Source organism: Novosphingobium sp., from assembly GCF_041915465.1.
Taxonomy (GTDB): Bacteria; Pseudomonadota; Alphaproteobacteria; order Sphingomonadales; family Sphingomonadaceae; genus Novosphingobium.
In genome coordinates this window covers 1-41,913 of sequence record NZ_JAYSBK010000016.1, presented here as the reverse complement: position 1 = coordinate 41,913, position 41,913 = coordinate 1, and the positions used below count along the sequence as shown (strand labels likewise).

General features: G+C 65.4%; 41 protein-coding genes. 21 read left to right on the top strand and 20 right to left on the bottom strand.

All coding sequences use genetic code 11. The features are described 5' to 3' along the window. On the bottom strand, nucleotides 1-233 hold a 233-nt coding region (locus ACE3SN_RS04970), incomplete at its 3' end, for an SsrA-binding protein (RefSeq protein ID WP_374528054.1). A gap of 159 nt (nucleotides 234-392) precedes the next feature. On the opposite strand from ACE3SN_RS04970, the gene ACE3SN_RS04965 reads away from it, so the two are divergent. Further along, on the top strand, nucleotides 393-827 hold the full coding sequence (locus ACE3SN_RS04965; protein ID WP_374528052.1) for a hypothetical protein: 435 nt from the start codon (nucleotides 393-395) through the stop codon (nucleotides 825-827). Between the two features lie 12 nt (nucleotides 828-839). Here ACE3SN_RS04965 and dapA read toward each other — a convergent pair whose 3' ends face one another. Next, on the bottom strand, nucleotides 840-1,721 hold the full coding sequence (gene dapA / locus ACE3SN_RS04960; RefSeq protein ID WP_374528051.1) for a 4-hydroxy-tetrahydrodipicolinate synthase: 882 nt from the start codon (nucleotides 1,719-1,721) through the stop codon (nucleotides 840-842). A gap of 98 nt (nucleotides 1,722-1,819) precedes the next feature. On the opposite strand from dapA, the gene ACE3SN_RS04955 reads away from it, so the two are divergent. The 12 genes from ACE3SN_RS04955 to ACE3SN_RS04900 all read left to right on the top strand — a co-directional run bounded on the left by ACE3SN_RS04955 (nucleotide 1,820) and on the right by ACE3SN_RS04900 (nucleotide 11,270). Further along, on the top strand, nucleotides 1,820-3,805 hold the full coding sequence (locus ACE3SN_RS04955; protein ID WP_374528049.1) for a lytic transglycosylase domain-containing protein: 1,986 nt from the start codon (nucleotides 1,820-1,822) through the stop codon (nucleotides 3,803-3,805). Nucleotides 3,806-3,814: 9 nt separating this feature from the next. Further along, complete coding sequence (locus tag ACE3SN_RS04950; RefSeq protein ID WP_374528047.1) at nucleotides 3,815-4,303, top strand: GreA/GreB family elongation factor; 489 nt, start codon at nucleotides 3,815-3,817, stop codon at nucleotides 4,301-4,303. A gap of 3 nt (nucleotides 4,304-4,306) precedes the next feature. Further along, on the top strand, nucleotides 4,307-4,486 hold the full coding sequence (locus tag ACE3SN_RS04945; RefSeq protein WP_374528045.1) for a DUF4169 family protein: 180 nt from the start codon (nucleotides 4,307-4,309) through the stop codon (nucleotides 4,484-4,486). Beyond that, the gene (locus ACE3SN_RS04940; RefSeq protein WP_374528044.1) at nucleotides 4,486-4,689 is read left to right on the top strand and encodes a hypothetical protein; all 204 of its coding nucleotides are present in this window, start codon (nucleotides 4,486-4,488) and stop codon (nucleotides 4,687-4,689) included. Before ACE3SN_RS04945 ends, ACE3SN_RS04940 begins: the two co-directional genes overlap by 1 nt. Before the next feature lie 7 nt (nucleotides 4,690-4,696). Beyond that, entirely contained in the window at nucleotides 4,697-5,191 is a 495-nt protein-coding gene (locus ACE3SN_RS04935; RefSeq protein ID WP_374528042.1) for a hypothetical protein, read from the top strand. 35 nt (nucleotides 5,192-5,226) lie between these two features. Then, complete coding sequence (gene rlmN / locus ACE3SN_RS04930; RefSeq protein ID WP_374528040.1) at nucleotides 5,227-6,489, top strand: 23S rRNA (adenine(2503)-C(2))-methyltransferase RlmN; 1,263 nt, start codon at nucleotides 5,227-5,229, stop codon at nucleotides 6,487-6,489. A gap of 60 nt (nucleotides 6,490-6,549) precedes the next feature. After that, a complete protein-coding gene (locus tag ACE3SN_RS04925) occupies nucleotides 6,550-6,828 on the top strand; it encodes a hypothetical protein (protein WP_374528038.1) in 279 nt (92 codons plus the stop codon). Between the two features lie 110 nt (nucleotides 6,829-6,938). Then, the gene (locus ACE3SN_RS04920) at nucleotides 6,939-7,292 is read left to right on the top strand and encodes a glycine zipper 2TM domain-containing protein (RefSeq protein ID WP_374528036.1); all 354 of its coding nucleotides are present in this window, start codon (nucleotides 6,939-6,941) and stop codon (nucleotides 7,290-7,292) included. Between the two features lie 48 nt (nucleotides 7,293-7,340). Continuing rightward, nucleotides 7,341-8,093 carry an SDR family oxidoreductase gene (locus ACE3SN_RS04915; protein WP_374528034.1) on the top strand — a complete coding sequence of 251 codons (753 nt, stop codon included), beginning with the start codon at nucleotides 7,341-7,343 and terminating at the stop codon, nucleotides 8,091-8,093. After that, the gene (locus tag ACE3SN_RS04910; protein ID WP_374528057.1) at nucleotides 8,093-8,668 is read left to right on the top strand and encodes a TMEM165/GDT1 family protein; all 576 of its coding nucleotides are present in this window, start codon (nucleotides 8,093-8,095) and stop codon (nucleotides 8,666-8,668) included. The genes ACE3SN_RS04915 and ACE3SN_RS04910 overlap by 1 nt, the downstream gene beginning before the upstream one ends. A gap of 43 nt (nucleotides 8,669-8,711) precedes the next feature. Then, nucleotides 8,712-9,989 (top strand): class I SAM-dependent methyltransferase, encoded by a 1,278-nt coding sequence (locus ACE3SN_RS04905; protein WP_374528033.1) that lies wholly within the window; start codon nucleotides 8,712-8,714, stop codon nucleotides 9,987-9,989. Between the two features lie 66 nt (nucleotides 9,990-10,055). Further along, complete coding sequence (locus tag ACE3SN_RS04900) at nucleotides 10,056-11,270, top strand: argininosuccinate synthase (RefSeq protein ID WP_374528031.1); 1,215 nt, start codon at nucleotides 10,056-10,058, stop codon at nucleotides 11,268-11,270. A gap of 809 nt (nucleotides 11,271-12,079) precedes the next feature. Here the strand turns inward: ACE3SN_RS04900 and ACE3SN_RS04895 are convergent. Genes ACE3SN_RS04895 through ACE3SN_RS04865 form a run of 7 tightly spaced genes read right to left on the bottom strand, consistent with a single transcriptional unit; the run spans nucleotide 12,080 to nucleotide 20,181 of the window. Then, nucleotides 12,080-13,342 carry a class I SAM-dependent RNA methyltransferase gene (locus ACE3SN_RS04895; RefSeq protein WP_374528030.1) on the bottom strand — a complete coding sequence of 421 codons (1,263 nt, stop codon included), beginning with the start codon at nucleotides 13,340-13,342 and terminating at the stop codon, nucleotides 12,080-12,082. After that, nucleotides 13,339-14,736, bottom strand: coding sequence for an NAD(P)H-hydrate epimerase (locus ACE3SN_RS04890; RefSeq protein ID WP_374528028.1), 1,398 nt, complete (start codon nucleotides 14,734-14,736; stop codon nucleotides 13,339-13,341). The genes ACE3SN_RS04895 and ACE3SN_RS04890 overlap by 4 nt, the downstream gene beginning before the upstream one ends. Beyond that, entirely contained in the window at nucleotides 14,720-15,094 is a 375-nt protein-coding gene (locus ACE3SN_RS04885; RefSeq protein ID WP_374528026.1) for a hypothetical protein, read from the bottom strand. The genes ACE3SN_RS04890 and ACE3SN_RS04885 overlap by 17 nt, the downstream gene beginning before the upstream one ends. Beyond that, nucleotides 15,094-16,941, bottom strand: coding sequence for a dihydroxy-acid dehydratase (gene ilvD / locus ACE3SN_RS04880; RefSeq protein WP_374528023.1), 1,848 nt, complete (start codon nucleotides 16,939-16,941; stop codon nucleotides 15,094-15,096). The genes ACE3SN_RS04885 and ilvD overlap by 1 nt, the downstream gene beginning before the upstream one ends. Nucleotides 16,942-16,986: 45 nt before the next feature. Next, complete coding sequence (locus tag ACE3SN_RS04875) at nucleotides 16,987-17,715, bottom strand: N-formylglutamate amidohydrolase (RefSeq protein WP_374528021.1); 729 nt, start codon at nucleotides 17,713-17,715, stop codon at nucleotides 16,987-16,989. Then, nucleotides 17,712-18,518, bottom strand: coding sequence for a 4-(cytidine 5'-diphospho)-2-C-methyl-D-erythritol kinase (locus tag ACE3SN_RS04870; RefSeq protein ID WP_374528019.1), 807 nt, complete (start codon nucleotides 18,516-18,518; stop codon nucleotides 17,712-17,714). Before ACE3SN_RS04870 ends, ACE3SN_RS04875 begins: the two co-directional genes overlap by 4 nt. A gap of 13 nt (nucleotides 18,519-18,531) precedes the next feature. After that, a complete protein-coding gene (locus ACE3SN_RS04865) occupies nucleotides 18,532-20,181 on the bottom strand; it encodes an electron transfer flavoprotein-ubiquinone oxidoreductase (RefSeq protein ID WP_374528016.1) in 1,650 nt (549 codons plus the stop codon). A 119-nt stretch (nucleotides 20,182-20,300) separates the two neighbouring features. Here ACE3SN_RS04865 and ACE3SN_RS04860 point away from each other — a divergent pair, with 119 nt between their 5' ends. From ACE3SN_RS04860 to ACE3SN_RS04845, 4 genes are all read left to right on the top strand, one after another. Then, nucleotides 20,301-21,059 carry a hypothetical protein gene (locus tag ACE3SN_RS04860; RefSeq protein ID WP_374528014.1) on the top strand — a complete coding sequence of 253 codons (759 nt, stop codon included), beginning with the start codon at nucleotides 20,301-20,303 and terminating at the stop codon, nucleotides 21,057-21,059. Nucleotides 21,060-21,172: 113 nt separating this feature from the next. After that, complete coding sequence (locus ACE3SN_RS04855; RefSeq protein WP_374528055.1) at nucleotides 21,173-22,903, top strand: lytic transglycosylase domain-containing protein; 1,731 nt, start codon at nucleotides 21,173-21,175, stop codon at nucleotides 22,901-22,903. Next, nucleotides 22,893-23,432, top strand: a complete 540-nt coding sequence (gene moaB / locus ACE3SN_RS04850; RefSeq protein WP_374528013.1) for a molybdenum cofactor biosynthesis protein B — start codon at nucleotides 22,893-22,895, stop codon at nucleotides 23,430-23,432. Before ACE3SN_RS04855 ends, moaB begins: the two co-directional genes overlap by 11 nt. 45 nt (nucleotides 23,433-23,477) lie before the next feature. Then, nucleotides 23,478-24,560 (top strand): PA0069 family radical SAM protein, encoded by a 1,083-nt coding sequence (locus ACE3SN_RS04845; RefSeq protein ID WP_374528011.1) that lies wholly within the window; start codon nucleotides 23,478-23,480, stop codon nucleotides 24,558-24,560. Here ACE3SN_RS04845 and ACE3SN_RS04840 read toward each other — a convergent pair. The 3 genes from ACE3SN_RS04840 to dnaE are packed head-to-tail and all read right to left on the bottom strand — an operon-like array spanning nucleotide 24,557 to nucleotide 30,070. Then, nucleotides 24,557-24,964 carry a DUF1330 domain-containing protein gene (locus tag ACE3SN_RS04840; protein ID WP_374528009.1) on the bottom strand — a complete coding sequence of 136 codons (408 nt, stop codon included), beginning with the start codon at nucleotides 24,962-24,964 and terminating at the stop codon, nucleotides 24,557-24,559. The genes ACE3SN_RS04845 and ACE3SN_RS04840 overlap by 4 nt on opposite strands. 1 nt (nucleotide 24,965) lies before the next feature. After that, nucleotides 24,966-26,555: a long-chain fatty acid--CoA ligase gene (locus ACE3SN_RS04835; RefSeq protein WP_374528007.1), complete on the bottom strand. Its 1,590-nt coding sequence runs from the start codon at nucleotides 26,553-26,555 to the stop codon at nucleotides 24,966-24,968. A gap of 29 nt (nucleotides 26,556-26,584) precedes the next feature. Beyond that, nucleotides 26,585-30,070, bottom strand: coding sequence for a DNA polymerase III subunit alpha (dnaE, locus tag ACE3SN_RS04830; protein WP_374528005.1), 3,486 nt, complete (start codon nucleotides 30,068-30,070; stop codon nucleotides 26,585-26,587). A gap of 193 nt (nucleotides 30,071-30,263) precedes the next feature. Between dnaE and ACE3SN_RS04825 the strand changes: the two genes are divergently transcribed. After that, nucleotides 30,264-31,424 (top strand): Yip1 family protein, encoded by a 1,161-nt coding sequence (locus ACE3SN_RS04825; protein WP_374528003.1) that lies wholly within the window; start codon nucleotides 30,264-30,266, stop codon nucleotides 31,422-31,424. A gap of 28 nt (nucleotides 31,425-31,452) precedes the next feature. Here the strand turns inward: ACE3SN_RS04825 and ACE3SN_RS04820 are convergent, their stop codons facing one another. The 5 genes from ACE3SN_RS04820 to ACE3SN_RS04800 form a co-directional block, all read right to left on the bottom strand. After that, nucleotides 31,453-31,941: a glutathione peroxidase gene (locus ACE3SN_RS04820; RefSeq protein WP_374528001.1), complete on the bottom strand. Its 489-nt coding sequence runs from the start codon at nucleotides 31,939-31,941 to the stop codon at nucleotides 31,453-31,455. After that, a complete protein-coding gene (locus tag ACE3SN_RS04815) occupies nucleotides 31,941-32,219 on the bottom strand; it encodes a hypothetical protein (RefSeq protein WP_374528000.1) in 279 nt (92 codons plus the stop codon). The genes ACE3SN_RS04820 and ACE3SN_RS04815 overlap by 1 nt, the downstream gene beginning before the upstream one ends. An 86-nt stretch (nucleotides 32,220-32,305) precedes the next feature. Beyond that, nucleotides 32,306-32,980 carry an ABC transporter ATP-binding protein gene (locus ACE3SN_RS04810; protein ID WP_374527998.1) on the bottom strand — a complete coding sequence of 225 codons (675 nt, stop codon included), beginning with the start codon at nucleotides 32,978-32,980 and terminating at the stop codon, nucleotides 32,306-32,308. Next, the gene (locus ACE3SN_RS04805) at nucleotides 32,973-34,214 is read right to left on the bottom strand and encodes a lipoprotein-releasing ABC transporter permease subunit (RefSeq protein WP_374527996.1); all 1,242 of its coding nucleotides are present in this window, start codon (nucleotides 34,212-34,214) and stop codon (nucleotides 32,973-32,975) included. Before ACE3SN_RS04805 ends, ACE3SN_RS04810 begins: the two co-directional genes overlap by 8 nt. 176 nt (nucleotides 34,215-34,390) lie before the next feature. After that, nucleotides 34,391-35,455 (bottom strand): cytochrome-c peroxidase, encoded by a 1,065-nt coding sequence (locus ACE3SN_RS04800; RefSeq protein WP_374527994.1) that lies wholly within the window; start codon nucleotides 35,453-35,455, stop codon nucleotides 34,391-34,393. 194 nt (nucleotides 35,456-35,649) lie between these two features. On the opposite strand from ACE3SN_RS04800, the gene purF reads away from it, so the two are divergent. The 3 genes from purF to ACE3SN_RS04785 all read left to right on the top strand — a co-directional run bounded on the left by purF (nucleotide 35,650) and on the right by ACE3SN_RS04785 (nucleotide 38,274). Further along, on the top strand, nucleotides 35,650-37,122 hold the full coding sequence (purF, locus tag ACE3SN_RS04795; RefSeq protein WP_374527992.1) for an amidophosphoribosyltransferase: 1,473 nt from the start codon (nucleotides 35,650-35,652) through the stop codon (nucleotides 37,120-37,122). Beyond that, the gene (locus ACE3SN_RS04790) at nucleotides 37,119-37,832 is read left to right on the top strand and encodes an SDR family NAD(P)-dependent oxidoreductase (protein ID WP_374527989.1); all 714 of its coding nucleotides are present in this window, start codon (nucleotides 37,119-37,121) and stop codon (nucleotides 37,830-37,832) included. Before purF ends, ACE3SN_RS04790 begins: the two co-directional genes overlap by 4 nt. Before the next feature lie 85 nt (nucleotides 37,833-37,917). Then, nucleotides 37,918-38,274, top strand: a complete 357-nt coding sequence (locus tag ACE3SN_RS04785; RefSeq protein ID WP_374527986.1) for a PilZ domain-containing protein — start codon at nucleotides 37,918-37,920, stop codon at nucleotides 38,272-38,274. Nucleotides 38,275-38,450: 176 nt separating this feature from the next. Here the strand turns inward: ACE3SN_RS04785 and ACE3SN_RS04780 are convergent, their stop codons facing one another. From ACE3SN_RS04780 to ACE3SN_RS04770, 3 genes are all read right to left on the bottom strand, one after another. Continuing rightward, nucleotides 38,451-39,707 (bottom strand): class I SAM-dependent methyltransferase, encoded by a 1,257-nt coding sequence (locus ACE3SN_RS04780; protein ID WP_374527984.1) that lies wholly within the window; start codon nucleotides 39,705-39,707, stop codon nucleotides 38,451-38,453. A 97-nt stretch (nucleotides 39,708-39,804) separates the two neighbouring features. Then, nucleotides 39,805-40,104, bottom strand: a complete 300-nt coding sequence (locus tag ACE3SN_RS04775) for a PilZ domain-containing protein (protein ID WP_374527981.1) — start codon at nucleotides 40,102-40,104, stop codon at nucleotides 39,805-39,807. A gap of 196 nt (nucleotides 40,105-40,300) precedes the next feature. Beyond that, on the bottom strand, nucleotides 40,301-41,913 hold a 1,613-nt coding region (locus ACE3SN_RS04770; protein WP_374527979.1), incomplete at its 5' end, for a TonB-dependent receptor domain-containing protein.

Below are 41,913 nucleotides of genomic sequence, written 5' to 3'. Positions count from 1 at the left end.
TTGCCATGGCTGAACTCGGGCACATTGCTGTTGATCAGCCAGACTTCGCCGTTCTTCACTTCGGCATAGGCTTCCGCGATCGAGCCTTCGCCAAAGCGCAGGCTCTTCACTTCGGTCCCGGTCAGGGCGATGCCCGCCTCCACCGTGTCTTCGATATGGTAATCGAAACGCGCGCGGCGGTTTTCGGCAACCACCTTCTTCTTGTCAAAATGGGCGTGGGTCGGACGGGCCATGGTCAGGTCGCATGTAAGGCCGGAATGGCAAAATTCAAACCAATCCGGGGCAGCGATAACATCTTCTGCCAGTTATTTGCCGAAACCCCGGCTTGACAGGTTCATTGTGTTATAACACTAATACACATGAATCCGTCAGTCCAGCGTGGAGTTGTCACGATGTCCAGTCCCGGCGAGCCTCGCCTGCCCGCGATCCCGCTCTGGCGGATCAACGCGATCCGGTTCCTGTTCTTGCTGATGGCGCTGGTGATGGGCAGCTTCGTGTGGCGGCAATTGCTCTTCGATTGGGCCGACTGGCCGCTGTGGAAGGGCGTGGGCAAGTCAATGCTGGCCGCTCTGGCGCTGATCAGTCTGCTGGGCGTGCGCTATCCGCTGCAGATGCTGCCGCTGATGCTTTACGAAATGGCCTGGAAAACGGTGTGGCTGACCTTGATCGCGCTGCGCGCCTGGCAGGCCGGGCACTGGAATGCCGAACTTGGCAGCATGTTCGAGGACTGCATTGGCATTGTCATTGCCTACTTCGTGATGCCCTGGCGCTATGTCTGGGCCCGCTATGTCACCCAGCCGATGGAGCCGGTGCGCCGCGCTGCCTAGGCAAGGCGCAGCTCACAACAATCCGGCATGCTCCAGCGCGGCATCGACCGCGCGGCGCGATTCGGCGCTGGCCGGAACCAGCGGCAGGCGCACTTCCTCGCCGATCCAGCCCAGCACGCGGCTGAGCGCGTATTTCACCGGCGCGGGGCTCGCATCGGTGAACAGCGCCTGGTGCAGCGGAAACAGCCGCTCGTTAAGCGCGTGCGCGGTTGCCATGTCGCCCGCCAGGCTGGCGGCCTGGAAATCGGCGCAAAGCTTTGGCGCGACGTTGGCGGTCACCGAAATGCAGCCCACCCCGCCCCCGGCGTTATAGGCCAGCGCCATGTCGTCGTTGCCGCAGATCTGCTCGAAGCCGGTGCCCAGCGCCATGCGGTGTGCGGTAATGCGGGTCATGTCGCCGCTGGCGTCCTTGATGCCGATGATCCGGTCGGGATAGCGGCGCGCGAGTTCGATCGTGGTTTCCGGCTTGATGTCGGTCACTGTGCGGCCCGGCACGTTGTAAAGCACGATCGGCAGGTCGACCTGCTCGGCCAGATAGCCGAAATGCGCGACGAGCCCGGCCTGGCTTGGCCGGTTGTAATAGGGCGCCACCAGCAGCGCCGCGTCGGCGCCGCAATCCTTGGCCACCTTCATGTGCCACAGCGCGGTCTGGGTGTCGTTCGAACCGCAGCCCGCCATCACCGGCACCCGCCCGGCAGCCTGTTCCACGCAGATCGCGAACAGGCGGTGCTGTTCCTCGCTGGTGATGGTCGGCGCTTCGCCCGTAGTCCCGCAGGGGACGAGCGCTTTCGATCCGTTCTCGATCTGCCAGTCGACCAGGCGGCGGAACGCGTCTTCGTCGATCGTTCCACCGCTAAAAGGAGTCACCAGAGCCGGAATCGAGCCGGAGAACATGGACTTTGCCCCTGCGCTTGCCCCATAGGAAGTGGCCCATCCACTTCACGCAATCGGGGCTGTGTCGTTCAGCGTCCCATAAGGAGCCTTTGCGCAGAATGTCCAGCATGGTCCGCACGACAATTGCATCTGCGCTGTTATTGCTTGCTTCCGGCGCCGCTCCGGCAGAGGCACAGTACGCCGTCCCGGTTCACGCCGACGGCAGCGAATGGGACACGGCCCACGCCGCATTGAAAGCCACCCCGGCCGGGACGATGGCGATGGGGATTGCCCGCTGGAAACAGCTGGTTGCGTCCGACCGCTTTCTGTTTGCCGACTATTCGGGCTTCCTGGTTTCCTATCCGGACTTTCCCGAAAACGACAAGCTGCGCGCCTATGCCGAACGCGCGCTTGAGCGCGAAACGGTGGAGCCGGCGCGGATCGTCGCCTATTTTGACAGGGTGCCTCCGCTGACCAATGGCGGCAAGGCGCAATATGCCCTGGCCTTGTTCGCGCTTGGCCGCCCGGAAGCGCCGCAAGTGGGCCTTGCCGCATGGCGCGGCGGGGTGATGAGCGATGCGGTCGAAGCCAACCTCTTTCCAAAGCTGGGCCCCTATCTGACGCTCGCCGATCATGACGCGCGGATGGATGCGCTGCTCTGGGCCAGCAGCGGGATCCAGGCCGGTCGGCTGCTGCGCTTCACCTCGCCCGAGGCCCAGCCGATGTTCGCCGCGCGGCTCAGCCTTGTGAACGGTGTCGATCCGCTGGCAAGCGGCATTCCTGTGCCGGCCGGGGCGCTGAACGATCCTGGCTATGTCTACAATCGTGCCCACTGGTTGCGCGTCAGCGGCCAGGCCCCTTCGGCCGGCGCGCTGCTGGTCGCGCGCGGCCCGTTTGCCCATCCCGCGCTCGATCAGCGCAAGTGGGTGGCCGAACTGCTCGCCGTCGCGCGGCGCAGCGACGATCGCACGGCGGTGCGCATCGCCGGCACGATCGACGACGCGTTTCTTCCGGGCGCCGACATCAGCCGGATGTCCTATGGCCTACGCGACGATTACACCTCGCTGATGTGGCTGGGCGGGACCAAGGCGCTGTGGAACCTGCAGGATGGCAAGCAGGCCGCACCGCTGTTCTGGCGCTATGGCAATGCCGCGCGCACTCCGCAGACCCGCGCCAAGGGCTTTTACTGGGCCGGACGGGCAATGGCCTACAGCGGCGACCTGGATTCGGCGGCGCGCTATTTCGAAATGGCGGCTGCCTATCCCGACCAGTTCTATGGCCTGCTCGCGCTGGAACGGCTGCAGCGTCCGCTGCCCAGCTTTGCCGACAAGCCGCAGGCCGTACCTACCCAGGCCGAACGCGATGCCTTCAACGCCAAGCCGCTGACCGCTGCCGTGCGCGAGGTTGCGCGCGAAAGCGACTGGCCGACCACAGTGCGCTTCTTCAAGGAAATCAGCGAACAGGCCGAAACCGAGGACGATCACGTACTGGTCGCCCAACTGGCTGCCGAACTCGGCCGGCGCGACCTTGGCGTGATTCTGGGCCAGTCCGCCCATGCGGACGGTTATGGCAATTTCCGCCAGATCGCCTTCCCGCAGATCCCGGTGCCCGCGGGGGCCGACTGGACGATGGTCCACGCGATCTCGCGGCAGGAGAGCCAGTTCTCGCAGAATGCGATCAGCCATGCGGGCGCGCGCGGCTTGATGCAGCTGATGCCGGGCACCGCGCGCGAACAGGCCGGCAAGATCAACCGCGACTTTGTGCCGGAAGCGCTGATCAGCGATCCGGGTTACAACATGCTGCTTGGCGATGCCTATTTCCAGCGCATGCTTCGCTATTACAATGGCAGTTATCCGTTAGCCGTTGCCGCCTATAACGCGGGTCCGGGCAACGTGAACAAGTGGCTCGCAGCCAACGGCGATCCCCGCAACGGCAGTGTTGACTGGATCGACTGGATCGAGCGGATTCCCCTGTCTGAAACCCGCAACTACGTCCAGCGCGTGCTGGAAAATGCCGTGGTTTACGAAGCGCTCTATCCGGGCCGCGCAAGCTATCGCGGGGCAAATCCGCTAAGCCACTTCCTCGGCAAGCGCAATCCGGGCTAAACCGCGCCAATGAAAGCCGAAGGTCCGCCAATCACGCCTGCCGGAATGGCCGCGCTACGCGCGCGCTATGATCACTTGCTGGGCAAGGAGCGGCCCGAAATCGTGGAGATCGTCAGCTGGGCCGCCGGCAATGGCGACCGCAGCGAAAACGGCGACTACCTCTATGGCCGCAAGCGCATGCGCGAGATCGACCGCGAACTGGCGCACCTCGCCCGCCGGATGAAGGCGCTCAGGGTGATCGACCCGGCCCGGCAGGAAGACCGCGCGCGCGTCTGGTTCGGAGCGCAGGTGACCATCGCCGACGAAGATGACCATCACCGCACCGTCACCCTGGTCGGCGACGACGAGCAGGATGCCGGCGCAGGCCTGATCGGCTGGAGCGCCCCCCTCGCCCGCGCCCTGCGCGGTTCGGCAGTGGGTGACCTGCGCCGCGTCAACCTGCCCGGCGGCGAAAAGGAATGGGAAGTGCTGGCGATTACCTATCCGGAGTTGGCCTGAGCCATGGCCGAGGTGATCAACTTGCGCATGGCCCGCAAGGCCAAGGCCCGCAGCGCCGCCGCGCGCGAGGCCGACGCAAACCGCGCCAAGTTCGGCCAGACCAAGGCCGAACACCTGCAGCAAAAGCAGGAGGCCGAACGCGGACAAAAGCTGCTCGATGGCGCAAAACGGGATCGTGACTGATGCGCACCACTTTCAATGACGCCACTGTAAGGCTCTATCACCTCGACGATGGCCCCGAGGGCGGCGCGGCGATGACGCTGTTCTATGGCCCGCTGGTGGAGGCGCTGGAACTGGCGGCGCAGCAGCCGGAGGCCCTGCAGGACGGGCTGTTCATCGCGACCGACAACGATGTGGTGGCCTATCTCGACCTGATCGGGCAATAGCCGCCTCATGCGCCGCTCGTTAATCGCCATCACCCTTGCCGCAGGCTTGCTCGCCATGCCGGCACTGGCGCGCGATTCGCTGGGGATGTTCGGTGAGTGGGCCGCTTTTCGCGATCCGGAAACGCCGCGCTGCTATGCCATCGCCATGGCCATGCCATCGACGTTGAGGCGCGATTTCCAGCCCTATGCCGATGTCGCCTGGTGGCCGCGCCAGCAGGTGCGCGGGCAAGTGCACTTCCGACTGTCGCGCAAGCTCGCCGCCAGCAGCCCAATCACGCTTGCGATCGGCGGGCAAAGGATAGCGTTGGTCGGTGGCGGCAGCGACGCCTGGGCGGCCGACAAGCGCGGCGACGCGGCAATCGTGGCGGCCATGCGTTCGGCCAGCGAAATGACCGTCAGCGCCCGCGATGCCAGCGGCAAGGGCTTCTCGAACACCTGGCAACTGGCGGGTGCGGCAACCGCGATGGATGCCGCCACGGTCGGCTGCGCGCAGCTCCGCTAGCTTTTCCGGGGCTTTGTCCCTATATCGCGCGCCCTATGGCCGATACCGCACTTATGTCGATCCCGGGACAGATCGATCCCGTTCCCACCCCGCGCGACGTGACCCCGCGCGAGGATGGCCGCGTTGACCTGATCGGCCTGCCCCGCCCGCGCATCCGCGAACTGTTCGAAGCCGCCGGGCTCGATGCCAAGGCGGCCAAGCTGCGCGCCAAGCAGGTGTTCCACTGGCTCTATCACCGCGGCGTCACCGACTTCGCGGCGATGACCGACATCGCCAAGACCATGCGCCCCTGGCTGGCCGAACGTTTCGTGATCGGGCGGCCCGAAATCGTGCTGGCCCAGCATTCCAGCGACGGCACCCGCAAGTGGCTGCTGCGCACGGCGGACGGTCACGAATTCGAAATGGTGTTCATCCCCGATGCCGATCGCGGCACCCTGTGCGTCTCGTCGCAGGTCGGCTGCACGCTCAACTGCCGGTTCTGCCACACTGGTACGATGCGGCTGGTGCGCAACCTGACGCCGGGGGAAATCGTCGGCCAGGTCATGCTGGCGCGCGATGCGCTGGGCGAATGGCCGCGCGCGGGGCAGGCCGATCTTGCCGCGCTGGGCGACGATCTGGTGGACGAGGACGGCGGCTATTCGGCCGACGGGCGCCTGCTGACCAACATCGTGATGATGGGCATGGGCGAACCGCTCTATAACTTCGACAACGTGCGCGATGCGCTGAAGCTGGTGATGGACGGCGACGGCCTCGCCCTCTCGAAGCGCCGCATCACGCTTTCGACCAGCGGCGTCGTGCCGATGATGGCCAAGTGCGGCGAGGAAATCGGCGTCAACCTGGCCGTCTCGCTCCACGCGGTGTCGAAGGAAGTGCGCGACGAGATCGTGCCGATCAACCGCAAGTATGGGCTTGAGGAACTCCTCCAGGCCTGCGCCGACTATCCCGGCGCCTCGAACGCGCGGCGCATCACGTTCGAATACGTGATGCTCAAGGACAAGAACGACAGCGACGAGGATGCCCGCGAACTGGTGCGCCTGATCAAGCAGTACAAGCTCCCCGCCAAGGTCAACCTGATCCCGTTCAACCCCTGGCCCGGCGCGATCTACGAATGCTCCACGCCCGAACGCGTCCGGCGTTTCTCTGAAATCGTGTTCGAAGCAGGAATCAGCGCGCCGGTGCGCACTCCGCGCGGGCGCGATATCGATGCCGCCTGCGGCCAGCTCAAGACTGCGGCCCAGAAAATGAGCCGCGCCGAACTGGACCGGCTGGCCGAGGAAAAGCAGGCCGCGCTGGGCTGAGGTTACGCCCTGTTAGGGTCTGGTCGCTTATCTGGACGGCGTAACAGGAGACCCAGAGCGATGAACCGGCCGATCACTATCCTTGCAGCAGCCGCGCTGGCGATGACGCTTGGGGCCTGTTCCGGCAAGACCAATGGTGCTGCCGCACCGGGCGGCAGCGATGCCCCGGCGGCCAGTTCCAAGCCCAATCCGTGGTCCAGCGACGCGCCGGCTGCCGAACCGGTCAAGCCCGCCGCCACGCCCGAGAAGCCCAAGGACGCCAAGCCCAAAACCAATCCCTGGGCCAAGGACACTGCCCCTGCGGATGAAGGCGCCGCAGACGCCAAGCCCGCAAAATAGGCCCTCGAAAACGGTTTACCGCGCCTTTCTCACGGTTCACCATCCCATGAAATCCGGCGTTCAGCTTCGCGGGTTCAATTGTGCTCCAACTTTTTCAAGGAGCAACTTCCATGCGCAAGACGCTGATCGCCGCCACGCTCGCGGCAGTCGCCCTCCCCGCCATCACCCCGGTCATGGCCGATCCGCCGCGCTGGGCCCCGGCCCACGGCTATCGCAACAAGCACGGTGACATCGACTATCGCCGCACCGACAACGGAATCCGTTACTGGCGCGGTGAGGATGGACGGTATTACTGCCGCCGCGGCGATGGCACCGTCGGCCTGCTGGTCGGCGCGGCACTGGGCGCGCTGCTTGGCCGCGCGATCGACACCCACGGCGAACGCGTGACCGGAACCGTGCTGGGCGCGGCAGCCGGTGCGCTGATCGGCAATGAACTGGCCAAGGGGCCCACGCGCTGCCGGTGAAGTGCTGATGCTTGACGGGGGCCGCGCGCCCCCGCAAACGCTGATGCAATGAGCAAACCCGCAGTCCTCGTCACCGGCGGTGCCAAACGCATCGGCGCGGTTCTTTCCCGCACTTTCGCTGCCGCCGGGTGGCACGTGGTGATCCACGTGAAGGATTCGCTGCAAGGCGCGCAGGATCTCGCCGCCACCCTCCCCTCGGCGGAAGTCGTCACTTGCGACCTTGCCGATCACGCCGCAGCCACCGCCATGATCGAGGCCCTTGCCGCCCGCCTGCCGGACTGGCGCGTGCTGGTGAACTGTGCGGCCGTGTTCAATCTCGACACCGCGCAGGAAATCGAGCCTGCGGTTTACGATGAGGCGCTGACGGTTAACGCCATGACCCCGGCGCTGATGGCCCAGGTCTTCCTGCGCCGCGCCAGATCGGCAGGCGGACGGCGGGTGATCAACTTTCTCGACCAGAAACTGCTCAATCCCAATCCCGATTTCTTCAGCTACACCATGGCCAAGCAGGCGTTGTCAGCCGCCACGACCATGCTGGCGATGGCCCAGGAGCGCGCCGAAGACCGCGTCTACGGCCTCGCGCCGGGTGCCATGCTGCCCAGCTTCGACCAGCGCGAGGAGGAACACGAGATCAGCGGGCGGATGAACCTACTCCGCCGTCTGACCGACCCGCAGGAACTGGCCGATGCCGCGCTGTTCATGGCCAGCGGCTGGCTCGCCAGCGGCGAGACGATTTTTGTCGATTCGGGCCAGCACCTGCTGGCGCAGCCGCGCGATGTGCTCTACCTCGCCCGCCAATGATCGAAGCTTTCCTTGCCTCCACCGCCGTCGTCGCCCTTGCCGAAATCGGCGACAAGACCATGCTGCTCGCCATCGTCCTGGCCGCGCGGCTGCGCGCGCCTTGGCAGATCCTGGCGGGCATCTTTGCCGCGACCATCGCCAACCATGCCATGGCGGCCTTCGTCGGGACCGAAGTGGCGGGCCTGCTCGAAGCGCCGTGGTTCCGCGTCGCCGTCGCGCTTGGCTTCATCGCCATGGCCGCCTGGACCCTGGTGCCCGACAAGCTTGACGATGACGAAAACGACGTTCGCCAGCGCGGCGGCGCGTTCCTGACCACGCTAGTCTCGTTCTTCCTGGTCGAGATGGGCGACAAGACCCAGATCGCCACGATCGGCCTGGCGGCCCATTACCAGTCTGTGGCCGTCGTGGCGGCAGGAACGACGCTGGGCATGATGCTGGCCAACGGCCCCGCCGTGTTCCTTGGCGAAGCGCTGGTGCAGCGCGTCTCGCTCAAGGCCACCCGGATCGTCGCGGCCCTGCTGTTCTTCGTGCTGGGCGCATGGCAACTCGCCGAAATTGCGGGTTGGCTTGGCTGATTAAGCCTTGCGCCGGGGCGTAAGCGGCATAGTCTCTTGCCCCATGTGGTTGCTCAACAAGATGCTCTCCGCGCTGGTCCGCGAAGGCCAGCTGATCGTTACCGACTTTGACGGCACGGAGTATCGCTACGGCGATCCCGCCGCCGATCCGGTCCGCATCCGCTTTACCGACAAGGGCGCAGCGCTGCACATCGCCAAGGATCCCCGCGTCGGCGCGGGCGAGGCCTATATGGATGGGCGGCTGGTGGTCGAACCCCCGCATGATATCCGCGACATGGTGCTGCTGGTCATGGGCAATGCCAACCGCCCCGGCGGCAACCTCAAGCCGCCCAGCAGGGCCAAGCGCGCGATCGACTGGCTGGCGTTCAAGGCCGATCAGATCAACCTGCGGGCCAAGGCCAGCAAGAACGTGGTCCACCACTATGACCTGACCCGCCAGTTCTACAAGCTGTTCCTCGACGAGGACCGGCAATACACCATGGCCTACTTCCGCGATCCGTCGAACACGCTGGAACGCGCGCAGGTGGACAAGAAGGCCCTGATCGCCGCCAAGCTGCGGCTCGAACCCGGCAAGTGTCAGGGCATGCGCCTGCTCGACATCGGCTGCGGCTGGGGCGGCCTGGGGCTCTACATGCACCGCCATTTCGGGATCGAGGTGCTGGGCGTTTCGCTCGCCCCCGATCAGGTCAAGTTCGCGAACGAACGCGCGGCGGAAGCGGGCGTGGCGGACAAGGTCAAGTTCCAGCTCATCGATTACCGCGATGTTGAGGGCCAGTTCGACCGGATCACCAGCGTCGGGATGATCGAACACGTCGGCGCGCTGCATTTCGGCGAATATTTCGCCAAGACCAACCAGCTGCTGGCCGATGACGGGATCATGCTGACCCACACCATCGGCCGCACCAGCCCGCCCGGCACGACCGACAAGTGGACCCGCAAGTACATCTTCCCCGGCGGCTATATCCCGGCGATGAGCGAACTGGTCAGCGCGCTGGAGCGCAACCGCTGGGAAATCGCCGACATCGAGGTGCTGCGCTATCACTACGCCCACACGCTCGAGGAATGGTACCGCCGCACGACTATGCACGAGGCCGAGATCACCGCGCTTTACGACGCGCGCCTGTTCCGGATGTGGCAGTTCTACCTCGCTGGCGCCGAACAGAGCTTCCGCGTGGGCGGCATGGTCAACTTCCACATCCAGAGCGTGAAGCGCCGCAGCGCCGTGCCGATGACGCGCGATTACATCAGTGCCGAGGCCGCCCGGCTTTCAGCGCTCGATACCGCTCCGGAGTGGCATCTGGCAAAGAAGGCGGCGGAGTAGCGGTTGCGATAGCGGCCCCCGCCTGTTAGGCGCGCCCCGCGTGTTTTTGCGGGAGTCGTCTGACCCATGTCCGATATCAAGAAAGTCGTCCTCGCCTATTCGGGCGGCCTCGACACCTCGGTGATCCTCAAGTGGCTGCAAGTCACCTACAACTGCGAAGTGGTGACCTTCACCGCCGACCTCGGCCAGGGCGAGGAACTCGAACCCGCCCGCGCCAAGGCCAAGCTGATGGGCCTGCCGGACGAGAACATCTACATCGACGACCTGCGCGAGGAATTCGTGCGCGATTTCGTCTTCCCGATGATGCGCGCCAATGCCCGCTATGAAGGCGATTACCTGCTCGGCACCTCGATCGCCCGCCCGCTGATTTCCAAGCGCCTGATCGAGATCGCGCATGAAACCGGCGCCGATGCTGTCGCCCACGGCGCAACCGGCAAGGGCAACGACCAGGTCCGCTTCGAACTGTCGGCCTATGCGCTCGATCCGAACATCAAGGTCATCGCCCCCTGGCGCGAATGGAACCTGACCAGCCGCACCGCACTGATCAACTGGGCCGAACAGCACCAGATTCCGGTTCCCAAGGACAAGCGCGGCGAAAGCCCGTTTTCGACCGACGCGAACCTCCTCCACACCTCGTCTGAGGGCAAGGTGCTGGAAGATCCGTGGGAAGAAACCCCGGACTATGTCTATTCGCGCACCGACAATCCGGAAAACGCGCCCGACCAGCCGGAATACATCACCATCGACTTTGAAAAGGGCGATGGCGTGGCGCTGAACGGCGTGGCGATGAGCCCCGCGACCCTGCTCGCCGCGCTCAACGATCTGGGCCGCAAGCACGGGATCGGCCGCCTCGACCTGGTCGAAAACCGCTTCGTCGGCATGAAGAGCCGCGGGATGTACGAAACCCCCGGCGGCGAGATCTATGCCCGCGCGCACCGCGGGATCGAACAGATCACGCTCGATCGCGGCGCCGCTCACCTCAAGGACGAGCTCATGCCCAAGTACGCCGAGCTCATCTACAACGGCTTCTGGTTCGCGCCCGAGCGCGAGATGCTGCAGGCCGCGATTGACCTTTCCCAGGAAAAGGTTTCCGGCACGGTGCGGCTCAAGCTCTACAAGGGCAATGCCTCGGTCGTTGGCCGCAAGAGCCCCAACTCGCTCTACTCGGAACGCCACGTGACGTTTGAGGACGATGCCGGCGCTTACGACCAGAAGGACGCGGCGGGCTTCATCAAGCTGAATGCGCTCCGGCTGCGTTTGCTCGCCCAGCGCGACCGTTAAGGCGGAAAACCACGCCGTTTGACGGCGTTCACCGATTCTGTCCACCGCACAGGCCGACTTATCCACCGCTCAAACGGGCGATTGTGGATAAGTCGGCCTCTGCGTGCTTGCACGACTCACCCTCGAGGCGCAGCTTCAAGTCATCGAGACGGTGTTACCGAACTTGAAGTTTCAGCGGGAAACTACTGAAACAGATAGGGAAAGCGAAACGTCAAGATCTGGCAGCGATGCCCGCAGCAGCGTCGGAAAACACGCCTCAGGAAGTCTTCGGACGGAATCTGGCGAACCGCAGATGCCGTGAGTGGCGCGCAGTCAGGAGATCGCTTCGACGGCGGTCGGAAAGGGCAGAAGGAAAGCCAAGCTTCGGCGCGGCGGAACGAAGGCCCGGAACGGCAAGGCATCGGAGGGATCGCGGAACCGCCGGGCGACGGAGAAGGCTTTCGGGCCGGACCCACCGCCCGACGGGACCGGCAGCCCAGGCAGGGCCCGCAACGATGAACGCCGGTTCTTTCGGGAACCACCGGTTCAGGAGCGGCAGCAGGAATGGGAATGGTGGCTCGCCAGCTTGCTGGTGGCAATGCGCCGGAACCGGACCGGTCCGATGCGACGAGCATCACGATGCTGGCACCCACGGTGCGATGGCACGCGAGGTGATCGAAACGCATCACTGAGACCACGCTGCAAGGACGAACAGGTAAAGGCGGTCGCCCAAGTCGGTGCGGATCAGGCGGAAGGCTCGTGTGGGGCTGGCGGAAACGCCGGCCCCATTTGCGTTTTGAGCCGGTCTGACCCTGACCCGCCCGTCCAGCTTAGCGCACGAACAAACTCGCCAGCTCGACATGGGTCGACCAGCGGAACTGCCCGACCGGGCGCAGTTCCTGGAGCTTGTAACCCGCATCGATCAGCAGGGCCGCATCGCGCGCCCAGCTTGATGGGTTGCAGCTGATATAGACCACGCGCGCCACGTTGCTGTCCGCGATGCGTTCCACCTGTTCGCGCGCGCCGGCACGGGGCGGATCGAGCACCACTGCCGAAAAACGGTTCAGTTCGTCTGCCAGCAATGGGTTGCGGAACAGGTCGCGATGGAGCGCATGGACCGGCAATTGCGCCCGCGCCGCTGCCGCATTGCAGGCCAGCGAGGTATCGCGCGCGGCCTCCACCGCCAGCACCTTGGTGTCCGGCCCGGCGAGCGCGAAGGCAAAAGTGCCGAGACCGGAAAACAGGTCTGCCACGGTCGGGCAGCCCGCCAGCCATTCCTTCGCCGCGCCGGTCAGCGCGTCTTCGCCGTCCTGCGTCGCCTGAACGAACGAAGCCGGCGGAAAGGGCACCGCCACTCCGGCCAGCGTCATGGTGACGGGCTCGGGCTCCCACACCGCTTCGGGGCCATAGCCCTGATCGAGCGTCAGGCGCGCGAGGGCGTGTTCGCGCGAGAAATCGAGCATCGCCTCGGTCGCCGCCAGCCCTTCGGCGCGCAGGCCCTTGATGCCGACATCCAGCCCCTGGTCGACCAGCGTCAATTCAAGGTCTGCGGCAAGCTTGACGTGGGCGTGCTTGCCCTTCGGCGCGCCCCTGCGCGGGCCGCGCACGGCGCCGTCCTGCTGGCCCAGCCTGATCAGCAGCTTGCGCAGGTGTGGCATGATCGAAACGATTTCCGGCACGAGCACCGGGCATTCGGCCAGTTCCACCACCCGGTGCGACTTCGCCTCGCGGTAGCCGATCACCACCCGCCCCTGCGAGCTTTCCGCGCGCAGCGAGGCGCGGCGGCGGCTGGCAGGCGGGGAAAGGTGCGGCGGCGTGATCAGCTCTGCCCCGAGTTCCTGCGAGGTCGAGACATTGGCCACTCGCGCCTCGACGAAATTGGCGAGGCTTTCCTCGTCAAGCTGCTGGAGCTGGCACCCGCCGCACTGGCCGAAATGGCGGCACGGCGGCGTCACATGGTGCGGCCCCGGCTCGATCCGGCCGTCTTCGTGCAGCAGGTCGCCCGGCGCCACGCCCCAGGCATAGCGGCCCGATGCGGTAACGCCGTCGCCCTTGGCGGCGATGCGGATGATTTCTTCAGGCGTATCAGTCACAGGCCGGCGGCGTAGGCGCTGCAGACCTGTTCGGCAAGCTGCCCGGCAGTGAAGGCGGGAACGCAAAGCCGCGCCGCCTCGCTGTGAAGCCACACGCCTTCGCAAGCGGCGGCAAAAGGATCGACCCCGGCGGCCAGGCGGCTGGCAATGGCACCGGCCAGCACGTCGCCGGTGCCTGCGGTGGAGAGCCAGCTCGAGGCTCGCGGGGCCAGTGCAACCAGGCCATCGGGCGCGGCGATCACGGTGTCCGGCCCCTTGGCGACCACCACCATGCCGCTGGCCCGCGCGAGCAGCGTGGCGCGTTCGACCTTGCTGCCGCCGGTATCGCAGCCAAAGGCGCGTTCGAGCGCGAACAGCTCGCCTTCGTGTGGGGTCGCGATTAGCGGCGCGCTGCGCTCGGCCAGCAGGCGCGGGGCGAGCAGGACCAGCGCATCGGCATCGAGCACGGCCGGGATCGGTTCGGACAGGGCGACGGTCAGCCGCTCACGCGCCGCGCCGTCACGGCCCAGTCCGGGGCCGACTAGCAGCGCGGCATAGCGCGTGTCGGTGAGCACCTCGGCGAGCGGCGCGGCGTCCACCACCAGATCGGCCGCAGCATCAGCCCCATCGGCCAGCAGCTTCACATAGCCCGCCCCGGCCCCTTGCGCCGAGGTGGCGGCCAGCAGGCTTGCCCCCGGTATCGCCCCGCCAACCACGCCCAGCAGCCCGCGCTTGTACTTGTGGGCATCGGCGGCAGGCGCGGACAGTTTCGGCCGCGCGATCACCTGCGCCGCGCCGTCCACCGCCGCCACGCCGATCGGCACCAGCCGCAGCGCGCCCATCACGGCGCAGGCTGGCATCAGCAAGTGCGCGAATTTCCATGCGCCCAGCGCCACGGTGAGGTCATAGGCGGGTAAGGCTTCGCTGAGCGGAAGGCCCCGGTCGCTGTCCACCCCGCTCGGCAGATCGATGGCCACGCGGTGATGATGGCTGGCCGCAAGCCTCTGGACCAGCGCCAGGTGCTCCGCTGTCAATGGCCGCACCAGGCCGCTGCCGAACAGGCAATCGACGAACACCTCGCCAGACGCGCGCGCAACCGGCCCCAGCACTTCACCTGCAAACAGCGCGCGGGCATTGCGGGCAGCGTCGGTCTTCGGGTCTGTCGCGGCGATGACGCGCACTTCGCCGCCGCGCTCGCGGATCGCCTCGGCAATGACATAGCCGTCGCCGCCGTTGTTACCGGGGCCGCACAGCACCGTCACCGGTCTGCCGCCGCTCATCCGCCAAACGTAATCCGCCGCGCCGCGCCCGGCGATCTGCATCAGGGCATCGACGCCCGTGCCAGCCGCGATCAGCGCCTCTTCGCCCGCGCGCATCTGCGCCACGGTGAGGATCTGGTTACTTGCTCGGAGCATGGGCCGAGGCACTGGCCGGACCATTCACCGGGATGACATAGCGGGCATCGCCAAGGATTACCTCATAGCGATCCTGCTTGCGCGCCGACTGGGTAACATCGGCGCCGTCGGCGGCGAGCAGTTGCTGGCCGTCCTTGCTCACCTCCAGCCGGTGGAACGCCCCATCGGGATGGCGCACGACAAAGGTCTGCGCGCCATCCACCACCGCGCGCTCAACCGAGCAGTCCTGCGTGAACTGCTTGGCACCGCCCAGTGCGCACCAGATCAGTTCCTGCGCCGCACCCGCCTTCTCGCCATCGCTCCCACCCTGCGAACAGGCGGCGAGCAGCAACGCCGGGATAGCCGCGGCCCCGCGCATTACCGCTTGGTCAGCTGCGTGATGTCGCGCACCGCGCCCTTGGCAGCGCTGGTGGTCATCGCGGCATAGGCCTGCAGCGCGACCGAAACCTGGCGTTTGCGGGGCTTTTCCGGCTGCCAGCCCTTGGCATCGCGCTCCGCGCGGCGGCGTTCGAGTTCGGCATCCGAGACGGCCAGATTGATCGTGCGGCTGGGAATGTCGATCTCGATCGTGTCACCGTTCTCGACCAGCCCGATCGCCCCGCCTTCCGCCGCTTCGGGCGAGGCATGGCCGATCGACAGGCCCGAAGTGCCGCCCGAAAAGCGCCCGTCGGTCAGCAGGGCGCAATCCTTGCCCAGCCCCTTCGATTTGAGGTAGCTGGTGGGATAAAGCATTTCCTGCATGCCGGGGCCGCCCTTCGGCCCTTCATAGCGGATCACGACCACATCGCCGGCCACGACCTGTCCGGTCAGGATCGCGGTCACCGCCGCGTCCTGGCTTTCATAGACCTTTACCGGGCCGGTGAACTTCAGGATCTTTTCGTCAACGCCCGCCGTCTTCACGATGCAGCCATCGAGCGCGATGTTGCCGAACAGCACGGCGAGGCCGCCGTCCTTCGAAAAGGCATGTTCGGCGCTGCGGATCACGCCGGTTTCGCGGTCCATGTCGAGCTCGGCCCAGCGGCGCGACTGGCTGAAGGCGGTCTGCGTCGGCACGCCGCCCGGCGCCGCCTTGAAGAATTCCTGCACCTTGGGATCGTTGGTGCGTTTGATGTCCCAGCGGTTGAGCGCATCGGCCAGGCTTGGCGAATGCACGGTCGGCAGGTCGGTGTGGAGCAGACCGGCGCGGTCCAGTTCGCCCAGGATCGCGGGGATGCCGCCGGCGCGGTGGACATCTTCCATGTGGACGTCGCTCTTGGCCGGGGCGACCTTGGACAGGCACGGCACCTTGCGGCTGAGGCGGTCGATATCGGCCATGGTGAAATTCACGCCCGCTTCCTGCGCCGCGGCGAGCAGGTGCAGCACGGTGTTGGTGGACCCGCCCATCGCGATGTCGAGGCTCATCGCGTTTTCGAACGCCTTGAAGTTCGCGATCGAGCGGGGCAGCACGCTTTCGTCTTCCTGCTCGTAATAGCGGCGGCACAGGTCAACCACGAGGCGGCCAGCCTGGAGGAACAGTTCCTTGCGATCCGCATGGGTTGCCAAAACCGAACCGTTGCCCGGCAGCGAGAGGCCCAGCGCCTCGGTCAGGCAGTTCATCGAGTTGGCGGTGAACATGCCGCTGCACGAACCGCAGGTCGGGCAGGCGGCGCGTTCGATCTTGGCGACGTCTTCGTCGCTGACCTTGTCGTCCCCGGCGGCGATCATCGCGTCGATCAGGTCCAGCGCGACTTCCTTGCCATCGAGCACCACCTTGCCCGCTTCCATCGGCCCGCCCGAGACGAACACGACCGGAATGTTGATCCGCATCGCGGCCATCAGCATCCCCGGCGTGATCTTGTCGCAGTTCGAGATGCAGACCATCGCATCGGCGCAGTGCGCGTTGACCATGTATTCGACGCTGTCGGCGATCAGGTCGCGGCTGGGGAGCGAATAGAGCATCCCGTCGTGGCCCATGGCGATCCCGTCATCGACGGCGATGGTGTTGAATTCCTTGGCAACGCCACCCGCAGCCTCGATCTCGCGCGCGACCATCTGGCCGAGGTCTTTCAGGTGCACGTGGCCCGGCACGAACTGGGTGAAGGAGTTCACCACCGCGATGATCGGCTTGCCGAAGTCGCTGTCCTTCATCCCCGTCGCGCGCCACAGGCCGCGCGCGCCAGCCATGTTGCGGCCGTGGGTGGAAGTGCGTGAACGGTAAGCGGGCATTGCAGGATTCTTTCGTGTAACTGCGTTTGCAGGCGCCCTACACTGCTATTCGCCCACCTTCAACGCCACTTCGTTGCAGATGCGAATGAGCCGCTCGGCCCAGAGGGCCTGTCCAGCCGGATCGCCGATCAGGTCTTGCCGGATCTCGATCCCGAAATAGGGTCGCCCTTCGGCCTCGGCATGGCGGTTCATCGTCGCGTTGAGCAGGCGGCCCGAATAGGGCTGCTGATCGCCCACCACCAGACCATCGGCCTCGAGCAAGGGGATCGCGATGCGAGCAGCGCGCTCGTCGTGGTTGTAGAGCACCCCGCAATGCCACGGACGCGGCTCGTCGTTGGTCGCCAGTTGCGGGGTAAAGGAATGGAGCGAGAGGATAAGCGCGGGCGGCGTATCGTCCAGCACCCGCGCAAGGCCCGCGTGATAGGGCTGGAAGAACCGCGCCAACCGCGCCTGATGGCCTGCGTGATCCAGCGCGTTGCCGGGAATGGCATGGCCGTCGCTGGCAATCGGAACCACGGCGGGGGCGTGTTCCTCACGGTTGAAATCGCAGACCAGGCGGCTCACCCCGCCCTGAAAGGCGGCAATGCCCGGTCGCTGGGCCATGATCGCGCCAATCGCCTCCACCCCAATGTCGACCGCAATGTGCTGATCGAGCAGCGCCGGGTCGATGCCAAGGTCGATATCGGCGGGAACGTGGTTGCTGGCATGGTCGGATACCACCAGAATCCCGCCAAAGCGCGGTGTGCCGAGCAGGCGAAAAGCTTCGCTGGTCATCGCAGGTTCCCGCTCATATGCCACCAGCCGGGCTGCGCGGCAGCGATGGCCTTGCCAGCTGCATCGCGCATTTCGGCGCTTTCGAACAGAGCAAAGCAGGTTGCCCCGGAACCCGACATTCGCGCCAGCCACGGCTGCGTCTGGTTGAGCGCGGCCAGCACCTCCGCCACGACCGGGCAAAGCGCGATGGCCGGGGCTTCCAGATCGTTGCGCCCTTCGCGCGCGATCTGGCTGACCGGGCCAGTTGGCATCGGCCCGCAGTCGATCCCGTCCCAACCCTTGAATACCGGGCCGGTGCTCAGCGGAACGCGCGGGTTGACTAGCAGCACGGCCATTCCGGCCAGATCGCTCTCCACCTCGGCAAGTTCTGTCCCGGTCCCGCGCCCCACCGCTGTGACCGAGCGCACGCAGGCCGGAACGTCCGCGCCCAGCTTTGCCGCGCGCTGGCGCCAGTTATCGGGAAGGCCATATTCGCGCTCGACCAGCCGGAACAAGGCCCCGGCATCGGCCGAACCGCCGCCAAGGCCAGCGGCCACCGGCAGGTTCTTTTCCAGCGTCACCGCCCAGCCCTGCGGCCGGGGCAGCGCAGAGAGCGCCTGCATGACGATGTTGCCGAACGGATCGGCCAGTTCCCCGCCGAACTCGCCCATGGTGCGCAGTTCGTCGCGCGCGGCAGGCTGCACGCTCAGCCGGTCGCCCGCATCGACGAAGGCGAACAGCGTTTCCAGTTCATGATAGCCATCCTCGCGCCGCCTGCGGACATGCAGCGCGAGGTTGATCTTGGCGTATGCGGTTTCGATCACCGGACGGCGAGGATCACATGTTCGGGTAGTTCGGGCCGCCGCCGCCTTCCGGCGTCACCCAGGTGATGTTCTGGGTCATGTCCTTGATGTCGCAGGTCTTGCAGTGGACGCAGTTCTGCGCGTTGATCTGCAGGCGCGGTTCGCCTTCTTCCTGGCCGACGAATTCGTAGACCCCAGCCGGGCAATAGCGCGCTTCGGGCCCGGCATAGTGCTTGAGGTTCACTTCCACCGGGATCGAGGGATCGGCCAACTGCAGGTGGCAGGGCTGGTCTTCCTCGTGGTTGGTGTAGGAGAAGCTCACGCTGGTCAGGCGGTCGAAGCTGATCACGCCATCGGGCTTGGGATAGTTGATCGGCTGGTACAGGTCCGCACGGCCAATCGCCTCGCAGTCGCGGTGGTGCTTCATCGGCTTCCACAGGCCGAACCCGAACAGGGTGCGCAGCCACATGTCGGCGCCTGCCAGCAGCGTGCCCAAATCGCCGCCCCACTTGGCGACGAGCGGTTCCGCGTTCTGAACGAGCTTCAGTTCCTTGGCGATCCAGCTGTCGCGCACGGCGGCATCGTATTCGCTCATCGAATCACCTTCACGCCCCGAGGCAATCGCCGCAGCGGCGGCTTCGGCGGCGAGCATCCCGCTCTTCATCGCGGTGTGGCTGCCCTTGATGCGCGGCACGTTGACGAACCCGGCCGAGCACCCGATCAGCGCCCCGCCCGGGAAGTCCAGCTTGGGAACCGACTGCCAGCCGCCCTCGTTGATCGCGCGCGCGCCATAGGAAACGCGGCGACCGCCTTCGAGGATCTTGCGGATTTCCGGGTGCTGCTTCCAGCGCTGGAATTCCTCGAACGGATAGACGTAGGGGTTCTTGTAATCGAGCGCGGTTACGAACCCGAGCGCCACCTGGTTGTTGGCCTGGTGATAAAGGAACCCGCCGCCCCAGCTGTCGCTTTCCGACAGCGGCCAGCCCTGAGTGTGAAGCACACGGCCGGGCACGTGCTTTTCGGGATCGATGTCCCACAGTTCCTTGATGCCGATACCGTAAACCTGGGGTTCGCAGTCCGCTTCAAGGTCGTACCTGGCCTTGATCTGCTTGGTCAGATGGCCGCGCGCGCCTTCGGCAAAGAAGGTGTACTTGGCGTGGAGTTCCATGCCGGGCTGGTAATCGCCCTTGTGGCTGCCATCGCGGGCCACGCCCATGTCCTGCGTCGCCACGCCTTTGACCGAACCGTCTTCGTTATACAGCACTTCGGCCGCGGGGAAGCCGGGGAAGATTTCCACGCCCAGTTCCTCAGCCTTGCCCGCCAGCCAGCGGCACAGGTTGCCAAGACTGCCGGTGTAGTTGCCGTGGTTCGACAGGAACGGAGGCATCGGCCAGTGCGGGATGGCCATGTGCTTATTCTTGGTCAGCACCCAGTGCCAGTTGTCGGTCACCGGGGTTTCGGCCATCGGGCAGCCATCGGTGCGCCAGTCGGGGAGCAGCTCGTCCAGCGCCTTGGGATCGACGACCGCACCCGACAGGATGTGCGCGCCCACTTCCGAGCCTTTTTCAAGGATGCAGACCGAAAGATCGGCATTGACCTGCTTGAGCCGGATCGCCGCAGCCAGGCCAGCCGGCCCGCCACCAACGATCACGACGTCATACGGCATCGATTCGCGTTCGCTCATTTCACACCCACCCTGCCCAGAGTCCGTCGCGAGACAGAGTCTGTCGTTAATTGTCCGGTTGAGCCTTGATTGCAGCGCCCCGGCAGGTCAAGACCGCAATTGTGAGTTTCTCGGAACAAATGACCTCTGGCACGGCGAACCGTAGCGGCATCGGTGCAGGCGATTTCGCGGCGGCGCTGGCCTGGTGGCGGCTTGCCGGGGTCGATCACGACTATTGCGACGAATCGCGCGGCTGGCTTGCGGCCGATGAGCCCGAGCCGCAACCGGCCGTACGGCCGCAGTTCGAAGCCCCCGCCCCGCCCCCGCCCGAACCCGCCCCGCGGATCGGCGGCGAAGCGCACGACCTGCCGCAGGATCTTGCCGCATTCACCGCCTGGTGGATGAGCGAACCCTCGCTCGATAGCGGACAGGTCACAGGGCGCGTCCCTCCGCGTGGCCCTGCGGGTGCGGCGCTGATGGTGCTGGTCGACCATCCCGAAGCAGACGATGGCGCGCGCCTGCTAAGTGCCGCGCATGGCCGCCTGCTTGGCGGCATCCTTTCGGCCCTGGGGCTTGGCGAGGACGAAGCCTATGTCGCCAGCGCCTTGCCGCGCTTCATGCCCTTACCTGACTGGGCTGGTCTGCGCAGCGCCGGACTTGCCGAAATCGTCGCCCGCCACGTCGTTTTGGCAGCGCCGCAGCGCCTATTGGTGATGGGAAGCCACGTCTCGTCGCTGCTTGGCCACGATCCGACGAAAAGCGCTGAAAGTTTACGACGATTTAACCATGAGGGGGTCAGCATTCCGTGGTTGGCCGCCCCGGGACTGGCAGATTTGCTGGCGCGGCCGAAACGGAAGGCAAGGTTGTGGCAGGACCTGCTGGCATTGCAGACAACCTGAAACAGCCTGCCGGGCACGGCCAAATGCCTTTGCCTGGGATTGAGCGGGGACTGTTTAGAGTGATACCACGCGTGGCAACACGAATTGCGGCATTTGCGCTGGCAGGTACCGTCATGGCGCTGCCGCTGGCTGCCCATGCCAACAGTGCGGCGATGAGCTATTTCGCGAACCGCGCCGATCGCAGCGCGGTCCCCAGCCTGCTCTCCAACGAGGACAAGGCCTGGTACAAGGATATTTTCGCCGCGATCGACAAGGGCGACTGGACCAAGGTCCAGGCCATGTTCGCCGCCCGGCCCGATGGCCCGCTGCACCAAGTGGCCAAGGCGGAATACTACCTCGCGCCAAACTCTCCGAAGATCGACTTGCCGACGCTGACCACCTGGCTGGCCGGTGACATTCGCCTGCCCGAGGCCGAACAGATCGAGACGCTGGCGATCAAGCGCGGCGCCACCACTGTGCCGCCCCTGCCCAGCGCCAATTCGTTCTATTCCTCGCCGAGCCGCGCCAAGCGCATTCGCCCGCGCGATACCAATGACGGCACCATGCCCGCGGCGGTTTCCGGCGCGATCAACGCCAAGATCAAGGCCGACGATCCGGCCGGTGCAAAGGCCCTGCTCGACGGGATCGACGCCCAGCTTTCCGGCCCGACCCGCGCCGAATGGCGTTCAAAGGTGGCGTGGAGCTTCTATATCGAGAACGACGACGCCTCGGCCTATGCCCTGGCGCAGACCGCCGCCGAGGGATCCGGCCCGTGGGTTGCCGAAGGGCTGTGGACGGCGGGTCTGGCTGCCTGGCGGCTCGACGATTGCGCTGGCGCGGCCGATGCCTTTGCCCGCACCGCCCAGGTTTCCGAAAATGCCGAGCTGACCGCCGCCGCCTATTACTGGCAGAGCCGCGCGCTGGTGCGTTGCCGCCAGCCGGAAAAGGCCTCGGCCCCGCTGCGCGTTGCCGCCAAGATGGACGAAACGCTCTATGGCATGCTCGCGGCCGAGCAACTTGGCCTGACGCTACCCGCCACTCACGAGCAGCCTGATTTCACCCCCAAGGACTGGCAGGGCCTGCGCGATATCCCGACCGTGCGCACCGCGGTGATGCTGGCGGAAATTGGCCAGGATGGCCTCGCGGATGAGGTTCTGCGCTATCAGGCGCGAATCGGCGATCCGTCGCAGTATCAGCCGCTGTCCCGCCTCGCGCGCGACCTGGGCCTGCCCTCCACCCAGCTGTGGATGGCCTATAACGCGCCGGCCGGGGGGCAATCCGAACCGGCGGCCCGCTTCCCCACGCCAAAGTGGACCCCGGCAAACGGCTGGATCGTGGACCCGGCGCTGGTCTATGCCCACACCTTGCAGGAATCGGTGTTCCGCACCTCGGTGACCAGCCCGGCCGGAGCCAAGGGCCTGATGCAGATCATGCCGAGCGCGGCGCGCCAGCATGCCGGAGCACTGGGCGTGTCGGGCAACCCGAGCGATCTTGCCAAGCCCGAGGTCAACCTCGCCTTCGGCCAGCAGCACCTGACCATGCTGCGCGATTCGGCTGGAACCCAGGGCCTGCTGCCCAAGGTGATGGCCGCCTATAACGCGGGCCTGACCCCGATCACCCGCTGGAACACCGAGATCAAGGACAAGGGCGATCCGCTGCTGTGGATCGAGAGCATCCCCTATTGGGAAACGCGCGGCTACGTGAACATCGTCACCCGCAACTACTGGATGTACGAACGCCAGGCGGGCGGGCCTTCGGAAAGCCGGATGGCCTATGCGCAAGGGTTGTGGCCGACCTTCCCAGGGCTGACCGGCTCCACCGCCGTGCGGATGAAACCCGACGGGACGATCCTGCGTGGCCGTTGATCCTTCGCGGACGTTCAAGCCTGTTTCGATCGCCGTCCTGACCGTTTCCGATACGCGTACGCTGGCCGACGATACGTCTGGCGCGCTGCTGACGGAGCGGGTCAAGGGCGCGGGCCACAAGCTGATCGAACGCGCCATCGTGCGCGATGACGTGGCGCTGATCTGCAGCAGAATCAACACCTGGATCGACGATCCGAAGGTCGATTGCGTGGTCACCACGGGCGGCACCGGCATGACCGGGCGCGATGTCACGCCCGAGGCGCTGGAGCAGCTGCGCACCGCACATGGCGGCAAGGACATTCCCGGCTTTGGCGAACTGTTCCGCTGGATCAGCTTCCGCTCGATCGGCACCAGCACGATCCAGAGCCGCGCCTGCGCGGTGCTGGTGCGCGGAACCTATGTGTTCGCCCTGCCGGGCTCCAACGGCGCGGTGAAGGACGGCTGGGACGGGATCCTTGCCGAACAACTCGACAGCCGCAACCGGCCCTGCAACTTCGTCGACCTGATGCCCCGCCTGCGCGAGAGCTAGAAGCGCGCCCTTGCGGGTTTGTTCTATTTATGTTCTAGTGCCGGGATGGCCAACCGCCCTGCCCCCATCCACGGCCGCGGCGCGCAATCGGGCGCGGTGCCGCAGCGTTTCGGCCTGGCCGCGCGTGTGGCGGATGGCGACTGGCTGGATGCGCGCGAAGAGATCGACGGCCCCGCCCCCAAACTACGCACCGAAGTAACGCTCGAACGACCCCGCACGATCATCGCGCGCAACACCTCGCCCGACATTCCGTTTGACCGTTCGATCAACGCCTATCGCGGGTGCGAACATGGCTGTGCCTATTGCTATGCCCGGCCCAGCCACGCCTTCCACGACCTGTCGCCGGGCCTTGATTTCGAAACCAAACTGTTCGCCAAGCCCGATGCAGCCAAATTGTTGCGCGCCGAACTGGCGAGGCCCTCCTACCGTCCCGCCCCGATCGCGATGGGGACCAACACCGATCCCTATCAGCCGATCGAGGCGCGCTTCTGCATTACCCGCGCCGTGCTGGAAGTGTGCCTTGAGACGCGCCACCCGGTGACCATCACCACCAAGAGCGCGCGGGTGGTGCGCGATCTGGACCTGCTGGCCGAGCTGGCGAAACTGAACCTCACGGCGGTGAGCGTCTCGGTCACCAGCCTCGACCCCAAGCTCTCCGGCCTGCTCGAACCGCGCGCCTCGGCTCCGGCCAAGCGGCTTGATGCGCTGGCGCAACTTGCGGCAGCAGGCGTTCCCGCGCACGTTTCGGTCGCCCCGGTGATCCCGGCGATCACCGATGAGTTCATCGAGGGCATCCTCGAAGCCGCCGCCGCGCGCGGGGTGAAGACCGCAAGCTGGATCATGCTGCGCCTGCCGCATGAGGTGGCGCCGCTATTCAAGGAATGGCTGGAGGTCCACTACCCAAGCCGCGCCGCCAAGGTGATCCACACCGTCCAGGCGATGCGTCACGGCAAGGACAACGATCCCGGCTTCTTCACCCGGATGAAGCCCCACGGCGTCTGGGCCGACGTCTTTCGCACCCGCTTTCGGCTGGCAGCCATGCGGCTGGGGCTGAACCGGGATCAGCCGGTGCTGGATTGCGCGAAGTTTGTCAGGCCGGAGCTGGGCGGACAGTTACGGCTCATTTAACCCCTGAACCGGATCAACCGGCTGTCCGCCACCGCTGCCGTCCGGTGCGGCACGACGTCGCGGATGTAGTCCTCGTTCTTGACCATCGCCATGAAGGCGGCGCTGTTGGGGTAGCCCATTACGAAGGCTTCGTCCCACTCACCCGCCGGGCCGGTGACGACGCATTCCATTGGCGCTTCCCACACCATCGCCGCACCATCGTCTGCCACCAGCTTCTGGAAGCCTGCGCGGTAGATTTCATAGGCCTCCGCCCCGGTCATGCCCTTGCCGTGGTTGGGGTGGCCTTCCGGGTATTCGGCCAGATCGCGGAACTTGATCAGGTTGAGCATGTGGATCGGCGTATCGCGCGGGAGCGACTTGAACACAGTCCAGTTTTCGCGATCGGGGTCGATGTAAGCGGTCATGTCACACCTCCGCCAGCTTGTAGTCCCTGAACCGGTCGCGCAGGTCTTTCTTGCTGATCTTGCCGGTGCCGGTGTGCGGGATTTCGTCCACGAACTCGACCGCGTCGGGCAGCCACCACTTGGCAACGTGCTGCGCCAGGTAATCGCGGATTTCGCTGGCCGAAGCCTCGACGCCGTCCTTTTTCACCACCACCAGGATCGGGCGCTCGTCCCACTTCGGGTGGTAGATGCCGATGGCAGCGGCCTCGGCCACGGCGGGATGACCCACGGCGGCGTTTTCCAGTTCGACCGAGCTGATCCATTCCCCGCCAGACTTGATCACGTCCTTGGTCCGGTCCGTCAGCTGAAGGGTGCCATCGGGGTGGATCACGGCAACGTCACCGGTATCGAACCATTGGTTCGCATCGACGGCATCCTTGTCGGCCTTGAAGTAGCGCTTGATCACCCACGGCCCGCGCACCTGCAGCGCGCCCGAAGTCTTGCCATCGCGCGGCAGAACCTCGTCCGGATCATCCAGGCTGACGCAGCGCAGCTCGACACCGAAGGGCACGCGGCCCTGCATCTGCTTGATGTCGACCTGCCGTTCGAACGGCAGATCGTCCCAATCCCAGGTCTTGGCGCCGGTGGTGCCGATCGGGCTGGTCTCGGTCATCCCCCAGGCGTGGGCGACATTGATCCCGGCCTTCATCAGCCGCTCGATCATGAAGCGCGGCGCGGCCGAGCCGCCGATAATCGCGTGGCGCAGCTTGCCAAGGTCCCCGCCGCTCGCATCGAGATGCTGGAACACCGAAAGCCACACGGTCGGCACCCCGGCCGAATGCGTCACTCCTTCGCGGCTCATCAGGTCGCACAGCACCGAAGCTTCGTTGACCGCGGAGAACACGAATTTCACGCCCCCCGCCGCCCCGGCCCAGGGCAGGCCCCAACTGGCCGCATGGAACATTGGCACCACCGGCAGCATCACCGACCGCGCATCGAAATCGAAGATCGCGGGCTGCAACCCGGTGATCGCGTGAAGGTAAGTGCTGCGATGCTGATACAGCACGCCCTTGGGATTGCCGGTGGTGCCGCTGGTGTAGCACAGCATGCACGGATCGCGCTCGTCGCCGGTGGCCCATTCGGTGTTACCGTCTTCCGCGGCGATCCAGTCCTCGAACTGGCCATCGTCATAGCAGATGTAGTGACGGATCGTGGTCCACTTCGGCTTCATCCGCTCGACAATCGGCTTGAATGCCGCGTCGTAAAGCAGCACCTGATCCTCGGCGTGATTGGCGATATATTCCAGCTGATCGTCGAACAGCCGCGGGTTGACCGTGTGCAGCACCCCGCCCACGCCGACCGCGCCATACCACGAAACGAGGTGACGGCTGTGGTTCATCGCCAGTGTCGCGATCCGGTTGCCCGGTTTGACGCCCAGCTTGCGCAGGGCCTGGGTCATCTTCAAGGCATCGCGCCGCACCCCGGCCCAGGTGGTGCGGGTTTCGCTCCCATCGGCCCAGCGCGTCACGATCTCGCGCTCCCCGTGCTCACGCGCGGCGTGATCGATGATGTGGGTAACCCGAAGGTCAAAATCCTGCATTGCGCCCAGCATTCAAAACCTCTCCTGACGACTTGTCTGTATTACGCGACAAGCCTCAGATGAGCTGGGCCGCGCCGCGCTGTCAGCGTTACATTGGCAATCCCTTCGACACTTGCCAAGCGTTCTGCGAGTTCACCGTCGAGCCGGAAGTCCTTGCCCAGCCGCATCACCGGCTCCTCGCTGCGTCCAGTGCACAGCCTGGCGTAGACTTCGCCGCGCGCTTCGCCATCGGTCGGCAGCAGCATGGCAAGGTCACGCAGCGCCTCTACCCTGAGCACGTCGAGCCTCAGCACCATCGTCGCCACGCTGGTGACTTCGGACAGCGGCCGCGCCCCGCGCACCGTCACGCGCGGCGGCTCGTCCGGACTTGGCGCGTCGAGTTCGACATTGAGCAGCACGCAGGTGCCCTCCTGCGCCCAGCGCACCATCGGTTCGACCAGCGCTTCCTCGAAGCACGAGGCCGAGAACTGGCCCGACGAATCCGAAAATTCCGCCACCACGAAATCGTTGCCGCGCTTGGTCTTGCGGCGCTGCACGCCTTCGACCATCGCCGCCATCACCGCCGGCATCCGCCCGCCGCCCGGAACCCCGGTCTCCATCAGGCTGGCATAGGGCCGCGCCCCGTTGGCCGAGGCGATTTCGCGCCACTGGCCGACCGGATGCTCGGCAAAATAGAAGCCGAAATTCTCGCGCTCCTTCGCCATTTGTTCAGATCGGCTCCACGGCGCGGCTTCGACCAGCCGGACGTTCTGCGCGGCATGGTCCTCGCCCCCGAACAGGCCGTGCTGGCCCGAATTGCGGGTGCGCTCCGCCTCGTCCGCCACGGCCAGCAACATGTCGGCATTGGCCAGTACCTTGGCCCGGTTCGGCTCCAGCGCGTCGAATGCGCCTGCCGCAACCAGCCCTTCAAGCTGGCGGCGGTTCATCGAGCCATAGGGCGTGCGGCGGAACAGGTCTTCAAGGCTGGTGAAGGCCCCGTTCGCCTCGCGCTCAGCCACGATCGCGTCCATCGCCTTTTCGCCGACGTTGCGAATGCCGGCCAGGGCATAGCGCACGGCATAGCCCTCCTCGGTGCGCTCGACGGTGAATTCGGCCTCGGACGCGTTGATATCAGGCCCGGCCACCGCCACGCCGTTGCGACGCATATCGTCGACATAGACCGCCAGCTTTTCCGACTGGTGCATGTCGAAGCACATCGAGGCGGCGTAGAATTCGTGCGGGTAATGGGTCTTCAGCCAGGCCGTCTGGTAAGCGAGCAGCGCATAGGCGGCGGCGTGCGACTTGTTGAAGCCGTACCCTGCGAACTTGTCGATCAAGTCGAACAGTTCGTTGGCCTTGGTCTTGTCGATCCCCGAGACTTCCTTGCAGCCTTCGACGAAGCGCAGGCGCTGCGCGTCCATTTCGGCCTGAACCTTCTTGCCCATCGCGCGGCGCAGCAAGTCTGCATCCCCCAGCGAGTAACCCGCGAGGATCTGCGCCGCCTGCATCACCTGTTCCTGGTAGACGAAGATGCCGTAGGTTTCGGACAGGATACCCGCCAGTTTTTCATGCGGATATTCAATGCTTTCCAGCCCATTTTTGCGGCGCCCGAACAAGGGGATGTTGTCCATCGGACCCGGACGATAAAGCGAGACGAGCGCGATGATGTCGCCGAAATTGGTCGGCTTTACCGCGTTCAGCGTGCGCCGCATCCCTTCGGATTCCAGCTGGAACACGCCGACTGTATCACCCGACTGGAGCAGGTCGTAAACTTGGCTGTCGTCCCACGGCAGGGCGGAGAGGTCGATCCTGATCTCGCGCCGGGAAAGCAGATCAACCGCTTTGCGCAGCACCGACAGCGTCTTGAGGCCGAGGAAGTCGAACTTGATGAGGCCGGTATCCTCGACATATTTCATGTCGAACTGGGTCACCGGCATGTCGGAACGCGGATCGCGGTAGAGCGGCACCAGCTGCGCCAGCGGGCGGTCCCCGATCACCACGCCAGCGGCGTGTGTGGACGAGTTGCGCGGCAGGCCCTCCAGCTGCACTGCAAGGTCGATCAGGCGGTGCACCTCGTCGTCGTTGTCGTATTCGCGCTTCAGCTCGGCCACGCCGTTAAGCGCGCGCGGCAGGGTCCAGGGATCGGTCGGATGGTTGGGCACCATCTTGCAGAGGCGATCGACCTGGCCATAGCTCATCTGCAGGATGCGGCCCGTATCGCGCAGCACGGCGCGGGCCTTCAGCTTGCCGAAGGTGATGATCTGGGCGACGTGATCGAACCCGTACTTGCGCTGGACATAGCGGATCACTTCACCGCGCCGGGTTTCGCAAAAGTCGATATCGAAGTCCGGCATCGAGACGCGTTCGGGGTTGAGGAAGCGTTCGAACAGCAGCCCCAGCTTGATCGGATCAAGGTCGGTAATGGTCAGCGCCCAGGCGACGAGGCTGCCTGCGCCCGAACCGCGCCCCGGACCTACCGGGATGTCGTTGTCCTTGGCCCACTTGATGAAGTCGGCCACGATCAGGAAGTACCCGGCAAAGCCCATGCGGTTGATGATGCCGGTTTCGAAATCGAGCCGGTCGAAATAGGCCTGCCGCTCGGCCGGGTCCATTTCGCCATAGGGCTCCAGCCGCTTTTCAAGGCCGGCGCGCGCGTCTGCCTCCAGCATCCGCGCCTCGCCTTCCTTGTCGCCGGCAAGGCTGGGCAACAGCGGCTTGCGCTTGGGCGGCGCGAAGGCGCAGCGCTGGGCGACGACCAGCGTGTTCTCGGTCGCCTCGGGCAAGTCGGCGAACAGTTCGGCCATCATCGGGCCGGACTTCACCCAGGCCTGCGGCGAAGAGCGCGGGCGGTCCGCCGCATCGACATGGGTCGAATTGGCGATGCACAGCATGGCATCGTGTGCGCCGTAAAAGCCCGGATCGCCGAACATCGCCGGATTGGTCGCAACCAGCGGCAGATTGCGGGCATAGGCAAGGTCGATCAGCGCATCTTCCGCGTCTTCCTCTGCCATGTCGCCGCGTCGCGCCACTTCGACATAGAGCCGCCCCGGAAACAGTCCTTCGAGCCGCTCGGCATAGGCATCTGCAGCCTCGCGCTTGCCCTCGGCCAGCAGCCGCACCAGCGCGCCCTCGCCCGCAGCCGTCAGCGCGATCAGCCCGTCGGTGTGGCCTTCAAGGTCGGCCAGCGTGACGTGGGGTTCCAGTTCCAGCGGGCGATCGAGGTGCGCCTTGCTGACAAGGTGACAGAGGTTGAGCCAGCCATCGTTGTCCTGCGCATAGAGCGCCAGCCAGTCGATCGGGCCGCCCTTATCGTTCTGGCCGGCATCGCGCCGCACGCCCAGCAGGGTGCCGATGATCGGCTGGATCCCGGCGTCCTTGCACGCCCCGGCAAAGATCATCGCCCCGTAAAGGCCGTTGCGATCCGCAATCGCGATCGCGGGAAACTTGCGCTCCTTGGCCAGCTTGGCGATCACCTTGGGATCGAGCGCGCCCTCCAGCATCGAGTAGCTTGAAAGAATGCGCAGCGGGACGAAGCGTTCAAAGGCCATGGGCAGACCCTAGGGCGCGCAAGCGGGATTCGCAAAACCCACGGACCGGCCTTATCCACCGCCCGTCCACCACAGCCGATTGCGCTTTTCATTCGGCGAGCGATATGGTTCTTTGACCACACAAAAAATGCCGGGGAGCAGCTACAGTCACCAGCCTCAGCGATGGGGCGCAAACATAGCAAGGAGACTTGCAATGAACGACAGCAGCACACCCAGTGGAAACAGCGGCTTGATCGACCGCGCCAAGGCAATTACCCTGAACCCTGCCGAGACCTGGCCGGTGATCGCGGCGGAACCGTCCAGCCCCGGCGAGATCATCACCCGCTATGCGATCCCGCTGGCGGCGATCGGGCCGGTCGCGCTGTTCATCGGCGGACAGCTATTCGGCATCTCGATGATGATCGCGACCTATCATCCCAGCCTGATGAGCGGGCTGTCGATGGCGCTGACCAGCTTCGTCATGTCGATCGTCAGCCTGATCGTGGTCGCACTGCTGGCCGACTTTCTCGCGCCAAACTTCGAAGGAACCGCAAACCGAACCCAGGCCTTCAAACTCGTCGCCTATGCGATGACGCCGGGCTGGATTGCGGGCATTCTGGGCATCATGCCCTCGCTGATGATGCTGGGCGTGCTCGCCGGGCTCTACGGGCTATACCTGTTCTATCTCGGCGCAGGTCCGGTGATGAAGGTGCCGCAGGCCAAGGCGGCAGTCTATACCGTCATTACCGCGATCTGCGCGATCGTGCTGATGACCATTGCGGGATCAATCACCCAGCGGGTCGGCAACATGTTCGGCGGCGGCGCGGCAGGCATGATGTCGGGCAATGCAGGCGACAATGTCGAGGTGAACATTCCGGGCGTGGGCAAGATCGATACCGCCAATATCGAAAAGGCGACCAAAGACCTGGAAAACGCCCAGAACGCCAAGCCCGTGGAACTGTCGGCCCTGCAAGCGCTGCTGCCTGCCGCACTGGGGGGCTACAATCGCACGGCGGTTGAATCCACTGGCGCAGGCGCAATGGGCGCCCAGGCCGAAGGCACCTATACCTCGGGCGACAAGACGATCCGCCTGCGCGTGGTGGACATGGCGGCAATGGGTGCGGTTGCCGGGATCATGGGCGGACTTGGCGTCGAGCAGAACCGCGAAGACGCGAATGGCTATGAGCGCACCACCACCAAGGACGGCAGGCTGACCATCGAAAAGTGGGACCGCTCAAGCAATTCGGGCAGCTATGCCACCCAGGTCGCGGGTCGTTTTCTGGTCGAGGCCGAAGGCGAAGCCAACAGCGTCGACGAGCTCAAGTCCGCCGTGGCCAGCATTGATGCGTCCAAGCTGGAAGGGCTCGCCAAGTAACCGCGGCGGCTATGCGAGGCGCTGCGCCTTACAGCAGCGCCTCGATATCCTTGGCCAGGCTTTCCGGCTTGTCGGTCGGGGCATAGCGGCGCACCACCTTGCCGTCGCGGCCGATCAGGAACTTGGTGAAGTTCCACTTGACCGACTTGGTCCCCATTACCCCCGGCGCCTCGGCCTTGAGCCAGTTGTAGAGCGGGGCCGCCCCCGCACCGTTTACGTCGATCTTGCCCATCAGCGGAAAGCTGAGCCCGAAATTGACCTTGCAGAACTGGTCGATCTCGTCCGCGGTGCCCGGCTCCTGGTGGCCGAACTGGTTGCACGGAAACGCGATCACCTCGAAGCCCTGCGGCCCATACTGGCGCCACAGCGCCTCCAGCCCGTCATACTGCGGAGTGAAACCGCACTTGCTGGCGGTGTTGACCACCAGCAGCACCTTGCCAAGCTTGTCCGCAAGGCTGATTTCTTCACCGTTGGGCAGTTTCGCCGTGAAATCGGCAATCGTGTTCTGGCCGCTCATCAAGTTCTCCCCGGAAGGTCCGGCGCGGTCGCCAGACCCATGATTTCAACGTGATTTAGGCGGCGTCCGCCTTCCTTGGCAATTTCGTAATTCGCACGTTCCGCCTCGGGCAGCGAGGCCACGAACCGGACGAGTTCGGCCAGCGTTCCCTGCCGGATGATGCGGAAGGCATTGAGCATCCCGTCGTCGCCCCGCCGGTGTAGCGAGGCAGCGTGGTTCCAGTCGGTGCCCGAAGGGTCGGCGGGTTCACCGCGGAAGGTGGTGGGCGAATTAGCCATGGTCTTGCCTTTCACGCCCCCAAGCCTGCCCTGTTGCCCGGCAGGGACAATGTGCCCGAGAGGCGGGCCTGGTCAAGCGAGACCTGCTATTCGAGCACGCCTTCGTGCAGCCGCACCACGCGGTCCATCGCATGGGCCAGCCGTTCGTTGTGGGTTGCGATCAGGGCCGCACTGCCCTGCCGGCGCACCAGTTCGAGAAACTGGCCGAGCACGAGGTCGGCGGTCTTTTCATCGAGGTTGCCGGTCGGCTCGTCCGCCAGCACCAATGCGGGGCGGTTCGCCAGCGCGCGGGCCACAGCGACGCGTTGTTGCTCGCCGCCTGAAAGCTGGCTGGGGCGGTGATCGAGCCGCGCCCCAAGGCCGAGCGCGCCAAGCAAATCGCGCGCCCGTTCATCCGCCGCGCCGCGCTCCGTTCCGGCGACAAGCTGCGGCAGGACGACGTTTTCGAGCGCGCTGAAATCGGGCAGCAGGTGGTGGAACTGATAGACGAACCCAATCCGGTCGCGCCGCAGGGTGGTGCGGCTATCGCCCGACAGCGCCGAGGCGTCGGTGCCCGCAATCTCGATCCGCCCGCCAAAGCCGCCTTCGAGCAGGCCGACCGCCTGTAGCAACGTGGACTTGCCCGAGCCCGAAGGCCCCAGCAGCGCGACGATCTCGCCCGGCATGACCGCAAGGTCGACCCCGCGCAGCACGTCGATCCGCACCCCGCCCTGCTCGAAGCTGCGGGTCAGGCCCGAAAGTTTGACGACCGGATCATTCATAGCGCAGCACCTGCACGGGATCGGTGCTCGCCGCCTTGAACGCGGGGTAGAGCGTGGCAAGGAAGCTGAACAGCAGCGCCATCAGCGCGATCACGGTGATTTCGACCGGATCGGAGCGGCTGGGCAATTCGGTGAGGAACCGGATCGAGGGGTCCCACAGGTTCTGCCCGGTCACGATCTCCACCAGGTGGACGATCCCCTGACGGAAGAACAGGAACACAAAGCCCAGCGCCAGCCCCGCCAGCGTGCCAAGCGCACCGATCACGAAACCGATGGTCACGAACACCTTGAGCAGTGACCGCCGCGTCGCGCCCATGGTGCGCAGGATCGCGATGTCGCGGGTCTTGGCGCGCACCAGCATGATCAGGCTCGACAGGATATTGAATACCGCCACCAGCACGATGATCGACAGCACCACGAACATCGCCACGCGTTCCACCGCCAGCGCTTCGAACAGGCTTGAGTTGATCGTCTTCCAGTCGGTCACCACGGCCTGCCCGGCCAGCTTCTGGCCGACCGGCGCAAGGATTTCGGCGGCGTGGTCGGGATCGGTCACCTGCACTTCGATCATCCCCACGGTATCGCCGGTCAGCAGCAGTGTCTGCGCGTCCTGCATCGGCATGACCACAAAGCGCTGGTCGTAGTCATAGACCCCGATCTCGAACACGGCGGAAACGTGATAGGCGATCTGGCGCGGGACCGTGCCGAACGGGGTGGATTGGCCCTGCGGATTGATGATCGTGATCGTATCGCCCACCCGCGCGCCAAGGTTGGCGGCAAGTTCCGATCCGATGGCGACATTGCTGGCCCCCGGTTTGAGTTCGCCAAGCGAGCCCGACAGCACCTTGTCGCCCAGCCGCTTGATATCCTCATCCGTATTGCCGCGCGCGAAGATCGCCTCGACCCGGCCGTTGAAGCTGGCGAGCAGCGGCTGTTCGATCAGCGGCGAGGCGCGGGTAACGCCCGGCGTCGCCTTTACCTCCTGCAGCACCTCGCGCCAGTTATCGAGCCGCCCGCCATAGGCCTGGACGATGGCATGGCCGTTCAAACCGACGATCTTGTCGAACAGCTCGGCGCGAAAGCCGTTCATCACGCTCATCACGATAACCAGCGCGGCCACGCCCAGCATCACCGCGACCAGGCTGATCCCCGCGACCAGCGCGATGAAAGCCTCACCCCGCCCGGGCATCATGTAGCGCTTGGCGATGGTCCATTCGAAAGGGGAAAGCAGCAAACGATCCTCGCAGGGGGGCAAGCAGGAATGAGGACCGGGATTTAGGCGTCGCCCGCCGCAGTGGCAAGCGCCGCGCCCCTTTAAACGGGCAGCCGACAGATGAAGGCCGCCCCGGCAAGAGCGAGCCGGAGCGGCCTAACCCGCCCATCAGGCCGCGCAGGCGCGGACCAAGCGCGTCAATCGCGCTGCGGGCGGGTCGTATCTGGTCCGCTGGGGGGCAAGATCGGGACCAGAACCTTGGGCTGATCGCCGGTCAGCGTTTCGAGGAACGCGGCGATCTTGCCAGTTTCGTCATCGTTGATGTCCTGGCCCAGCTGCGCCTTGCCCATCACCTTGATCGCTTCCTTGAGATCCCACGCCGAACCGGTGTGGAAATAGGGCGCGGTCAGGGCGACGTTGCGCAGGGTCGGGACCTTGTAGACGTATTCGTCGGCCGGATCCTTGGTCACGGCCATGCGGCCCTTGTCGGCCACGGGGCGATACTTCGCGTCCGGTGCGGCAACGGCGCCGAACTTGGCATACATCCCGCCGCCGATGTTGATGCCGTTGTGACAAGCGGCGCAGCCCTTGTCCATGAACAGCTTGAGCCCTTCCTTCTGAACCGGGTTCAGCGCATCGGCCTTGCCGTTCAGGTACTGGTCGAAGGGCGCATTGGGCGTGATCAGCGTGGTTTCGAAGGCCGCGATCGCGATTGACACGTTTTGCGCGCTGATCGGGTCCTTCTGGCCCGGAAACGCCTTGGCAAAGGCATCGGCATAGCCGGGGATCGACTTGAGCTGCTCGACGATATGCTCGGGCGGCGAGGCCATTTCGACCGGGTTGACGATCGGCCCGCCGGCCTGTTCGGTCAGGTCCTTGGCGCGGCCATCCCAGAACTGCGCGAAGTTGAACGTCGCGTTGAGCACGGTCGGCGCGTTGCGGCCGCCCAGCTGCCACTTGTGCCCGACCGAGGTGGAAGCATCGTCGCCCCCGCCCAGGCCGATATTGTGGCAGGCCGCGCAGGACAGCGCGTGGCTCGCCGACAGGCGCGGGTCATGATAGAGCATCGCGCCAAGCGCGATCAGGTCCTCGCTCGCCGTGTTGCCCGGAATGTCCTTGTAGCTGGCCGGCAGCGGCTTGAACTGCGCCTGCGCGGCCTTCATCAGGTCATCGGCGGCGGGTGCGGTGACCTGCTGGTTTCCCGAGCAGGCGGCAGCGGTCACGGCGAGGACGGCGGCGCCGACAAGCAGAAGTCTGGACATATTGTCATTCCCAAGTGAACTTCGGCTGCAGCCTTATCCGATCAGGCTGACGTTACGCTGACAGGTCTTTGCGGATCGGCCGCCTGCCCTTGGCGCGGTCCGCATCGCAAAATCATGGTGATGCCGGCTTAGAGCGCCCTTGCCTTTCTGCCGCTTCGGGGCCAAAGCGGCGCCAACACTGGCCGGGTGAATCCATGAACATCACACATCCCTTCCTCGACGCGGACGGCGACAAGCTCCGCGAGGAGTGCGGCATTTTCGGCGTGATCGGCGCCAAGGATGCCGCTGCCCTGACCGCGCTCGGGCTCCATGCCCTGCAGCACCGCGGACAGGAAGCCTGCGGCATCGTCAGCTATGACGGGCACGATTTCTTCGCGCGCAAGGGCCTGGGCCACGTGGCCCAGGTGTTTTCCGACGCGACGATCCTGTCCGAACTGCCTGGCGCCATGGCATCGGGCCACGTGCGCTATTCCACCACCGGCGGCCAGGGCCTGCGCAACGTGCAGCCGCTCCACGCCGACCTGGCGCGCGGCGCTTTCTCGATCGCGCACAACGGCAACATCTCGAACGCCATGCACCTCAAGAAGGAGCTGGTTGAAAAGGGCGCGATTTTCCAGTCGACGTCCGACACCGAAGTGATCATCCACCTGATCGCGACTAGCCGCTATCCCACCCTGCTCGACCGCTTCGTCGATGCGCTGCGGATGGTCGAAGGCGCCTATTCGCTGATCTGCATGACGCCCAAGCGCATGATCGCCTGCCGCGATCCGCTGGGGATCCGTCCGCTGGTGATGGGCAAGATCGGCGATGCGACGGTCTTTGCCAGCGAATCCGTAGCGCTCGACGTGGTTGGCGCGGACTTCGTGCGCGAAGTGGAACCGGGCGAAATCATCGAAGTGCGCCAGGACGGCCGGATGTCCAGCCACCGTCCCTTCGGCAATCCCTCGCCCCGTCCCTGCATTTTCGAGCACGTCTATTTCAGCCGCCCCGACTCGGTGATGGGCGGCCAGTCGGTCTACGAAGTGCGCAGCCGGATCGGCGCGGAACTGGCGATCGAGGCCCCGGTCGAGGCCGACCTGGTGGTGCCGGTGCCGGATTCGGGCGTGCCTGCCGCGATCGGCTATGCCCAGCAGTCGGGCATTCCCTTCGGCCTTGGCATCATCCGTTCGCACTATGTCGGGCGCACTTTCATCCAGCCGTCCGACGGCGCGCGCCAGTCGGACGTGAAGCGCAAGCACAACGCCAACCGCGCCCTCGTCGAAGGCAAGCGGATCGTGCTGATCGACGATTCGATCGTGCGCGGCACCACTTCGATGAAGATCGTGCAGATGATGCGCGATGCGGGCGCCGCCGAAGTGCACATGCGCATCGCCAGCCCGCCAACCAGCCACTCGTGCTTCTATGGCGTCGACACACCGGAACGGTCCAAGCTGCTCGCCGCGCGCATGGGCGTCGATGAAATCAAGCAGTTCATCTATGCCGACAGCCTGGCCTTCGTCTCGATCGACGGCCTCTATCGCGCGGTCGGTGAATCGGGTCGCAACAACGCCTGCCCGCAGCACTGCGATGCCTGCTTCACCGGGGACTATCCCACCCGCCTTACCGACCTTGCCGAGCGCGAGGCCGAGGGCGGGCAGTTGCCGCTGCCGGTCGGGAAAGTCGCGTGAGCGCATTTGCCGGGCAGGTTGCGCTGGTCACCGGGGCCAGCCGGGGCATTGGCGCCGCCACCGCGCAGGCGCTGGCCGCGCAGGGTGCGCACGTGGTGCTCACCGGGCGCGACACCAAGGCGCTGGAAGCGGTTGAGCAGGCGATCTTCGATGCCGGCGGGGCGGCCACCATCGCCCCGGTCGATCTGACCGACGCAGATGGCATCGCGCGCCTTGCCAATGCCATTGCGGAGCGCTGGGGCGTTCTCGACATTCTGGTTCACTCCGCCGCGATCCTGCCGCAGTTGACGCCCGTTGCCGATATCGACCAGGTCAGCTTTACCCGCGCGATCACCGCCAACGTGCTCGCCTCGCAGGCCCTGATCGCGCGCTTCGATCCGCTGCTCAAGAAGAGCAAGGACGCCCGCGTGGTCTACCTTACCACCAGCGTCGCCACCGCCGCGCGCGCCTATTGGGGCGCCTATGCCTCGAGCAAGGCCGCGGCCGAGGTGCTGTTCGATTGCTATGGCCAGGAAGTGCGCAATATCAGCAAGATACGCGTTGCCATTGTCGATCCGGGGGCAACCCGCACGGCGATGCGCGCCAAGGCCTATCCGGGCGAAGACCCCAAGACGGTCAAGGCTCCCGAAGTGGTCGCCGCGCGTTTGGTTGACCTCATTGGTGAACAATTCGCCAGCCCGCACCGCGAACGGGTTAACCAATCGTCATAAGGGCCGCTCAACCAGCTTGCGCCATTCTTTGCAAATCTTGACGGGCAATATCCCGGCAAGGATTGGCAAGAGGGACGCAACTGACATGAGCGATTATCTGATCCAGAACCGGGATCCCTATTTCGCGGCTGCGCAGGAAGATCGCAGCGCTCCGCGCACGCGCATCACCATCCCGGCCACGTTGCGCTTTTCGGGCGCGCGCGGATACCAGAGCGTGGTTCACGATCTGTCGCTCAGCGGCTTCTGCGCCGCTGCGGTCAATCGCATTCACCCCGGCACCGTCTGCTGGCTCACCCTGCCGGGGCTCGAGGCACTGCAGGCCGAAGTGATCTGGTGGGACAACAGCCTGGTCGGCTGTGCCTTCGAACAATTGCTCAGCCCGATCGTTCACGACAATATCCTCACGCGCTGGCGCGGCGAGCCGGTTTACCGGAATCTCTAGGTCGCAAATCCCTAACCGGTGCCGCGATGGCGCCGCTTGGGGATTTATCGACCAAGTCCCCTGGGTTCCCATCCGGTCCGTTTGGCCGGCTGTCCCTTACCCCCCAAACAAGTGCCCGGCTTCGCGTCCCGCCGGGTGGGAGCCCAAGTTCTGAGCCGGTCCGCCAGCGGATCGGCTCAGTTCGTTGCGGCGGTTCGCTTGATCAGCGTCACCTGCGCCACGTCGATCCCGCGCCCTCTGAAGCCGCCTTCGCAGTACATCAGGTAATAGCGCCAGAGCCGGATGAAGCGTTCGTCGAACCCGCTCGGCAGCCGTCCTTCCCGGGCGGCAGAATCGAAGTTCGCGCGCCAGGCCTTCAGCGTTTCGGCATAATCACCGGCAAAGCTGGCCTGGTCGGTCCATTCCAGACCCCGCTCGGCGGCCAGCCGCCGGAACTCCGCCTCGCTCACCAGCATCCCGCCGGGGAAGACATAGGCCTGGATGAAATCGGCGCTGGCGGCATAGGCCGGGAACAATTCGTCACGAATCGCGATGTACTGGATCGCGGCGCGTCCGCCGGGCTTCAGGTTGCGCTGCAGGCAGTCAAAAAACTCGCCCCAGTATTCTCGCCCCACGGCCTCGACCATTTCGACGCTGACGATGGCATCGAACTGCCCCGCCACGTCGCGGTAATCCTGCTTGCGAAAGTCGATCGCGGGATCGTGGCGCCCGCGAGCATAGTCGAGCTGCTCATCCGACAGGCTGATCGCGGTAACCTGCGCGCCAGCGGCCGCCAGCCGCGCCGAAAGAGCGCCCCAGCCGCAGCCGATCTCCAGCACGCTTTGCGCGCCCGCCACCCGCTTGGCGATGGTGTCCAGCTTGTCCTGCTGCGCCTGCGCCAGCGAAGCCGCGCCGCGATCGTAGCGCGCGCTGGAATAGACCATCGCCGGGTCGAGCCACTGGCTGTAGAAATCGTTGCCCAGATCATAGTGCGCGTGGATGTTGCGGCGCGAACCGGCGCGGGTGTTGCGGCGCAGCCGGTGAAACGCGCGCAGCATCACCCGCCACGGCCCGCTGGCGCGCGCCGTTCCGCCCAGCGTTTCCGCATTGGCCATGAACAGTGCGAACAGCGGCACCGGATCCGGACTGTCCCACTCGCCCGCTTCCCAGGCCTGATACCAGCCGATCGAACCGCCCGTTGCCAGGCGCAGCAAGGCGCGCCAGTCCCTGAGGTTGACGATCGGTTCGAAACCGGGTGCCCGGCCGCCAAGCCGCCGCTGCGAGCCGTCGGGCAGGTTCGCATGGATCGCACCGGAGGCGAGCCCGGCGTCGATCCGGTCGAGCAACTTGTGAAAGCCGCCGGCCCAGGCGCGCGCCAGCCACTGCGGCCCGACACCTAGCGATCGGCCGCCTGAAACGAGCTCGGCTCCCCTTCCGGACGTTTCGAAATTCATGCCGCCGCATATGGACCGGGCCCGCGCGGCGGGCAATCCGCCCCGGGCAGTTATCCCGGCCAGCCTTGCATGATCGGCGATGGATTGCCTTGCGATCTCAGCGGGTCACTGCCTCGAAGATGGCCTGGTTGAGCGGCCGGATGAATTCGCAGCCGAATTCGAAGTCCTCGACCCAGGCAACGCGTGCCTCGATGGGTTCGATATGGCCGATCTTGATCCAGAAGCGATCTTCGGGATGGACCAGGTAAACACCCTGAACCCGCGCACCGAACGGCGAAATGTCGCACACCTTTACCGTGGCGCGCTTGGTGCCGAACCGAAACTGCACAACAGCTTCATACTGCTTGCGTTCGGCCTTGCGGCCACCTGTTGCCTCGAAAACCGGTTCACTCGCCATTGGACACCGTTGCAGGAAAAGCCTGTGACGGCCGAAAGTCTAGGATTTCCGGGTAAAATAGCGGTTAACGAGTTCTTGAGGATTCACGGTCGAAAATTCAATAGTTTAGCCAAAGCAAGGGCACGCCCGACTGGTCAGGCGCGCCCAGGTTTCTGATGCATTACGGGGCCGATTCGACAGGATCGGCCCGCGCTGCCTAGAACTTCACTTCAACCTGCACGTTGAACGAACGGCCCCGCGGATCGGCGACGCGCGGCTCCCACGAGCTGCCCGCGCCGGTGTTGCCGTCATAGGTGATGGCGAACGGCGGATCGGTGTTGAGGATGTTCTTCACCCCGAAGGTCAGCTTGTAACCCGGCGCGAGGCCAAGATAGCTGACCGACAGGTTGTAGATCGAATAGGGATCGACCTTGGCGTTGAAATCCGGACGGGTGACGGTACCGGCGGCGATGCCCGGCAGCATCTGGTTGTCATAGCCCGAACGGAAGATCTGGGTCAGCGTCACCACGAAATCGTCGGTGCCATAGCTGATCCAGGCATTGTGCTTCCAGCGCAGGCCAAGGTCGCCCGCGAAGGAAAACACGCCGATCTGGCTCGCGCTCCACGGCGCGGTCGGGGTGAGCTTTTCCTTCTTCTGGATCAGCAGCGTGCCATCGAGTCCGAGCGAGATGACGCCCTTGCCCACTTCGAACCCGCCGCGTGCGGCGAACTCGATCCCCTGGGTGCGGCGGGCACCGGCATTGATCCAGGTGTCGTCGATCACCGTGATGGCGTTGCTGCCATCGCGAATGAAGCGGTCCGGAAACAGCGAGGCGTTGTCGATCAGCTGGCGCAGGGTCAGCAGCTGGATCGTGTTGTCGACATTGATCATCCACCAGTCGGCCGACAGGCTGAAGCGCGGGGCCGGTTTGAACACGAAGCCGACGCTGGCCATCTTGGCCGTTTCAGGCCCGAGGTTCAGGTTGCCCCCGGTCCAGATGTCGGGCCGGATGATCGCGCAGGACGGGTTGGTGGCGTTCGGCACGCCGCCCGGGCAGGCCACCGGATCGGCCAGGTCGCTACCCGAATAGGGGCTTTCGGTTACGCCGTTGAAGATCTGGTTGAAGGTCGGCACGCGGAAGCCGGTCGAATAGGAGCCGCGCAGCAGCAGCCAGTCGGTCGGCTGGAACTTGACCGTCACCTTGGGATTGGTGGTGGTGCCAAAGCCCGTGTAGTCGTCGATGCGGAATGCGCCGCTGACCGTCAGCATGTCGAAGATCGGCAGATTGATTTCCGCGTAGGCCGCCTTCACGTCGCGGTGCTTGGGGGTAAGCGCGTTGACGTTGTCGAACGCGGCCAGGAAGATCACCGGCTGGTTCGCGGCAGCCGCGGCAGAGCCGTTGAACTCGTAGATTTCGCGGCGATAATCGACCCCTGCGGCGATCTGGACGTCACCGCCCGGCAGCGCGAACAACGGGCCCGAAATCGAAGCGTCGGCTTCCTTGACGATGTAGCGCCCGCCATAGAGCGTGACGCCTTCCGCCGAAACCGCATCGAGACCCGACAGCGCCGTCGCGGTCTGCGTCAGGCTGAAGGGGTTGAGAATGCCGGCGTTGATCAGGCCGATGATGCCGGGAACGGTCGCCCCCGGCGCGATCGGCGCGGCCGGATCAGGCTTGCCGTTCACACCCGTGCCGGAAAGCGTACCGCGATAGTAGTAGCCCGAGCCGAGGACCGACGAGCTTTCGCTGCGGGCATAGGATGCGCCGATCTTGTAATCCCAGCCCTCGAGCGGCAGCGGCCCTTCAAGCGCGAGGTAGGCGCGCAGGG

Excerpts from the sequence above, each read along its gene's own strand:
- ACE3SN_RS04965 (WP_374528052.1), top strand. The coding sequence starts at position 393 with ATGTCCAGTCCCGGCGAGCCTCGCCTGCCCGCGATCCCGCTCTGGCGG.
- ACE3SN_RS04940 (WP_374528044.1), top strand. The coding sequence starts at position 4,486 with ATGCGCACCACTTTCAATGACGCCACTGTAAGGCTCTATCACCTCGAC.
- ACE3SN_RS04815 (WP_374528000.1), bottom strand. The coding sequence starts at position 32,219 with ATGGCTAATTCGCCCACCACCTTCCGCGGTGAACCCGCCGACCCTTCG.
- ACE3SN_RS04950 (WP_374528047.1), top strand. The coding sequence starts at position 3,815 with ATGAAAGCCGAAGGTCCGCCAATCACGCCTGCCGGAATGGCCGCGCTA.
- ACE3SN_RS04840 (WP_374528009.1), bottom strand. The coding sequence starts at position 24,964 with ATGACCGCTTACATCGACCCCGATCGCGAAAACTGGACTGTGTTCAAG.
- ACE3SN_RS04835 (WP_374528007.1), bottom strand. The coding sequence starts at position 26,555 with ATGCTGGGCGCAATGCAGGATTTTGACCTTCGGGTTACCCACATCATC.
- ACE3SN_RS04855 (WP_374528055.1), top strand. The coding sequence starts at position 21,173 with ATGGCGCTGCCGCTGGCTGCCCATGCCAACAGTGCGGCGATGAGCTAT.
- ACE3SN_RS04780 (WP_374527984.1), bottom strand. The coding sequence starts at position 39,707 with ATGAATTTCGAAACGTCCGGAAGGGGAGCCGAGCTCGTTTCAGGCGGC.
- ACE3SN_RS04920 (WP_374528036.1), top strand. The coding sequence starts at position 6,939 with ATGCGCAAGACGCTGATCGCCGCCACGCTCGCGGCAGTCGCCCTCCCC.
- ACE3SN_RS04935 (WP_374528042.1), top strand. The coding sequence starts at position 4,697 with ATGCGCCGCTCGTTAATCGCCATCACCCTTGCCGCAGGCTTGCTCGCC.
- ACE3SN_RS04925 (WP_374528038.1), top strand. The coding sequence starts at position 6,550 with ATGAACCGGCCGATCACTATCCTTGCAGCAGCCGCGCTGGCGATGACG.
- ACE3SN_RS04875 (WP_374528021.1), bottom strand. The coding sequence starts at position 17,715 with ATGACCAGCGAAGCTTTTCGCCTGCTCGGCACACCGCGCTTTGGCGGG.
- ilvD (WP_374528023.1), bottom strand. The coding sequence starts at position 16,941 with ATGCCCGCTTACCGTTCACGCACTTCCACCCACGGCCGCAACATGGCT.
- ACE3SN_RS04955 (WP_374528049.1), top strand. The coding sequence starts at position 1,820 with ATGTCCAGCATGGTCCGCACGACAATTGCATCTGCGCTGTTATTGCTT.
- rlmN (WP_374528040.1), top strand. The coding sequence starts at position 5,227 with ATGGCCGATACCGCACTTATGTCGATCCCGGGACAGATCGATCCCGTT.
- ACE3SN_RS04825 (WP_374528003.1), top strand. The coding sequence starts at position 30,264 with ATGAACGACAGCAGCACACCCAGTGGAAACAGCGGCTTGATCGACCGC.
- ACE3SN_RS04845 (WP_374528011.1), top strand. The coding sequence starts at position 23,478 with ATGGCCAACCGCCCTGCCCCCATCCACGGCCGCGGCGCGCAATCGGGC.
- dnaE (WP_374528005.1), bottom strand. The coding sequence starts at position 30,070 with ATGGCCTTTGAACGCTTCGTCCCGCTGCGCATTCTTTCAAGCTACTCG.
- ACE3SN_RS04800 (WP_374527994.1), bottom strand. The coding sequence starts at position 35,455 with ATGTCCAGACTTCTGCTTGTCGGCGCCGCCGTCCTCGCCGTGACCGCT.
- ACE3SN_RS04890 (WP_374528028.1), bottom strand. The coding sequence starts at position 14,736 with ATGCTCCGAGCAAGTAACCAGATCCTCACCGTGGCGCAGATGCGCGCG.
- ACE3SN_RS04820 (WP_374528001.1), bottom strand. The coding sequence starts at position 31,941 with ATGAGCGGCCAGAACACGATTGCCGATTTCACGGCGAAACTGCCCAAC.
- ACE3SN_RS04900 (WP_374528031.1), top strand. The coding sequence starts at position 10,056 with ATGTCCGATATCAAGAAAGTCGTCCTCGCCTATTCGGGCGGCCTCGAC.
- purF (WP_374527992.1), top strand. The coding sequence starts at position 35,650 with ATGAACATCACACATCCCTTCCTCGACGCGGACGGCGACAAGCTCCGC.
- ACE3SN_RS04885 (WP_374528026.1), bottom strand. The coding sequence starts at position 15,094 with ATGCGCGGGGCCGCGGCTATCCCGGCGTTGCTGCTCGCCGCCTGTTCG.
- dapA (WP_374528051.1), bottom strand. The coding sequence starts at position 1,721 with ATGTTCTCCGGCTCGATTCCGGCTCTGGTGACTCCTTTTAGCGGTGGA.
- ACE3SN_RS04785 (WP_374527986.1), top strand. The coding sequence starts at position 37,918 with ATGAGCGATTATCTGATCCAGAACCGGGATCCCTATTTCGCGGCTGCG.
- ACE3SN_RS04915 (WP_374528034.1), top strand. The coding sequence starts at position 7,341 with ATGAGCAAACCCGCAGTCCTCGTCACCGGCGGTGCCAAACGCATCGGC.
- ACE3SN_RS04865 (WP_374528016.1), bottom strand. The coding sequence starts at position 20,181 with ATGAGCGAACGCGAATCGATGCCGTATGACGTCGTGATCGTTGGTGGC.
- ACE3SN_RS04810 (WP_374527998.1), bottom strand. The coding sequence starts at position 32,980 with ATGAATGATCCGGTCGTCAAACTTTCGGGCCTGACCCGCAGCTTCGAG.
- ACE3SN_RS04905 (WP_374528033.1), top strand. The coding sequence starts at position 8,712 with ATGTGGTTGCTCAACAAGATGCTCTCCGCGCTGGTCCGCGAAGGCCAG.
- ACE3SN_RS04860 (WP_374528014.1), top strand. The coding sequence starts at position 20,301 with ATGACCTCTGGCACGGCGAACCGTAGCGGCATCGGTGCAGGCGATTTC.
- ACE3SN_RS04945 (WP_374528045.1), top strand. The coding sequence starts at position 4,307 with ATGGCCGAGGTGATCAACTTGCGCATGGCCCGCAAGGCCAAGGCCCGC.
- ACE3SN_RS04775 (WP_374527981.1), bottom strand. The coding sequence starts at position 40,104 with ATGGCGAGTGAACCGGTTTTCGAGGCAACAGGTGGCCGCAAGGCCGAA.